This window comes from Pseudonocardia adelaidensis, from assembly GCF_039543345.1.
Lineage (GTDB): Bacteria > Actinomycetota > Actinomycetes > Mycobacteriales > Pseudonocardiaceae > Pseudonocardia > Pseudonocardia adelaidensis.
This window is the reverse complement of record NZ_BAABJO010000028.1, coordinates 57,672-115,342: the sequence shown is the minus strand read 5'-3', so window position 1 is coordinate 115,342 and position 57,671 is coordinate 57,672. Positions and strand designations below refer to the sequence as shown.

The following is a 57,671-nucleotide window of genomic DNA, read 5'->3' as shown; positions in this document are numbered from 1 at the left end:
AGCCGGGCCGCGACCTGGTGGATCACCATCGTGTACTGGTTGCGCTCGTCCTCGGCGTCGGCGAAGACGTAGGGCAGCAACTCCTCGGCGCAGAACTCCGCGAGCGTCCACCAGAACGCCTTCACGCCGCTGGTGCGGCCGCTCACGAACGGCCGCCCGGACAGGTCGTCGGGCGTGGGCGGGGCGAAGAAGCCGGCCGACGAGAACGGCCCGGCGGGCAGCCCGACCGTCGCGTAGGCCGACATCAGGTCCTCGTCCAGCTTGGTGTTGGCGTGGTCGAGGAAGAGCAGGTCCTCGCCCTTCACGCTGAACACCAGCGCCTTCGCGTTCACCGACCGGCGCCCGAGCACCCCGCTGCGGAAGATCGAGTAGAGCAGGAACAGCGCGAAGCTGGTCTTCGTCGCCACGCCGGAGATGCCGCTGATCGAGACGTGCCCGCCGCGCGTGCCGTCGAGGAACTCGAGGTTGACGTAGATCGGGGAGCCGTCGCGGCCGAGCCCGACCGGCACCTTGAGGTCCATCTGGTCGAAGTACAGCGCCCGCGCGCGCTCCTCCCCGGTCGCCCTGGTGGCGATCGAGCCGGGGGTCGGTGGCACGTAGCACTCCGGCTCCACCCGGGTGGTGGTGACCTCGGCGATCTCCTGCACCTGCGCCGGCAGCACGCCGTCGGCGATGAGGAAGACGTCCGAGCCGAACGTGGCGCCCTCGTGCCGCGCCCGCACCTCGGTGACGACGCCCGCCGTCATGACCGGCCCGATCCCCGGTACGGGGCGCACGGTGACCACGACGTCGTCCAGCTGCAGGTACTGCTCGGGCGCCAGCGCCACGCTGAACTGCAGCGGCGTGGAGTCCTCCGTGCCGACCACGCGGCCGACGGCGGGGGCGGATGCGTCGGACAGGGCTCCTCCTCGGCTAGCCGGGCCGGGTCGACGATAGCGACCGGTACCGTCAGCGACGTGGCAGGTCGCCCGGCGCGCCGGCCCGGGGCGCCCGGCGCACCGTCAGCAGTACGAGCAGCACCAGTGTTCGGGTGTGATCAGGTCGAGACGGACTACAGCGGGATCCAGCGATCGGCCCACCGGCTCAGGGCGTAGACCGCCGCGTGCAGCTCCCGGCCCTTCTCCGTGAGCCGGTACTCGATCCGCACGGGTGTCTCGGCGTGGACGACCCGCTCGACGATGCCCTCCTGTTGCAGCTCCTTGAGGCGTTCGCTGAGCATGCGGTCGGAGAGGCCCGGAACGACCTCGCGCAGGCCGGCGAACCGGGTGACGTCGAGCAGCATCGCCCGCACGATCGCCCCGGTCCAGCGCTTCCCGATGACCTCGACGGCCTTGTGGTAGCGCGGGCAGAACGCGGTGTCGGTGACGTCCACACACCGAGACTAACGAATCGTAAGCAACCCCACGAGACGTAAGCCGAAAACGACCATGGCTCCCGGTCTACCTGCAGGTCCTTCCGTTCGGTAATCTGCCGATCACCTGTCGTGAGGAGCTCGCACATGACGCACGACGAGCTCGAGCGGCTCGTCACCCGGCTGCTGGAAGGCCTGTGCCGGGCAATGTGGGGTTTCGCGCCCCGGATGATCCCGCACGTCGTCCGCAACTTGGGGCCCGGCCGGTCCGTGCTGTGGTTCGCCGCCAACATGCCCCGCCTGCTGTGGACGATGCACGTGCTCGGCCCGGTGCGCACCCACCTGGCCGCGGTCACGATCTCGCTGCACAACGGCTGCACGTACTGCGCGTACGGCCACGCCTTCGCCCTCGAGCTCGTCTACCTGCGCGACCGCGGTCGCCTCTTCCCGGTCTCCGCCCGCACGCTGGCGACGTGGCAGGACCTGCCGCCCCGCGAGCTCGCGCAGCGGATGCGGCGGGTCCTGCAGGAGGCCGGGCTGCACGCCGAGACGCTCTGGGTCGACCGCACGCTCCTGCTCGCCACCGGCGTCACGCGGCCCGTCGACGCCGACGAGGCCCGGATCGCCCACCTGGTGCGCATGCTCGGCCGGATGAACCGGATCGCCGTCGAGGCCGGCATCGAGCCGGACGAGGCCCAGAACCCGCTGAACAAGAACACGGCCCTCAAGCTCCGCTACACCCAGCTGCGGGCGGCCACCGGATAGCGTGTCCGCGTGGTCGACATCCCCGATCCGACCGTGCTCTACCGCGTGCGGGACGGCGCCTACGCCGCCGACCTCCTCATCGCCGCCGTCGCGGAGATCGATCTCTTCACGTGGCTGGCGGCGCACGGCCCCGTGACCGCCGCGGACCTGTGCGCGAAGCTGGGGCTCGCCGAACGCCCGGCCGACGTGCTGCTGACGTACTGCGCCGCCCTCGGCCTCGTCGACCGCGACCTCGACGCGGGCGACCGGGTGGGGCTCACCGGGCTCGGCCGCCGGCACCTCGTCGCCGGCTCACCGTTCGACCTCCGCGCGTACTACGGCTCGCTGGCCGAACGCCCGGCCGTGCACGAGCTCGCGCAGGTCCTGCGGACCGGCTCCCCGGCGGCGTGGGCGAGCGCGGAGCGGGAGGCCGACTGGTCGGAACGGCTGGGTGACCCCGCCTTCGCCGAGCGGATCACGGCCGCGATGGACGCGCGGGGCGCCTTCCTCGGCCCCGCGCTCGCCGCGGCGCTCGCCGACGTGCCGGTGACGGCGCTCCTCGATGTCGCGGGCAGCTCGGGCGTCTACGCCGCCGCCGTGCTGGACGCCCGGCCCGAGGTGCGCGCCGCGGTGTTCGAACGACCGCCGGTGGACCGGGCAGCGCGCACGCTCCTCGCGGACCGCGGGCTCGCCGGCCGCATCGATGTGATCACCGGCGACATGTTCACCGACCCGTTCCCGGCCGGGTTCGACACGCACCTGTACTCCCACGTGCTGCACGACTGGGACGCGCCCCGCGTCGAGCGGCTCCTGGCCGCGTCGTTCGCGGCGCTGCCACCCGGCGGCCGGCTGATCGACCACGACACCCACGTCGACGCCGACAAGCGCGGGCCTCTCGCCGTGGCGGAGTACTCGGTGCTGCTCATGCACTCGACGCCCGGCAAGTGCTGGTCGGTGCGCGAGCTGGCCGAGATGGCCGGGCAGGCGGGATTCGTCGACGTCGAGCACCGGCCGGGCGCGGGCGACCGCGGGGTGCTGATCGCGCGCAAGCCGTGATCAGCTCTTGACCAGGCGCTCCAGGATCCGCTGGTAGACGCCGTCCGCCGACCACTGGTGGTGCCGCTTCCACAGCGTCTGCCACGGGCCGAACTCGGCGGGCAGGTCCCGCCACGGGCAACCCGTCCGGTAGCGCCAGAGGATGGCCTCCAGCGTCTGGCGGTGGTCCCGCCATGGTCGTCCGCGCCGCCCCGCGCTGGACGGGAGCTCGGGCGCGATGAGCTCCCACAGCTCGTCGCTGATCGCGGGCCCGGCGTCGTGCGCGGCAGCGGAGGCACAGCGCGCGATGGCCGACGCGTGCTCGGCGGGACGCCGGTGAACGGGCTGCGGACACTCCCCGAGCTCGACGAACTGCTCGAAGGTGATCGCGGCGGGCGGCAGCGGCGGGCCCTCGGACGACCGGAGCCCGGCGAGTGCGATGGCCAGGTGCCGCCGCCACGCGTCCGGCGCCACCTGGGCGGTGACCGGCACCACCTGCTGCAGCGAGTACATGACGAACATCAGGTCGGTCAGCTCGGCGTCGGGCCGGATGGCGCCCTGGCGCTGCGCGTTGCGGAACAGCGTCTCGGAGAGCCGGAGGGCGGTCGTGCACAGCTCGTTGAGCGCCGGCGACTGCGACATCCCGCGGGTCACCAGGTCGGCGAACGCCTTGTCGGTGGCGAACGCGGCGCACGTCTCCTCGAGCCAGGTGACCAGCGCCTCCCACGCGTCCGGGATCCGCAGCACCCGCTCGCGGATCTCCTCGAGCTCGCTCCCGTACTCTGCGAAGACCGCCTCCCAGAGCGCCTCCCGGGTGGGGAAGTGCCGGTAGAGGGTGGCGTTGCCGACGCCGGCCCGGCGGGCGATCTCCCCCAGGGAGGCCTCCAGCCCCTGCTGGCGCATCACGCCGCGGGCGGCCTCGAGCAACCGCCGCCGGTTGCGGCGTGCGTCGCTGCGCAGCGCGGGCCTCGCGCCGGGGGAAGCAGGCATCGCCCGTGATTGTATCAACAAAACGTGGCACGCCCCCCGCTTTCGTCGGTACAGTGTCCGCAGTTCACCGGGGAAGGACCCCCGCTCCTGTCGGGCAGCGTCGCGCGGCATCACCTCCGGTACCGAGGGGCACGTTCATGACCAAGTCGCTGGACGACGAGCTCACGCGCGCGGACGTCCCGGCAGACGCCGCCGCGGACGGGCGGGACACAAACGGCTCCCGCCCGGTCCCGCCGCGCAGCACCCCGCCGCCCCCGCCCGCGCCCCCGGTCACCGGGCCGCCCGCGACCGGCTGGGGTCTCCCGCTCGCCGTGCTGATCACCGGCATGTTCATGTCGGTGCTCGACCTCAGCATCGTGAACGTCGCGATCCCGTCGATCCGCAAGGACCTCGGCGCCAGCATCGACAGCGTCCAGTGGATCAGCACCGCCTACAGCCTCACCGAGGGCGTCATGGTGCCGGCCAGCGCGTGGCTGGGCGCGCGGTTCGGGCTCAAGCGCCTCTACGTCGCTCTGATCGTGCTCTTCACGATCGCGTCGCTCCTGTGCGCCCTGTCCAGCGGGCTGGGCGGGCTGATCGCGTTCCGCATCGTGCAGGCGATCCCGGGTGGCGTCCTCCCGGTCACGTGCATGACCATCCTGTTCCGCATCGTGCCGAAGGAGAAGCTCGGCGCGGCCATGGGCATGTACGGGCTGGGCATCGTCGTCGCACCGGGCATCGGCCCCACGCTGGGCGGCTACCTCGTCGAGCACACGAACTGGCGCGTGATCTTCCTGATCAACGTCCCGGTCGGCATCCTGGGCGCGATCGCGGCGGCCATCTGGCTGACGAAGTTCCCGGCCGAGAAGAGCAAGCCCTTCGACTTCGTCGGGTTCACCTTCATCGCCGCCAGCCTCTTCTCCCTCCTGCTCGCGCTCGAGGAGGGCGACAACTGGGGCTGGTCGGACTACCGCACCGTGATGCTGTTCCTCGGCGCCGCCGTGTTCATGGCGCTCTTCATCGTGGTCGAGCTGCACGTCGAGCACCCCGTGCTCGACATCCGGGTGTTCAAGCACTGGCCGTTCGTCAACTCGCTCCTGCTGATCAGCACGATGTCGATCGGCCTGTTCGCGGTGCTGTTCTACGTCCCGTCGTTCCTGCAGGACGCACAGGGCTGGACGCCGCTGAACACCGGCCTGACGCTGCTGCCGCAGGCCCTCGCGATGGCGCTGCTCATGCCGTTCGCCGGCCTGCTCTACGACAAGGTCGGTGCCCGGTGGCCCGCCGCCGTCGGGCTGGCGCTGGTCGGCTCCGGGATCCTCCTGCTGTCCCGGATCAACGTCGACATCACGCGCGGGGAGCTCATCCTCGGCATGGTCGTCATGGCCACCGGGATGGCCCTGGGCATGATGCCGATCATGACGGGAGGGCTCTCCGTCCTACCGCCCGAGATCACCGACAGCGGCAGCGCGATCAACACGCTCACCCAGCGCGTGAGCTCGGCGCTCGGCCTCGCCATGATGACCGCGATGGTCCAGGACAACAGCGCGCAGTTCATGTCCGACCGGTCCACGCTGATGGAGAGCGGCTCGAACCCGCAGCTCACCGAGATGCAGCAGCAGGGGACCGCCGGCCTGCTCCCGATGTACCAGGAGGTGGCGGGCCAGGTCCAGGCGGCGGCCTACAGCAGCGGGTTCTTCATCGCGGGCTCGCTCACGCTGATCGGCGTGGTCCTCGCCTTCTTCCTGCGCTCGGGCAAGCCCGCGGCGGGCGCGGACAAGCCGGTCGCCCACTGACGCTTCCCCCGTGAGTGGATACGAGTGTTCCGGCACCCGTATCCACTCACGACTTCTCAGCAGACCGGGTCCGACGGCTTCGGGTTCGCGAGGCCGAACGGGCGTCGCCCGCGCAGGCCCACCCAGGTACCGGCGATGGCGGCCAGGCCCCAGACCCAGCCGGACAGGCTGCCGGAGGCGATGCCGGCCAGGTAGGCGCCGATGTTGCAGCCGCTCGCCAGCCGGGCGCCGACCCCCATGACGATCCCGCGGACCACCGCGGCCAGCGCCGTGCGCCACGGGATCGAGCGGTGCACCACCCAGGCGTCGCCGGCGGTGGCCGCGAGGGCGGCGCCGATCATGATGCCGATGTCGGTGAGCGAGGTCTTGTCGGCGAGCACGGGTCCCGCGAGCGACTTGGCCTGCGCGGGCTGCTGCCAGTAGGCCCACGCCTCCGTGTGCAGGCCGACCGCCTGCAGCGCCTTCGCGCCCCACAGCGCGAACGCGTCACGACGAATCCTCTTCGGACGCAGGGGGAGGTGGGCGGTGGTCGTCAGGGGCGACAGGCCGCCGCGCGCTGCGGGCAGTGGTCGACGTGGCGCCGACGCGTGAGGATCACTTGCCTAGGCCAACTTCTCACTCGCCGGTGGGCCTACCCTTTGCCGGTGAGACCGCTCTCGGCCGAGCGCTCGTTCGCCGCCTACGGCGCCTCCCACTGGATCGTGCTGGCCGTGCTGGCCGCGGGGGTGGTCCTCCTCGCCCGGTTCGGCGGCCGGTACCGGGGCACCCCCACCGCGGCGAGGGCCGGCCGCGTCTTCGCGGTCGTCCTGGTCGCCTTCCACCTCCCGATCCTGGTCTACGACCTGTCGCCCGCCCGCTTCGACATCCAGCACTCCCTCCCCTTCCAGATCTCCGACCTCGTCTGGATGGCCGCCGCATGGGCGTTGTGGACCCACCAGCAGTGGGCGTACGGGCTGACCTACTACTGGGGGCTCACGCTCGCCCCGCAGGCGATGATCACACCCGCCCTGCAGGGCCCGGATGCGCTGAGCATCGACTTCGTGAGCTTCTGGGGCCAGCACCTGCTCGTGCTGTGGGCGGCCGTCTACCTGACGTGGTGGGTGGGGATGCGCCCGACGTGGCGGAGCTTCGCCCTCGCCGCCGTCGTCACCGTGGCGTGGGGCCTCGCGATGCTGGCGTTCAACGCGGCGGCCGGCACCAACTACCTGTTCGTCAGCCGCAAGCCGGACAACCCCTCGCTGCTGGACCTCATGGGCGGATGGCCCTGGTACCTGGGCGTCGAGCTCGTCGTCGGGCTCGCCGCCTGGGCTCTGCTGACGTGGCCGTGGACCCGGTCGCGCGCGCTCACGGCCTGACGACTTGCGCCCGGCCCAGCCGGTTCCCGGACCTGCTGAGCTTCCGGGCGATCGGCCTGGACATCGTCGAACCGGACGGGGGCGAGCGGTACTACGAGACGCTCAGCTGGGAACTACCCGGCCGACCTGGTCCCCCACGACACCCGCGCGTTCAGCCTGCAGCCCGACCAGCTCGCGGCCTACCCCACCTGGGCGGCGCTGCCGGCGGTGCGGGCCGGCCAGGTCGGGAGGTGGAGCGCCGAGGCTCGCCAGTCCGCGCAGGGCTTCGCCGCCGTGCTCGAGGACCTCGCCGCCACGGTGACGGCGGCCCGCGACGACGTCAACTGACCGCCGGGCTCGCAGCCGGGGCGTGGCGCTGCTCGGGGATGCCGACGTGACACCCCGGGCAGAGCCAGTGGACGTCCGCGGTGCCACCGCGCCGCACCTCCATCGGCTCGCCGCACTCGCCGCACGTCCGCGGCTCCCCGGTCCACTCCGCCTGCAGCTCCGCGAGCAGCCTGCCCGCGAACGCCGGCCCGGGCACCGCGACCAGGCCATCCCCGGCCACGAGGAGCACGACCCGCTCGTCGACGACGACGATCCCACCGTGCTCGTGGTCGGACCTGATGACGGTGCCCGCCGGGGCGTCCTCGCCGGGGCCGGCGAACACACGCACCCGTGCCCCGCGACGGGCGGCGTCCCGGAGGGGCGCGTCCACGTCCCCGGGCCACGGCGCCCACATCCACACCGACCGCTGCGCGTCCGCGAGGTGCCGGTCGAGCGCGGCGCCCTCGTGCACGTCCGCCCGGAGCAGCTCGCCCACCTCGCCGAACGTCGCGTCGCCTCCGGGTGGTTCGCCCGCCCCGAGCAGGGCGGCCGCGCTCCACGTCCGGACCTCGCCGCGCTCCACCGCGGCCCGCAGCGGGCCGTCCGCCGCGCCGTCGGCGATGACGTACAGCCGTTCCCCGGCCAGGGCGACGCCGGCGCCGAAGGTCCGCGGGCCGGCGGCGCCGGCGGCCAGGTCGAGCACGAGCGTCGCGAACCCGCGGCCCTGAAGCGCCTGCACTGGGGCCACGGCCGTGCCGGCGACCAGGCCGTGGTCCCGGAGCGCGGACAGGGTGACGTCGGCCTGCACGACGTCCGGGGCGACCACGCCGACCGTCCCGTCGCGCACGTGCCGTTCGGCGAGCGCCCTGGCCAGCACGGCCCCGGCCGCCGACCACCGGCCGTCGACGGCACCGGGACGGGCCGCGGCGAGGCCGGGGACGGTGGACACGTCGACCAGCACGATGTCGGCGCTCTCCCCGGTCGCAGCGCGCAGCCGCTCGTAGCTCGTCTCGTTGGCCAGCCGGCACACGGTGGCGCCGAGCCGGGAGCGGGTGAGCGCGACGCAGCCGTCGTGCGCGTCGACGTCGGCGGGCGAGGTGATCCCGAGGTGCGAGAAGCAGGTGGCCCGCACCCAGCGCTGCACGTCCGGGCTCGGGTCGTCCGGCACCGCCGGCCCGAGCTGCAGGAAGTCCCCGAACAGCACGGCCGTGGTGGTGGCCCGGCAGAGCACGAGCAGCACCTCCGCGAGCGGCGCGGCACCGGCCCCGTCGACGAGGACGACGTCGAACTCCGCACCGGCGAGCGCGGGGTGGACGCGCGACCGCGTGAGCGTCGTCGCGACCAGGCGCGCGTCGCGCACGAGCCGCGCCTCCGCGTCCGCGCGCAGCGCCCTGCCGCGCTCGACGAGCTCGCGGTGCCGGGCCTCGAGCGCCGCGGCGCCGTTGCGGCGGTGGACCAGCTCGTACAGGCGGGCGTGGCGTTCGGGGAGCCCGCGCAGCACGCTGTCGGCGACGAGCCGTCGGTCCTCGTCGGTGGCCTCGCCCCGCGCCTCGGCCGCGTCGACCTCGCCGCGCAGCCTGATCAACAGCTCGCGCGCGCCCCGGTACTCCTCGTCGGCGGCGGCCAGCGCGGCCTCGGCGTTCGCAACGCGCAGGTCGGCGTCGTCGACATCGGCCTGGGTGTGCTCGCCGATCACCGCGCGGGCCTGCAACTGCACGTCCAGCCAGCGCCGGCGCCCGTCCGCCGCCGCGCCGGCGAAGCGGCGCAGCTCGACGCCCGCCTCCTCGACGAGGCGGCGGTGCTGGCGCCGCGCGCGCCGGCCACGGGGTTCCTGCTGGGCGAGCGCGTTGCGCTCCTCCTGCAGGGCCCGCTGCCGCGCCTCGAGCGCGGCCAGGCCGTCCACGGCGAGGCGCTGGTGCTCGAGCGCGTCGCGGACCGGGCCGAGGGCCGCCTGGGCGTCCACCGCCTCTCCCAGCTCGGTGGCGGCGGCGACGACCGCCCGCCGCGCGGACTCGTCCGCGGCCTCCGCCTCGGCCAGGCGCGGGCGGAGATCGTCGAGGGTGTGCCCGGCGGTCACGCGGGCGGCCGCGACGCGGTAGGCGGGCTCGTCGAACTCGCCCAGCTCGGCGCGGAGGCGCTCGACCTCGGGAGCGAGCTCCGCGGTCGCCCGCAGCTCGGCGGCGACCGCTGCGGCCTCCTCGTCGACCGCCGCCGACGCGGCCGCCGCGACCGGATCCCGCGCCGCCCCCACCCGGACCGCGACCCCGGGCTCCGGTGACATCCGCTCGACGGCGGCGGCCAGCGCCTCGTCGAGCGCCTCGTCGACCGTGGAGACGAAGAGCACCCGCTTGCCGTCGGCCACCAGCGCCTCGATCGCCCGGGTCTGCACCTGGGCCTTCCCGGTGCCAGGGGGCGCCCAGACCAGGCGCAGGCCCGGGCTCAGGCACGCGCGGAACGCCTCGGCCTCCTCCTCCACGAGCCCGTCGGGCTTCGCCTTGGACGTCGGCTTCCCGGCAAGCTTCCTCGCGGCGAGGGCCTCCCCGAGCGGCGCCGCGGCCGCGGCGCGCAGGCCGTCGAGGAGCGAGCCGACCACCGGTTCGCTGCGTCCCCACAGGCGTCCGCCCTCCTCCGCCGACCCCGCCTGCGGCCGGAGGACGAGCACGCCGGCCTCGTCGCGCAGCTCCTCCACCGGGCGGGCCGGCTCGAACTCCGGGCCCAGCTCACCGGCGAGGCAGGCGTCGAGGAACGCGATGCGCCGGTCGCGCGCGTCGACCACGAGCCGGCCGTCGTCCTGCGCAACCGCCGGGCCGAGGTCGACCCACGCCGCGGCCCGGTGCGGCCCGCCCTCCAGCGCGGCCCAGCGTTCGACGCCCGCGACCACGCCCGACGACCACTCCGCGCCCATCCCGACCCCCAGTTGGTGCTCCCCCGATCGATTGAACCAGCGATCGTGCCGTCACATGGAGCAATCGGGGTGAGTCTGAGCCCACCGATCCGGAGGAAGCTGGGACCGGACCGTTAGCGAACGGACCTTCCCAAGCCGGACGTCCTGCACGAGTATCCGGATCAAATACGATCCACCCGGCGTGGGAAGGACGGATGATGGGACGACAAGGACGTCGTGCTCTGCTCGCGGCGCTGCTGCTCATCGCGACGGTCGCCCTGGCCGCGTGCGGCATGCGCGGTGCCGGCGCGGGCGGCGGCGACGCGGCGGGCGGCGAGACCTTCACGATCAAGTTCTCGCACGTCGTCACGCCGGCCACGCCGAAGGGCCAGGCTGCGCAGAAGTTCAAGGAGGTCGTCGAGCAGCGCTCGGGCGGCCGGATCAAGGTCGAGGTCTACCCGAACTCCGAGCTCTACGGCGACAAGGACGAGCTGCAGGCCCTGCAGTCCAACAGCGTCCAGGTGCTGGCGCCCGCGAGCGCCAAGTTCACGACGATCGCTCCGGCCCTGCAGGTGCTCGACCTGCCGTTCCTGTTCGACAGCGTCGACGACATCCCCAAGGTCGCCTCCCCCGACTCGGCCGTGGGCAAGGCGATCTACGAGAACGAGGCGCTCGCGGCCAACAACATCAAGGTGATGGGCCTCTGGGACAACGGGCTCAAGCAGCTCTCGTCGAACACCGAGATGCGCACGCCCGATTCGCTGGCCGGCCTGAGCTTCCGCATCCAGCCGTCCGACGTGCTGCGCACCCAGTTCGAGAAGTGGGGCGCCAGCGCCACGCCGATGGCGTTCTCCGAGGTCTACAACGCGCTCCAGCAGGGCGTGGTCAGCGGCCAGGAGAACCCGTACTCGAACATCGAGTCGCAGAACATGCACACGGTGCAGAAATTCATCACCGAGTCGAACCACGGCTACGTCGGGTACGTGCTGGTGATCAACAACCAGTTCTTCCAGAGCTTGCCCGCCGACCTCCAACAGATCGTCCAGCAGTCCGCCGACGAGGCGAGCACCTACAACCGCGAGGTCGCCGCGAAGCTGAACGCGGACGCCCGCACCACGATCGAGCAGGCGGGCACGACGACGATCACCGAGCTGACCCCCGAGGAGCGCAAGGCGTTCAAGGACCGCGTGGTGCCGTCGGTCTGGCAGCAGTACGCGGACGTCATCGGGCCGGACCTGGTCAACGACCTGCTCGCCCAGCAGAACGCCCAGTAACCCTTGGGAAGCTCCGTGCACCGGTTCGACCGGGTGCTGACGCGGATCGAGAACGTCCTCGCCGCGTCGGCGCTCGGCCTGGCGACGGTGATCGCGATCGTCGCGGTCCTGCTCCGGTACCTCTTCGGGACCTTCCTGTTCTGGTCCGAGGAGGCGATCATCTACTTGATCATCTACTCGACCTTCCTCGGCGCCGTCATCACGCTGCGGCACAACGAGCACGTCAACGTCGACATCTTCGGCGCCTTCCTGAAGGCGCGCGGCAAGCGCGTGCTCGCCGTCATCGCCGCCGCGATCACCGTGGTGTACCTCGGCTGCATCGGCTTCTTCGCGTGGCTGCTGCTGTTCGAGCCGTTCTCCACGTCGACGATCACACCGTCGCTCAAGCTGCCGCTGTGGGTGGTGGAGCTGGCGGTCCCCATCGGCCTGACCCTGATGCTCCTGCGCGCGCTGGAGATCCTCGTGCGGAACGCGCGGGGCGTCGAGGCCTTCGCCGAGGGGCACCGCTCGATCCTCGAGGTCGAGGCGGAGGCGACCGGCCTCGACGTACGTGACGTCGAGCGCACCCGCGAGCGTGACGACGACGAGGGGAACGACCGGTGACCGAGGCCACGATCGCGCTCGTCGTCACCCTCTTCGCGCTCCTGTTCTCCTCCGCCCCGATCGCGGTGGCGCTGGGCCTGACCTCGTTCGCGTACTTCTTCTACTTCACGACGATCCCCCTCACCCAGGTGCCGGAGCGACTGTTCAATGCCCTGAACACGTTCCCGCTGATGGCGATCCCGTTCTTCGTGCTCGCGGCGAGCATCATGAGCCGCGGCGGGATCAGCAGCCGGCTCATCGCGGCGTGCAACGCGGTGGTCGGCCAGTTCCGCGGTGGCCTGGCGATGACCGGCGTGCTCGCGTGCATGTTCTTCGCCGCCATCTCCGGGTCCAGCCCGGCCACCGTCGTCGCCGTCGGCACCCTGATCATCCCGGCGCTGATCACGAGCGGCTACCCCCGGCGCTTCTCGACCGGCCTGATCGCGACGTCCGGCTCGCTCGGGATCCTCATCCCGCCGTCGATCCCGCTGATCGTCTACGGGATCGCGACCGAGGAGTCGATCGGCGACCTGTTCCTCGCCGGCATCCTCCCCGGGCTCCTCGCCGGCTTCATGCTGCTCGGCCTGGTGTTCGCGATCTCCTACCGCCGCGGCTACGGCTCCGGCGACGACGCGATCGTCATGACGACGGCCGAGAAGCTCCGCGCCCTCCGGGACGCCGTGCTGAGCCTCGCCCTCCCCGCGCTCGTCCTCGGCGGCATCTACGGCGGGGTGTTCACCCCGACCGAGGCGGCCGCCATGGCCGTGTTCTACGCGGTCATCGTGTCCGTCTTCGTCTACCGGGAGCTGGATCTCGCGGACCTCGGCGGGATCCTGCTCTCGTCGGCCCGCACCTCGGCGATGATCATGTTCATCATCGCCAACGGGATCCTGTTCTCGTTCGTGCTCACCTCCGAGCAGATCCCGGGCGAGATCACCGAGCTGCTGCTGGGCTACGACCTCGACAAGTGGTCGTTCCTGCTGCTCGTGAACCTCATCCTGCTGGTGGCCGGCTGCTTCATGGAGACCTCCAGCGCGATCCTGATCCTCGCCCCGATCCTGCTGCCGATCGCGCTGGAGCTCGGCGTCAACCCGATCCACCTCGGGATCATCATGGTGATGAACCTCGAGATCGGCATGGTGACCCCGCCGCTGGGCCTGAACCTGTTCGTGGCCAGCGGTATGTCGGGGATGAGCGTGCTGCAGGTGGCACGGGCGGCGATCCCGACGGCCGTGGTGCTGCTGGCCGCGCTGTTCCTGGTGACCTACGTCCCGGTGATCTCGCTGGCGCTGCTCGGGGGCGGGTAGCCCGTCAGTCGGGCTCGGCGTCGCCGACGTCGAAGGCCCGGTCGAAGTCGCCGCCGAAGACGTTCAGCACCACCTCGCAGTCGCAGTAGCCGCCGTTGTCCTCCAGCTCGCGCCGCAACCGCGGCCAGTGGACCCCGGCGCCCTTCGCCCATTCCTGCGCAGCGCTCAGCGTGCCGTCGCACGCACGCCGCTGCGCCGCCACCGCGTTCGCCAGCTCCACCTGCTGGTCCAGCGAGAGGCTCAGGCCGGGGCGGTCGAGGTCCAGCTCGTCGTAGTCGTCATCGGGGATGTCGTCGAAGAAGTTCGTCATGGCGCCGACGGTGCCCGGGGGCACCGACGGTGGCGGGCCGGCCGACGGGAGTTATCCACAAGTGGGGCCGGCCGGCCGGCGGCGTAGGAGGGGCACGTCCAGGTGCGTGGATCCGCCCAGTGTGAGGGTGAAGGTCTCGCCCGCGGAGCCGTGGTAGGAGAAGCAGGAGGCGTCGTTGCCGGCGATCGCGAGCCGGAGCCGGTGACCGGATCGGAGCACGGCGGACACCGGCAGGAGCTCGACGACGAGGTCGAGGTTCTCGCCAGGTGTGACGGGGAGGCGGTCGGCGCGCGCGAAGCTGCGCGGCACGCCGAGGCCCGCGGGCTCGGCCGGCCCGGCCGTCGCCCGTTGGAGGAACCGCAGGCAGCCCTCGGTCAGGTAGGTCACCGTCCCGTCGGGACCGACGTCCTCCAGGTAGGCGTAGACCACCCCGTCGGTCCCGTTGGTCGCCAGCCGGAGCGTCACGACCGGGAACCCGAGGACGTGGAGGTCGGCCGGGAGCGGCGCGGAGGTGAAGGTCAGCAACGCCTCGTCGGCCTCGCGCCGGTCCGGGTAGGCGGCGCCCCGGCCGATCTCGCCGGCGAGCCAACGGTTGGCGGGACCGGTCGACGAGCCCGGGTTCACGGCGTACCGCACGGACGACCCGGGCCCCGCACCGTCCGCCAGCTCGCCGCCCGTACCCGGGTACAGCCGGCGCACGTCGAGGTTCCCAGGTGGCCACGCGTCCACGGTGCGCCACTGGTCCGTGCCGAGCGTGCTGTACGTCAGCGTGCCGCGTCCCGCCGGTGGTGTCGACTCCTCGTCGAGGTATCGCGCGACGAACTCCACCAGGCGGCGGTCCTGGCCCTCGGGGCCGGCGAGACCACCCTCGTCGAGCGGACCGGCGGGCCGCAGCGGGTCGGCGTACGTGCGACCGCCGTGCCCCCACGGCCCGATCTCGACCGTCTGGTGGTTGGGCAGGGTGGCGAACCGGGTCAGCGCGCCGGCGACGAAGGCACCGTCGACCCAGCCGACCCGCACCAGCAGGGGGACGCCGGTCGCGGCGATCGCGTCGTGCGCGGCGGCCGGCGCGGTGATCGCCCAGTCGAGCCCTTCCACCCGGTCGTCGCGGAACGGCACCAGGTCCATCAGCTCGTGCACGTCGGTGTTCGACTGGTGCTCCGCGACCGCCTCCGCCAACAGGGCGGGGCCGTCCGGACCGTCGACCGGTTTGACCGGCGCCGGGAGCGCGATCGACTCCGCGGGCAGCCCCTGGAGCTCCCCCAGTCGTTCGCGCGCCCCGATCACGCCGTCCTTGAGCCGGCTCTCGCACATCCACCGCGCGAACCGGCCGGAAGTGGCGGCTCCGCCCGGGTAGAAGAGTTGGCGGTACGGGTCGTGCGGGCTGAACAACGCTGCGACGGCAACCAGGTGCGGGTTGCCGAGCCGCGCGACCAGCTCCGCGGCCTGGCCATCGTAGGACGTGCCGTAGGCACCGACCCGGCCGTTCGACCACGGCCTGGCCGCCACCCAGTCGATCAACTCCCCGAAGTCGGCGATCTCGCGGGCACCGAGTTCGCTGGTCCGCACCCCGAACGACGCGCCCGTGCCGCGCACGTCGGCCACGACGAACGCGAACCCTGCGGCGTTCCACAGCTCGCCTTCCGCCCGGTTGGCGTCGAACTCGGGACCGGCGCGAGCCGGCTCCTCCGCGCGGTGGTAGCGGGTGGTCCGGACAACCGCACCGACCGCCTCGCCCGCCGCGATCCGCTCGACCGGCAGCCAGACGTCGACGGCGAGCCGTACGCCGTCGCCGACCGGGACGTACACGGACTGCAGCCGCCGGTACGGGTCCAGGATCATCGCCCGCGATCCTGGCACCGCACGCCGCCTGGCCGGTAACGCTTATCCGCCTGCGGCCACCACGGCCTCGTGCCACGCGTCGAGCAGCCGGCTCGCGGAACCGCCGACCGGGCCGAGGGCGGCGGCCGGCGCGCCCGGCGCGAGCGGCCGGGCCTGGTCGACGCTCGGCACGACCGCCCCTGTGGGCGGAACCCCCACCGCGACGTCGCCGAGGAGCCCGCGGTTCGCCCGGAACGACGCCGCCTCCGCCGAGGACGACGCCGTCGCCGCACCCACCCGAGCGCGCACCTCCGCCTGGGTGAGCGTCCACCCCCGCCGCTGCGCCTCGGCCAGCAACGGCAAACGCCGGCTGCACCAGCGCCCTACTGCCGGGGCGACTCCGCGAAACGCACGATCGTTCCGGCGAGCGCGTCACCGAACCGGTCGAGCGCCGTCCGGTCGATGGCCTCCGCCCGGTCGCACGCGGCGTGGTAGCACGGGTCGAACTCCACTCCCGGCTTCCCGCCCCACCGCTCCGCCTGCTCCCCGGTCTTGCGGCCCTCGTCCCCGGCGAGAACGCCGCCGGTCCGGATTCCCGCGTCGAGGAACGACGCGAAGTCGGAGCCGCCGTCGAACTCGACGCGCTCGGCCGCCACACCCACGGCGGCCAGCTCCTCGGCGAGGACCCGGCCCGCGACGTCCGACCCGGGTGGACCGGTCGCGGCGAGGTCCCCACCCACGCCGCCCTGCACGAAGTAGCCCGCGTTCGGCGACGCGACCATGTCCACGTTGAGGTACACGGCGAGCCGCTCCCGGTCCTCGGGGGAGAGCGAGTCGACGTAGCCCACTGAGCCCTCGAAGTTCTGCTCCTCCGCGGCCCAGAACCCGAAGCGCACCGGGTTCGGCAGCTGCGGCGATCCCCCCATCCGCACCGCGATCTCGAGGAGCGCGGCGACGCCGGAGCCGTTGTCGTTCGCGCCGGGGCCCTCGGGCACCGAGTCGAGGTGGGCCCCGGCCAGCACGACGTTCTCCGCGTTCCCGGTGCGGGTCTGCGCCACGACGTTGCGGACCGTCCCCTCCGTGTCCTCGAGCTGGACCGACGGCGTCGTCACGTCGAACCCGGCGTCGCGCAGCACCTGCGCGACGTAGTCGACGCTCGCGTCGTACCCGGGCCCGGGAGCGGCCCGGTTGCCGCCGTTCGCGTCCGCGATGCGCTGTAGCGCGTCGATGTGCACGGCCGAGCCGGCCGCGGTGACGTCCTCGACGAGCTGAGTCCGGAACGTGCCGGGATCCGGCGGCTCCGATCGCTCGGGCGTCGACGTCCCTGCCGGGGCACAGCCGGCGAGCAGGAACACGACGGCCAGCAACACCGTGCTTCGCCACATCGCTGTGCTCAACCGGCGGGCACCAGCGGCGCCTCCTCGTAGCCGGGCATGGTGTCGATGACCTCCATCGCCTTCGTGAAATTGACGAACGTGTTGTTCATCAGCGCCCGCGGGTCGAAGTCCGGGCTGGCGAGCACCCCGTGCACGCGGCGGCGCTGCATCCCGAAGTTGCCCGCGTCGTAGAGCGGAAGGACGGCGGCCTCGCGGAGGAGCTTCTCCCAGTTGTGCTGCTTGTCCAGGCTGTTGACGCCCACGACCTGCATGCACTTGTAGACCGCATCGAACATCAGCTCGGTGCACTGGATCTTGCACATGGCCCCGATCAGCTCACCGTGGTAGTCGTGCTGGTCCATGTAGTGCGCGGTCTTCCAGCAGAAGTAGCGGCACATCTCGATCCGCGCCGCCACGTCGCCGAGCACGTAGCCGACGTTCTGGTAGTTGATGATCGGGCTCGCTCCACCCGCGGTGTAGGTCTTGGCCCATTCGAGCGCGGCCTCGTAGGCGGAGCGGGCGACGCCGACGGCCGCGATCCCGGCCACCGGGCCGGACCACGCGAAGTTCCGGTTGATCAGCAGGTCGCCGTTGCCACGGGTGCCCTCGATGAGGTTGTCCACCGGTACCCGCGCGTTCTCGAAGACGATCTCCGCGTTCGGGGTCAGCCGGTGCCCCATCTTGTCGATCAACGTGTAGGTGACGCCCGGTGTGCCGCGCTCGACCATGATCGCCGACAGGCCGTCGGTGCCGCCCCGCCCGGATTCGGTGCGGACCACGACGATGCTCGCGTTGGCGCCGTTCCCGTCCCAGCCCGCAACGTTGCAGGGCCAGTACTTGCGGCCGTTGAGCACGTAGTCGTCGCCGTCGCGGAGGGCGGTCACGCTGATGCCGACGGGGGCGGCTCCCGGCGAGTCGAAGTTGGCGGTGCCGCCCGGCGACCCGGCCGGCTCGCTGACGGCGTAACCGACGATGTACTCGCCTCTCGGGTCGGACGTCGCGGCGCGCAGGAACCGTTCCTTCTGCGCGTCGGTCCCCCAGTACCAGACCGGCATGAGACCGAGCCCGTTCACCAGGATCGTGCAGGCGAACCCCGGGTCTACCGCGCAGATCTCCTCGGCGGCGAGGATGACGTCGACGTTCGACAACCCACCGCCGCCGTACTCGGTCGGAAGCATGCAGAAGGCGATGCCCCGGCGGTAGGCCTCGACGTAGGCCTCCTTGGTGCGCTGGAAGCCGGCCATGGGATCGGCCTCCGCGTCCGCCTCCCGTACGGCAGGAGCAAGGACCTCCGTGGCGAACTCCCGCGCCGACTGCTGGACCCTGAGCTGATCCGTCGTGAGCGTGAAGTCGATGGCCATGAGTCCTCCAGGTGTTCCGACCGGGGCCGCTGCGGCATCCCGTTCGGCTGCGGTCCGCGCAACCTCCGGCTCGTAGTGTCCTCGGACCGAGCTGCGGGCGCGGCGCCTTCCCGGAGGATTCGCCACGTCCCCGATCGGGCCAACGAGGGCAGCATTCGAGGTACGTGGGACGGCCGCAGCCTGGTCAGCGGGACTTCATCCGAGGACCGGTCGGCCAAAGCCGGGCGGCCAGCGGCGCGCCGGACCAGGACGACGGGATGCACGCCTACGATCGGCGCCAATGCACAAGCCCGACCACGCTGAGCTGCCGAAGCGGTTCGAGGCCGAGCTCGCCGGTATGGGGCCGGCCGACCTGCAGGAGCTGCTGGGCCGGCTCGTCGGCAGCGTCGGTGGAGCCGAGACCGTCGAACGAACGCGTCCGTCGCGACGGCGCGAGCGCCGTGCTGATGTCGTCACCTTCCGCGTTCGCATCGACCTCGCCGGGACGAAGCCACCGCTGTGGCGGCGCCTCGAGCTCGCCTCCGACATGCACCTCGACGAGCTGCACGACGTCCTGCAGATCGCGTTCGGCTGGACGGACAGCCACCTGCACCAGTTCAGTGCGAGCAACAGCCAGTACGACCCCGACACCGAGCGCTACCTGACCCCGTCCGACATCGAGGAGGGCGAGGAGGGGACGCCCGAAAGCGAGGTCCGCGTCGACGAGGTGCTCGCCGAGGTCGGCGACGAGCTCTTCTACGCCTACGACTTCGGCGACGGCTGGCAGCACACCGTGCGGCTCGAGGCCGTGCTCCCCCGCGAGGATGGCGAACCGCGGGCGATCTGCACCGCCGGGCGACGACCGGGCCCGCCGGAGGACTGCGGCGGTGTGTCCGGCTACGAGTTGTTCAGCGCGGCCACCGACCCGACGCACCCGGACCATTCCGAGGCGCGTGCCGAGATCGCCCGGGTCTACGGATCCGACGTCGAGCTCGACGGTTTCACACCCACACCGTTCGCCGTCGACGAGATCAACACCCTGTTGGCAGGCCTCCCGACGCAGTCGACGGCCCTGCTGCCCGAACCGCTCGCGGACCTCGTACGCGCCGTGCGGGACACCCAGGAGCAGATCCGTCTGCGCACGCTCATCAGCGACACGGCGCCCGACGCCACGATCGACGCGGGCACGGCCGCCCGCATGGTCCGTCCGTACACGTGGCTGCTCGACCGGGTCGGCGACGACGGCATCACGCTCACCGGGGCCGGCTACCTCCCGCCGGTGCACGTGGAAGCTGCGGTCGCCGAGCTGGGGTTGGCGGACGAGTGGATCGGCAAGCACAACCGCGAGGTCCAGACCCTGCCGGTCCTGCACCTGCGTGGATCCGCGCAGAAGATGGGCCTGCTCCGCAAGCACCGCGGGAAGCTGCTGCTCACCACCCGCGGACGCCGGCTGCGCACCGACCCCGTCGGCCTGTGGTGGCACGTCGCCGAACGGGCCCCTCTGGCGTCCAGGGACCGGTGCGAAACCCAGGCGGGCCTCATCCTGGTGATCGCCGTCGCCGCCGGCGTGACGGACGACCTCGATGCCGTCATCGCCCGAACGCTGAACGCCATCGGCTGGACGAGGGGTGACGGCCGTCCTCTCACCGGATACGACGCCGGCTACGCCGCATGGGGTACCAGGACCCTGCTCCGGCGCCTGGACGCGCTGACCGGCGGCTCGTACCGGCGAGAAGAGCGGCCGACACCTCACGGCATCACCTTCGCGCGCGCCGCCCTCCGCATCTGGCCCTGACGGAGGCGACAGCCGACGGCCACGAAAGCGTGCGGGCAAGTCGGATGCGTCACGGGCGGCCTCCCGCGGCGGCGCGCAGCACGCCCGGGGCCGACCTCGTCGACGGGGTGGGGCCCGGGAGATCAGCTCGTCGTCTCCAGCCGGACCGTCACGGTGTCGCCGTCATCGATCCCCTCCCGGTCACGCACCGACTTCTTGACCGGCAGCAGGTAGCTGCCACTCGCCTTGTCCGGGAACACCGACGTCGCCCAGACCGTCCCGCCGATCCGCACGTACACCCGCACCGACCCGAACCCCGCAGGCTCACCCGCACCGTCCCGGACCTCGTCGGCGACCTCGAGTGGCAGCCGCAGGAACCGCCATGACGGCCCGTCCTCGTCCCAGGCGAAGACGTCGGCGGTGAAGGTCCATTCCATGGGCGGCAAGAGTAAGCCGATGATCTACGTGCGGTCGGGGGCGCGCATGCGGAGCAGCTGCATGTCCGTCGTCCCCGGCTCCAGCCCTTCGTCGACGAACCCGCCGCGCTCGGCCACGCGGCGCGCGGCGGCGTTGTCAGGGCGCGTGCGGACCACGATGTCGACGCCGCTCGCCACCTTCGGCGCCACCCGGACGCACTCGGCCAGGATCCGCCCCGCGATCCCGCGACCATGAACGCCGGGCGCCAGCCGGAAGTACACGTTGAGCACCGGCTCGCCGGCGACCGCGCGGTGCTGGATGCCACCGAGCCCGGCGTGCACGCGGTCGCCGTCGCGCGGCTCCGGCCCGGGGACGCCGGCCGACCACCAGGTGCGCGGCACGAGAACTGTCCAGTACCCGAAGCCGTGCCTCCCCCAGTGGTCGATCATCGGCGCGAGGAAACTCCGCGAGTGCGCCAGGTCGACGTGCCGCTCGTGCGGGTCGAGGGTGTACACGCGCGGATCGCCGTGGACGGCGAGCACTCCCTCCGCGTCCGCAGGGAGCAGGGTGCGCAGGAGTAGCCCGTCGTCCTCGATGGAGGTCCACCAGCACTCGGTCAACCCGCTGCTCCCTCGAACAGACCATGTCTACCGCACGTTCGGAGAGCGGCGGCATCAGCGAACCGGGGGCGGGAGGGCCACCCTCAGAGCCGCCCCCACAGCGCCGCGTTCTCGCCCTCGGTCCGGCGGTAGTGGTCCTCCATCACCTGCAGCGAGTCGCGGATCCGGAGCAGCTCGGCCTCCAACGCCACCATGGCCGCGTACGACCCGTCCGCTGCATCCATCACGCGCGAGTTGTATTCGCGCGCAGTGTCGGCGCTCACCGGGTCGCCGAGCCAGGGCTCGGCGATGTATCCCTCCTGGCGAAGCCGAACAAGGTGCGATCTCAGCTCGGCAAGCGAGTCGTCGAATGCTAAGCGCACCACCGGGATCGCGGACGGCTCGATCCGCAGGGCGGCGGACGGGAGCAAACCAGGCATGCGCCCTCCTCCGATCGGATGATCCGACCGTAAACCTGCCCGGGCAATTCGCGACCCGAGGAGCGCTGATCGTGTGCGATCGTGAACGCCTCGCCACCGGAGGTCAGTGGTCGACCAGGGTCGCCATCACTTCACCCGCGACAGTCTCCGCGTCACGGCACAGCTGTGGCTGCGGGATCGGTGGCTGCCGCCCGCCCGTCGCGAACTGCACATCCAGCAGCTGGCCCGCTGCGACATCCACAACCACGGTGCAGTAATCGGTGAACCGGGTCGGAACCGCGACGAGCGCCGGAAAACCCCGTACCTCGATCGGGCGCAGTTCTGCCGCCAGCTCGCCCGATGTGAACCGTTCGATCCCGACGCTCGTCACGAGGCTCACGCCAACGGTGACGGCTCGTGGCTCGAACCCACCAGTGGTGCACGACGGGACTTCGGCCCCTCGATACAAGCCGACAGGGGCCTGCGAGAAAACGGGCCGACCGTCCAACCCCAGCTTCTCCCGCTGCTCATCCGTGAGCAGGGAGCACGGGTCCACCCCGTCCAGCCGCACCTCCCTTGGCCGTGGTGGGAGCTCGACGGCCGGTGGCGTCGGATGGGCCGCCGGACCCGCCGAGCCCTGGATCGCGCACGCGGAAGCCAGCATCACGACCAGTACCGCACCAGCCACCCGTCGCACGAGGAGCACGGTAGCCGTCCGGTCACACTGGGGTCATCGATCGTGGGACATCGCGACCGCAGCGAGGCTGCTCCGCTCAGCCGACCGGAGCGACCGATTCGATCCCGCCACGGTGAACTCGCGTGTGGAACACCGATGGCACCAGGTGTTTGGAGAACCTCCTCCAGCCACCGGCCACACTGCAGCGCTCGGTCCTCGATCAGGCCGTCCCGCGGTGACGGCTACAGCGCGTCGGCCCATCCGGCCGGATCATCACCGGCGGGGATGGCGGTGATGCCATACCAGAGCGCGAGCACATCGAGCCACTGGTGCTCGAGCGGGCTGAGTGACCGCACTGATCGGTACCCGTCCAGGAACGCGCCGCGAACACCCACCGGCGTGGGGCGCCAATCGGTGAAGTAGGTGCCGAGCCGGACGAACGTGTTCGCCAGGTCGACGACGCAGTAGTCCCATGTGACGCGGTCGAAATCGAGGACGGCGGCGACCTCGGAGCCGGCCGTGATGATGTTGGACGCCCGGTAGTCGTTGTGGATGAGCTGGAGTCCGCTGTCGATCGGCGGCAGCGACGCGACCTGCTCGCGCAGCCGCGCCGACGCGGCAGGCACCGTCCCTGCGTCGTCGTGGTCCAGCCACGTCTCCAGCCGCCTGCGCAGGTCGACGGGCCGGGCCGGCTCGACCTCGATCAGCCTGCTGTCCCGGTGCACGGCCAGAGCGCAGTGCAGGTGAGCGAGGCACGCGCCGGCCCGCCGGACAGCGGTGTCATCGGTGATGTCGAGCAGGCCGCCGTCGACGTGCGGTTGCACCGTCATCGACAGCGGCGACGCAGCGGAGTCGACGATCACGCGCAGCCGGCCGTCGACCGAGGGCAGCGGCGGCGCCACCGGAATCCCCTGCCCGTGCAGCACCTGGAGCAGATCTGCGATCGCCGCCAGCCTGACGAACTGGTCCTGGGCCCGGGACCATTTCGCCACCACCGTCCCCCGGTCGGTGCAGAGCCACGCGATGCCGTTGGCGGCGCTGATGAGGATCCGGTCGCACGCTTCGACGTCGATCGCCCAGTCACGGGCGAGGCGTTCGGCGAGCCAGCCGGCCGCGTCGTCGAAGCTGTCCAGACCGAACCGCTCCTGCAGGGCAACGCGCGGATCGGTCGATTCCCACAGCATCGAGAGCCCGGTCGGGAACATCGCGAAGATCGTAGTGCGCAACCACTGGATCATGAGCTCGCGTTTTCGCGGTAGGTTGCAGGCACCTCGCCCGCCCGACCCAGTCTCCCCAGGAGGACGCGGTGACGACCAACGACGACGCCCCCTACCGCACGGCGACGACTGTCTGGCCGACCATCCACGAACGGGTCCTCGCCGCGTTCGCCCGCGGCTGGGACGCACCCGAACCGCACGCGTGGGACAACCTCATGGAAGAGGACGTCGAGCTCCACCAGCCGCTGACCCAGCCCGGCACGACGCGGCGGACGTGGCACGACGAGGCCCAGCGCATCGTGACGCTCCTCCCCGACATCCGCGGCGCGGTGATGAGCTGGGCGGGCCAAGAGGACCTCATGTTCATCGAACTCCAGCTCACCGCCACCCTCGGCGCGAAACCCCTCGAGTTCCGGGCGGTCGACAAGCTCTGGCTCACGGTCAACGGCACGGTCCTCCGCCGCGACTCGTTCTTCGACTCGGGGCCGCTGATCCAGGCGGTGATGCGACGGCCGTCGGCCTGGCTCCCGTGGTGGCGTTCCGGGCTCGGGCCGTTCATGGCGAGGCGCAAGTTCCTCGTTCGTTGAGCATGTTTCAGCGCCGCGCGTTCCGCGGAACGCAAACGATCGGGCACACAACCCGGCCGTAGGGTCTGCTGTCGTGATCGATCCGCAGCAGCGCCGCTCCCGTGCCCGCGGCTGTCTTCTCGCCGGCGCCGTCGGGGACGCCCTCGGCGCCCCCGTCGAGTTCGACGCGTACGCCGGGATCCGATCGAGGTTCGGCCCGGCCGGCGTCACCGACCTCGTGCCGTCGCCGTACGGAGCTCCCGGGCTCGTCACCGACGACACCCAGATGACGCTGTTCACGGCGGAAGCGCTGCTGGACACGGACCCGCCCGGACTCGACGACCGCTCCACGCCGCTTACCTCCGCTGGCTCGTCACCCAGGAGCGGCCCGCCGCGCCCGACGACGCCGTCGGCCTCGCCGCCCAGCCCTGGCTCTACGCCGTGCGCGCCCCGGGCAACGCGTGCCTGTCCGGGCTCCGCGCCGCGGAGCGCGGCACCGTCACGGCGCCGGTGAACGCCGGCTCGAAGGGCTGCGGGACGGTGATGCGCTCGGCGCCGTTCGGTCTGTCGGCCCGGCTGCCCACCCCGGAGGCGGTCGCCGAGGCCGCGATCACCGGCGCCTGCCTCACCCACGGCCACCCGACCGCCCGGCTCGCCGCCGCCGCGTTCGCCGTGATCGTCCGGCACCTCGTCGACGGGCGCGGGCTCGCGGAGTCGGTGTCCGCGGCGATCGAGCTGGTCGCCGGGCACCCCGGCCACGAGGAGACGACCGCCGCTCTGAGCCGAGCGGTGGCCGCCGCCGACGGCCCGGCAACGCCCGAGCGACTGCACCAGCTCGGCGAGGGTTGGGTCGCCGAGGAAGCGCTCGCGATGAGCGTTTACGCCGCGCTCACCCACCCCGGACCGGACCAGCTGCGCACCGCGCTGCTCTTCGCCGTCAACCACGACGGCGACAGCGACTCGACCGGCGCGATCACCGGCAACCTGCTCGGCGCACTCCACGGCGAGGCGGCGGTGCCGGCGGACTGGGCCGCGCAGGTGGAGGGCCGGGACACCGTCCTCGACCTCGCCGGCCGGCTCGTCGAGCCCTCACCGCCGTCACCACGCTGACGGTGCGGCCGGCGGTCCGAGAGGCCGAGCGCCGCGCCGACCGGCTGTCCGGGTGCGCGGGCTGCTGCTCGGCCTAGCTCCTTATCACGTGACGAGCTACTGCTCGTCCGACTACTGCCAGAGCAAAAGATCGGACAGGTCCGCTCGTCAACGAACGTTCGCATCTGCAAACGATTCGAGCGAATTGCGATCAGGCGACGCCGAGCTCGGCATGATCGAACGCATCCGCCATTCGCGCCACAGCGTGGAGGCCTTTGCTTCAAGGAGCGAGGTCATCTCGTCTCGCTCGCTCTGGGCGCTCTCATGCTCGGCGCAGCCGCAACGGCCCCTACGGCGACAGCCGACCCGATGCCAGGCTTCTCGTTCGACCCGGTGAAGCTCGAGAATCGCATGGATTCGTGCATGGAGCACCAGATCGGGCCGAGCGAAATCTTGATGGGCTGGCTGAACATCCGGACAGGTGACCAACAGCAATGGAGATGCAGTTCCCTACGACACATGCTCCTCGACGACGAGGACAGACCCGGCGCACGACCCGTACGGGAACATCCCTGATTTCATGCGATGCGTCGACAAGGTCGTGAGCTACGGGTTCCCCCGCAAGGGCGACCCGGGCAACACCAGGCTCATCTACCAGTACAACGGGACGAGAACCCGAGCAGAAGTCGTGGTCAACGATGCGTCAGGTGACATCGTCACGATCTACACCTCCCTCAGCAACGACTGGACCAGGTGCGCGAACGCCCTATAGCTCCGGTGTGCGACCAGCGGGCGTGCGTGAGCGCGTACGAAAGCTCCAGGCCCAGGAGTGGGACCTGGTGAACTCATGGTCCGACCGGGCCTTGCGGGTGCATCTCACCAGCTTCGTGAACCTATGCGCCAGGCAATGGCACGACGACCACCCGATGACCACCGTTCTGCGCAGATACCGGGAGGTCATCGCACTCCTGCCTGATCCACGGCAACTCCGCACCGGCAGCGACTTCGAGACCCGTTCCCTCGCGTGTGTCGAGCGACTCCGCCCCCTCATCGGCGACCTGGCCGAGCGGGATGCCGCTGAGGTGACGTTCGAGCAGCAGGAGCGTTCGCGCGATCCAGTGCTGTGGATCCCGCCGATGACGATCCTCGGCGAGGCGGGTCCCGGTTGGCCCTTTCACCTGCTGTGCTGGAACGAGGCGAACTCTCTCGTCGAGGGAGTTCAGACGCCCTACCGCGCGGCCCGGCACATCGCAACCGAGGCATACCACAACCCCGACGATCCGTTCGGCCTCATCCCACCGATGACGGAGCTGGCCGAACGTTACGAAGACCAAGCGTCCACGCGGAAAGTGACCGCTGCCGATATACGAACGACACTTTCCGATTTCCTCAGCCGTGCACCGTGGCCAATCAGCGATAGCTGCGCCTGCTGGATCGCCCAGCTTCGAGTAGTTCCTGGACGACCGCCTTCGGAAGCAGCTTCCGCAGTTGGGCAATGCGCGGCCCGTGGGACGGCCGCAGCTGACCGTGCTGAAGAGTACGTCCGCGGAGAGTCCAGCATCGCGGCCACGGGCGCACACCTCACCCTTCGTCAACTCGAGCAGCGGGTTCTGGGAGCCCTTCGCGCGCATGGGGACCGGCCCGTCGAATACCTCCACGAGATCCACGCCATCGCGGGCCAGGCCATGCCGTCGACGTCCCCACGCCCCACCCCCGGCTCAAAACTACGAGCACGCGGTGAGCGGCAAAGCGCGTTGCGTGACTTCCACCCGATCAGCCCAGCTGGATGAGGGGGCTCACATCCTCACGACGCCACCACGCTCGCGGTTCGGAACGTCTCCCCCGGCATCCGCCGCCGCAGTCGCCACGTCACGGCGATCGGCCGCTCACCCTGGTGCTCCACGTAGTCGCACAGTCCGAGGCACAGGAACGGAGCGGAACCCAGATCGTCGATCGGCGCCTCACGCACGAACAGCGCGACGTGGCTCCTTCGCTCCTGGTGGTGAAGGTACCGCTGCCCAGTCGGAGAAACGATCGACGTGCTGTTCTGCGATTCCCAATGGAAGAGCTCCGGGCTGAGAGCGAAATCGCGGTACATCGTCGTGGGTGAGAAGTCGCGCTCGGTCTTGCGGAGGTTCACCAGCAGCGCGTCCGTCTGCACCTCCGGCGCCCACGCCACGCCTTGCGCGTGCCCGTACGCCTTCCGTTCGAGCGATGCCCAGCCGAGGGCGGCCAGGATCTCCTCGCGCCGGTAGTGGGCGTGGCTCAGCAGCGGAACGTGCTGCAGCCCTTCCCCGAGCGACCGCGGGACGTGCCGCGCCCGATCGAGTGCGAGCGCAACCAGCTCCCGGATCTCCGCGCAGACTGCGGGATGACGGCGCAGCTCGTCGAGGCCGGATTGGTAGGAGGCGTGCCCGCCGCGGTCCGGCCAGAGCAGGAAGAACAGCATGCGTGCGAGGCGCTGCTCGCGTTCGGTCAACGCCTCGTAGGCGGGACCCGCTGGGTCAGCGAGCCGGCCGTACGTCTCCGCCCGCTCGGGATCGTCTACGTGCGCGAACGCGACGACGCGCTTCAGCAGCGCTGCGTCGTCCGGCCCCGGCGCGGCCGTGGGAAGCCCCGCCGCCCGACGCAGGCCGGTCCACGATCCCTTGTCCTTGTAGACGTCCGGCAGGTCGCGCCCGGACTCGTCCAAGTAGCGCGCTAGCGGAAGGTCGCCGTGCGAACGGACGTCCGCGACGAGCGCGCGTCGCGAGAGCCGCAGCTGGTGCCGCACGTTGTCGAGGACGATGTCCCGTGCAACGGGATCGAGGATCAACTGCGACCCGGACGGGAGGAACGGGAACCCGTGGCGGAGATCGGACTCGAGCCGCTTGCGGGTGCTGCCAGTCAGCGCGCGATACCGGACGTCGAAGCGGAACTCGCGGCGGTGCTGGCCGATGAAGTCGAGGACGGTCAGAACTGCCTTCCCCGGTGCGCGGCGCAACCCGCGGCCGAGCTGCTGCAGGAACACCGTCGCGCTCTGCGTCGGACGCAGGAACAGCACCGTGTCGACCTCGGGAATGTCGAGACCCTCGTTGAACAGGTCCACCGCGAACAGGCAGTTGATGTCTCCCGCACGCAGCCGCCGCAGCGCCTCCGACCGCTCGTCGGAGCGTGAACCGCCGGCGACGGCGAGGCTGGGGATCCCGGCGCGGGTGAACACCTCGGCCATGTACTGCGCGTGCGCCACCGAAACGCAGAAGCCGAGAGCGCGCATGGCGTGCACGTCGGTGACCTTGTCCCGCGTCTCCCGGATGACCTTGGCCGCCCGCGCGTCGTTGCCGGTGTAGATCGCATCGAGCGCGGTGACGTCGTAGGAACCGCGCTTCCACTCGATGCCCTGCAGGTCCACGTCGTCGGCAATGCCGAAGTAGTGGAAGGGGACCAGCAGGTCTGCGCTCAGCGCGTCCCAGAGGCGCAGCTCGTAGGCGCTCCGTCCACCGAAGAACTGCCGGACGTCGGCACCGTCGGCCCGCTCGGGTGTCGCAGTCAGCCCGAGCAGCTCGCGCGGGCGGATGTGATCGAGCAGCGCCCGGTACGTTGGGGCCTCGGCGTGGTGGAACTCGTCCATGACGACGACGTCGAAGTGGTCCGCGGGCAGGCGCTGCACCCCGTACGCCGCGAGCGACTGGACGCTGGCGAATACGTGCTCCCACCGCTCCGGCCGTTCCCCGCCGACGTACACCTCGCCGAACGCTCCATTGGCCAGCACTGCGCGATACGTGTGCCGGGACTGCTCGAGGATCTCCTTGCGGTGCGCGACGAACAGCAGCCGGTGCCGCGGCAGGCTGGCGCGCAAGCGTGCGTAGTCCAATGCGGCCACGACGGTCTTGCCGGTCCCGGTTGCCGCGACGACGAGGTTGCGATGCCGGCCGTGGATGCTCCGCTCGGTGTCGAGCGCCTCGAGGATCTCCTCCTGGTGCGGTTTCGGACGGACCGCGAGGCCGGAGACGAACTGTCCGGCGGTGGCGATCCGGTCCAGGCCGAGCGCCTGCCGCAGCCGCTCGACGTCGTCCGCGTTCTCCGGGTCGTAGGCGACGAACTCGGGGCTCGCCCAGTAGCTGTCGAACGTGCCGGCGAACTTGCGCAGCAGGTCCGGGGTCGCCACCGACGAGAGCCGGACGTTCCACTCCAACCCGTCCACGAGCGCGGATCGCGAGAGGTTGCTGCTGCCGACGAACGCGGTGTCGAAGCCGGTCGCGCGGTGGAAGAGCCACGCCTTGGCGTGCAGCCGCGTCGTGCGCGTCTCGTAGCTGATCTTGACTTGTGCTCCGAAGCGCCGAACGAGCGCGTCCACGGCCCGCTGCTCGGTCGCTCCGACGTAGGTCGTGGTGATCACGCGGAACGGCACGCCTCGGCTGCGCAGCACGTCGAGCTGCTGTTCCAGCACGCGGACGCCGTGCCATCGGATGAACGCACAGAGCAGGTCGACGCGGTCGGCTGAAGCGAGCTCGGCGCGCAACTCGGCACCGAGCGACGGTTCCTCGGGCGCGTTTGTGAGCAGGGCGGCCGAGGACAGCGGGGTGACCGGCCGCTCCAGCCGGTGCACCCCGGGCGCCGCCTCGCGGGTGAGCACGACGAGGTGCTGGGCTTCGGCCGCGAGCTGGTCGTCCTCGGCCGCGACGCGGAGCAGCAAGTCGTTGACGAGCGCGCGCCGCCGGTCCGGGTCGGGTTCGTCGGTGAGCGCCCGCTCCACGGAGCTCGCGACGTGGCGGGCGAGCACATGCGGCTGGTCGGCGTCCTCGACGGGGAGGAAGCGCGGTGTGAGATCCACGAGGCGGTCGAGGGCGGCGTCGAGTCGCCGCGTCCGCAAGGACTCGTACACACCCTCGGGGAGGGGATCGATCATCGGCGGGAGGTCCCGTCAAGGCCCAGCCGGTACTGCTCTGCGGCCACCACCCGCTGCGCCACCGGCACCGACTCGTCGTCGAGCACGTCCGGCCGGTGGTCGGTGGCGTCCACCGCCCTGCGATCGGCGTGCTTCGCCTCGCTCTTGCGCGCGAACTCGTCGAACAACAGCCGCTTGCCCTCCTGGATCTCGCGGATCCGCTCGTCGATGCAGTCCTTGGCCAGCAGCCGGTGCACCTGCACCGTCCGCACCTGCCCCATCCGGTGCGCCCGCGCGATCGCCTGCTCCTCGGTGCTCGGCTTCCACTGCGGCTCGGTCAGGACCACGACCGACGCCGCCTGCATGTTGATCCCGACCCCACCGGCCTCGATCTGGCTGAGCAGGACAGCGTGCCCGGGCCGCTTCGCGAAGTCGTCGACGAGCTGTTGCCGCATCGCCGGCGGCACCGCACCCGTGATCGTCCCGACCACCGCGTCCCCGAGCGCCTCGTGGATCAGCCCGAGGGTGTCGAGGAAGTAGGAGAAGACCAGCACCTTCATGCCGTCCTGGGCCGCCTCTTCGACGAGGTCGCGGAGCCGTTCGAGCTTTGCCGAGCTCGGCGTGCTGAACGGCGCCTGGCGCATCGCCATCAGGTTCCGCTTCGACACAGCCGCCTCGTACCGCGCCTCGTCCGTAGCGCTGAGCTGCACCCACGACTCGATCTCGATCTTGTCGGGCAGCTCCGTCAGCACGTCCTCCTGGTTCCGCCGCAAGTAGACGGGCGCAACGGCGCGCCGGAACGTCTTCGCGCCGGCGACCGCGTCCTGCGCGCTGACGCTGCGCGCCACGCTCGGTTGCAGGTACCCGACGAGCGTGCGGAACTCCTCCACCCGGTTCTCCATCGGCGTGCCGGTGAGGAAGGACGTCCGCTGCGACCGCTTCACCGCCGCCTGCACCGCCTGGGAGCGAGCGGCGTCCGGGTTCTTGACGTAGTGCGCCTCGTCGACGACGAGCATCGCGACGTCGGCGTTGCGGACGTCGTCGGGCAGCCGCGCGAGCGTCCCGAACGTCGTGACGGCGACACCACCCTCCTGCAGCCAGCGCCGGCCGGTCGGCGTCGCGGTCGGGGCCGTGCAGGCTGTGTGCCGCGAGCACGGTGTGCTTCCCCGTCTCGTTCAGCCAGTTGATCTGCACGCTCGCCGGGCACACGACGAGGAAGCGCCGCTGTCCCTTCGCGGCGAGGTGGGCGAACACGGCGAGGGCCTGGATCGTCTTGCCCAGCCCCATCTCGTCGCCGAGGATCGAGCGCTCCTGGTGGATGGCGTACTGCGCGCCGAAGACCTGGTAGCCGCGCAGGGTCGAGGTCAGCTTCGAGGTGTCGAGCGGGACCGCGCTGATCCGCTGCCGCAGCTCCTCCGGGACGAACCCGCGCGCCGCCTCCTCGTCCTCCGCTCCGCCCGTGCCCCCGACCGTCGACAGCACCGCGTTCACGGACGCCGCGTCGGACAGGTAGTCGCGCCAGAGCTGCGCCGGGTCGTAGCTCCGCGGGTCGACGGCCTGTTCGCGCAGGTGCACCGTCTGCTGGAGCGCGCGGACGCGCGGGTCGGCGAGGATCGCGTCGAGCTGGGCAAGCGCGTCGAGTGCTGACTCCTTCTTCGACCGCCAAGAGAAGGCCATCTTCAGATGGCTGCTCGCCCGCTCCGCCTCCGGGACCAACGGCGCGACCTGCGTGCGGAACGCCTGCAAGGGCTCGTGCAACGCCGCTGCCGCGCCGTCCGCGGCTCGTATGGCGGCGAGGGTGGCGAGCAGCTGTGTCTGTGCGGGGTCACGCCGGTCGGGGTCGAAGCGGAAGCGGACGTCCTGGTGCACCCGGACGGCGGCCGTCCGCGCGGCCCGCCGCACCTCCTGCACCGTCGCCTGCCCAACACCGGGCACCTGCTGGAGCCGGTAATCGGGCGCGTTCAGGACATCGGCGACCGTGCGATAGCCGGCCTGCTCGAGCGCCCGGAACCGAACACCCCGACCAGCGACCTCCTTGAGCGAGTCGATCGGCATCTCGCGCAGCCGTGCGGCGACGTGGTCAGCGTTCACGATCTCGATCTGGTGCCGGGCGCTGTTGCGGAGCACTTGCGGCGCGGTGAGCAGCGTAGATGCCCGTTCGGCGAACTCACGGACGGCAGCGATCGTCGACCTGGCCGCGGAGCCGACCTTGCCCCGAGCGGCGTCCCGTTGATCCATCGCTCCCATCCCGTCGTGATCGGAACATTGATCGGGGGCGGCGAGGAGATCGTTAACGAACGCAGGGCGGGATCCGAGGTGGGTGCGCGAGCAGTCCCCACGATGCGGAGGGCAGCACGTACGTGCGGGTTCAGCCGATGACCCGGCGACCACCCGCGCCGGATCGAACCGGGCGACGACCTCCGGCCCCGTTCCCGGCTGCGCCGGCGCTAGATCACCGACCTGCCCGGAGCGCGGGTCGCCAAACCGCACGCCGGCCCCGCCAGCGCGCGGAGGTTCGACGGCCAGACCGGGCGACCCCAGAGCCGTTGTAGACCATCAGCACGGCGACGACCGGCCCCCGGTGCCAAGCGTGGCGCATCGCGCCGGCCGCGCTCGTTCCATGACCCCCGGCGGCGACCTTGTTAGCCGTGTTGAACGTGAGCGGGCAGGCGACGACGAGTTCGGGCCGAGGCCGGTCGAGCTCGGACTCGTCGGGAACGCTGGCTCGCCCCGTCAGGTGACGACGACCGACACGACCGCTCCCCCATCAGACCACGACCCCGGCCCGATTCGCGAGGCCCCGCACCGCGGTGCCGCTCGCGCCCCGGTCCCGGCCGAGGACCTGGCGGATGGCGTTCAAGGCGCGAACGGACGGGTTGTAACGATCTACCGTCCACGATCGAACTCGGTTGGAGGTTGGACAAAAGGTGCTTCCACGCTTGCCCGAACGGCCGCAGGTTGCGCCACTCGCCGCACCCCGTCGCCTGCGGGCAACCCGACTCGAGAGGTAGACACCTTCATTGACCATGAGGTACTCACTTCCGCCCAGCTATGTCGGGCGATGGGTACGGGCCACGACGAATGATCTTGGATACGGAGTCTGCCGCGGCAAGACCACCGACGGCAACGCAATCGTCGAGTACACGGACATCCCTGGTGCAGTCACGAAAACCATGACGGTCCCCACCCAGGACCTTGAATTAGCGCGCATTACACCAGGCACAAGAGTCTGGCTGGAAGGCAAGCCATTCGGTTGGCACGCGGCAGAAGTGACCGGATGGTCAGGCAATGACAGCTACTGGGTTCATGTCCGTGGATTGCCGCGCGACCTGAAGCTCCGCGGCAACCGGTTCGTCGTTCGCTGGGACAAGCCTCTTAGTGATCCGGTGACCGCCGTTAGGCACGGTCTTTGTGACTCACCCGAGTACTACGAGGCTCGCCGTCCCTTCACCGACAAACTGGTGCATCAACGGCGGACGTCTCGCGGGTTCACGGCCGCACTCTCCGCCGCTGTCGAGTTGTACGAGCACCAACTCGATACCGTCGCCCGGGTACTCTCGGACCCGGTTCTCCGGTACCTATTGGCAGACGAAGTGGGCCTGGGCAAAACGATCGAAGCAGGTCTGATCGTTCGCCAACTACTATTGGACGATTCCGTTGCGACAGTACTCATCACTGTTCCGGATACTCTCACGGATCAGTGGCGCGATGAACTCCGGGACAAACTCGTGCTTGCACCAGCGTTCCGAGAGGGACGCCTCCAGGTAATGCCGCACGAAAAACTCCGCGAAGCGCGCGGGCTGCGCGAACACGCGCTCGTGGTAGTCGACGAGGCACACCGCCTGCTCCGCGAACTCGATCGGTTTCCAATCCTCCGCGATGACCTGCTGAACACGAAGGGCCTACTGCTGCTCTCGGCCACGCCCATGCGGGCGGATCCCGCGGTCTTCCGCGATCTCCTGAACCTCGTGGACCCAGAGGCGTTTCCTCGCGACGACATCGAGTCTTTCCGCCGGCGACTCCAGCAACGAGAGAAGGAAGCCACCGACCTTCAGGTGCTCACCGCACGACGCGCGACCTCCCGACAGCGCAAGTCCGTGCTGAAGGAACTCCTCGCCACCCACGGCGGCGATCCAGCGGTCGCCCGGATGGTCCAGCAATGCGAGGCGGCCGAGGACTCCTCCGCTCGCGTGTGGGAGGAACTGGCGAATTACGTACGGGAGACGTACCGCATCAGCCGCCGGGTCATACGTCACCGGCGAAACAGCGATTCGACTCAGGACTATCCGGTTGCCGGCCGGCGCGCCATCTTCATCCCGCTGGACGATCCCGCCCGGAACGTGGTAGACGACTTTCTCGACCGATACCGGGAACTGCTCGCCGAGGAACCGCCGGACGCGGCGCGCACCCAGTATTCACTGGCCGTACTGAACGGCCTCGGTGGGCCGCGGGCGTTGCTGCACCACCTGAAGCGCCGGTTGGCGGCGCGGCCGGGACGGCCGATGGCCGTGCCGGAACGTGACCGCGCCCTGGTGGAGTCCACGGTGGCCCGCCTGGAACTGGCGGAGACCGGGACACGGATGGCGGCAGCCTTGGACATCGTGCAGGGCCACCTCGACAAGGAACAGAAGGTGGTGATCGTCGGGACGTCCCATGCGATTGCGCGAGAGTTCTACGAGGCGGCCACGAACCGGTGGCCGAAACTCGTCGGCGCCCACCTCGAGAATACTGAACCGCACGCACGGGAAAATGCCGTATCAGACTTTCTCCACGAGCCCCGCGGCCGCGTGCTCGTGGGCGACAGCACCCTGGAGGAAGGACGAAATTTGCAGGGCGCCCATACACTGGTAAACCTCGACCTGCCGATTGACCCGAACCGACTGGAGCAACGGATCGGGCGTCTGGACCGGTTCGCGCGCCGTGTGCGGCCTGCCGAGATAGCCGTCTTCACCGAACCGACAAGCGATTGGGTTTCCGCACACGTTCGACTCCTCCACGCCGGAATCGGAATCTTCGACGAATCCGTGGCGACCCTGCAACGCAGGCTCGCCGAGATCCTCGACGATCTCGTTGAGCGTCTACTCAAGGAAGGGAGCGACGCATTCGCCGCGGACGTCGACGAACTTCGCTACGACCTGGCCCAGGAACGCAACGACGTCGATCTCCTCGAGGAACTCGAGTCGGTCGCGATTGCCGCGGACTTCGACCCGGCGGGGGTCGCGGATCTGCGAGCCGCGGAGGAGAACACTGACGAACTGCGGGACGCGTTCTTAGAACTCACCTCGCTCAAGAGCGGAATCGGTTTGCGCCCCGCAGTGGACAGGAGCGGCATCCTCCAGTTCCAGGTGAAACATAACGCGCCAATCCAGGGTCTCCCTGATGACAAGGCACGTGCGGTCTGGCCACTGCTCCGCGGCCGGCGTACCTTCGAACGGGAAGTCGCCACCGAGCACGGCGGTGTCGCACCGTTGCGAATCGGAGACCCGCTCGTGGAGTGGATCGACCAGTACCTCCGCACGGACGAACGCGGGCGGGCGCGGGCGCTCATCCGTCCATGCCCCGCCGTGCGTGAGCCCGTACTCTGGATGGCCTGCGACTTCCTCGTCGAGTTCGACGCGTCGCACCTCCCTTCCGAGAGTGAGACTCTCACCCGCCGGGTACGGCGGCGCGGCGACGCACTTCTCCCGCCGACACTCGTCCGTACCTGGACCAACGCGTTCGGCCCGGCGCCACCTCGTCTCGTCACGGACGTGCTCGGCGTCCCGTTCAATGAGGACCGCGACCGTGTGCTGGTCGGCCGGGCCTGGGACGAGGTTCTCGAAGCGCTCCCGGACTGGGCCTCCCTGTGCCGGCTCAGCGCCGATGCGGCACACGACGAACTGCGGACGATGCCGGTGATCGCTGAGGATCCCGTGGCGTCGGCCCGGCGGGCCCGCACCGCGGTGGCCGCTCGCCTCGCGGTCCTGCGGGCCCGGGCGGAGCGCCTGCCGTCGGCGGCGGAACGCCGCAGCGCCCGTCAGGAGGCCGTGCAGGAGGAGACCGTCGGATTGGCGCTCGTGAAGGGCGTCGAGCACCCGGCCGTCTCAGTGATCGCTTGTGGAGTGGTGGTGCTGTGGCCGTCGATATGAGAGCGGTGGACGAGGAGGCGCGCCTCCTCCGTTTCCTCGAACACCCTGACGGCCGGCCGGTGTTCGAGGACGACCTATTCGCGCGCCTCGCCAACGTGGTCGGCGCCGGTGCGGGCAGTGACCTCGACCTCGCCGTGCTCCTGCGGCAACTGCTACGGCGCCGGTCGCTCGAGGACGGCAACACAGCATGGCTGCGGACGGCGCCGGGGATCTCGGGCCGCCTCCGGGCGGCGCCTATGGCAGGGCTGCGCGAGACCCAGCCCGACATGTGGTCCGCACCAGTGTGGGAGCCGGGGTGGCTGCAGGACACATCGGGAGTGCCGGATCAGGCCGCGGTCGCGGGCGGAAGCGCCGGGCAGCGGTTCTTCCCGGACGAACTGAAAGCCGACCCGTTCTTCGAGAAGTGCACCACTTTCCCCCGGTACCGCACGCCGGGCCAGCGCGCGGCCTGCCGGGCCGTGGTCTCCGTCCCGGACGGGAGCACGGTCATCGGAATGCTGCCCACCGGCTCGGGGAAGACGGAGGTGGCGCTCTGCCTGCAGGAGCGGGTCGACGGGCTCACCGTCGTAGTGGTGCCGACTATCGCGCTCGCCTACGACTTCGAGCGCCGGTTCCGCGATCACTTCGCAAGACGCAACCCCCGTGTGAAGAAGGGCCAGTTGCATTTCGCGTGGTCCGCGAGCACGCCGAAGGAGACCCGCGAGCTCATCGAGGAGCGGGTGCGCCACGGCAAACAGCACCTGCTCGTCACATCCCCGGAGTCGGTGAGCCGGGCGCTGCGGGACCTTCTCCGCGAGGCCGCGTCGACCGGGCGGCTGGGCGCGCTCGTCGTCGACGAAGCGCATCTCGTCACGCAGTGGGGGCGGGAGTTCCGACCTGAGTTCCGCACGCTCGCCGATTTCCGCAACGATCTGCTGCACGCAGCCGAAAAGGCCGGTTGCCCGCCCCTGACGACACTGCTGCTGAGTGCCACGCTGGGATCTGGCGAGTTGCAGGATCTGCACGATCTCTTCGCCGACCCAGGGCCGTGCGCGCTGATCGCGGCGAACGCACTCCGCGCCGAGCCGGACTTCTGGGTGGCCGCCGCCGAGGACGACGCCCAGCGTAAGGGCTGGGTGCTGGAGGCGCTGGCGCACCTGCCCCGGCCGGCGATCCTCTACGTCACCTCGCCGAAAACAGCGGACGGCTGGGCGGAACGGCTGCGAGATCACGGCTACGACCGCCTCGCGGTCGTTACCGGAGAGACGGCAGACGCCGACCGCAAGGCGGTGCTGGAGGGTCTGCGCAACACGCCCGAGCAGGCAGCCCGGTTCGATCTCGTCGTCGCAACGTCCGCGTTTGGGCTGGGCATCGACTACCCGCACATACGTAGCGTCGTGCACGCCTGCCTTCCGGAGACGGTGGACCGCTGGTATCAGGAGCTGGGCCGCGGCGGCCGCGACGGGCATGTCGCAGCGGCGTTCCTGCTCACGGCACCCGGTGACCGTAAGGAGGCGGCAAGCCTTGGCGTCACGGTGCTGACGGCCGACACGGCGTGGAAACGCTGGCGTGACCTCTGGGCCCACCGCGGGACACTTGAAGGTCGCCACTTCATTGATATCCAGCGCAGCCACGGCGGGGTGCGGGAGGGAAGCTACAACCGCAAGTGGAACGCCCAACTCATCCAGGGTCTCGTGGAACTGGAGGCGGTCGGAAGGCTCCCCGTCGACGTCGAGGACGTCGAGGAACTCACTCCCGCCACGGCGAACTCGGGCCAGCACGAGTGGGTCGGCGTCGAACTGCTCCGCAACAACGTGTCCACCGACGACTCGTTCTGGCAGGAGAAGTGGACGCCCTGGCAGCGCGCGGAAACGCAGCGTTCCCAGCGGGCGCTCGACGCGATCTCCGGCGTGGCGAGTGGCAAAATCCCGGTCTGCGAGGCCATCGCTCAGGCATACCGCCCCGACGACACGATCCACAACCTTTTCGGCCGCGCCGCCCGGTACGCCGAGCCCGAAGGCCAGTGCGGGCGGTGCCCGTCCTGCCGTCAGAAAGGAATCCCGGCGACAAACGACCCGCCGCCGCACCCCGTGCAAGCGTGGGCGCTACCCGCCGACCAGGCACCTGAACTCGGCAGGCTCATCGAGGCGAGCGGCCGGCAGGACGGCCTCGTGATCCTCGTCGCCGACGAGCCAGCCGAGGTGTCCCACCGACTCGCGAAGGCCCTGATAAGCCGAGGCATCCGCCACGTGGCGGGTCCGGTCGGCGATAATAACGAACTCCTCGAAAATGCGCATTGGCTCTTCGTAGATCTGGATCCTGTGTCTCCCAGCATGGTGACGCCCCACAGCGCTTTCGTGGTGTATCCGGAAGGCGTGCCGGTGCCGAGCAGGTGGCTGAGCACCGGGCAACGAAGGCAAAACAGGAACGACACCCCGCCGGCTGTCGATGTACTGCTCCTCGCACGCCGCGCCAGGCTGGGCCGTCACGATCTCGAGCGCGATCTACGGGCCCTCGATGCCCTCACCGCATTGCAGATTCTCGGAGACCGATAGTGGATTATCTTAAACAACACCTTCTTGCCAGCGTCCCAGCGCTCTTCGTGGTCACTCGTTACCTCGCGGATCAACGCGAGGGATTTCCGGAGGCCGGTCTCCGACGTGCGCTGCAGCCCCGCGCGATGTTCAACGAAGCAACAGAACCGGAGGAGTCGACCGGGGCCCACGGTGCTTTGCTGGCATCCCTCGAGGTAGGCGCAGATATTGGCCTGCTGGCGGCGGAAGGGGCGCGTGGACCACACCGCGTATGGACTCTGCACGGAGACCACCGTGACAACGTTGCGGCGTGTACCTCCGGCGGATCCGGCCCGTTCCGCAGCCTCGTCCTGCGCCTTCTGGGAGGCCGCGCGCGAGCCGCTGCCGACGAGGGCCAGCAACCCGCCGATCTGGCACGCGCGCTCACCTGGCTGCTACTCACCCAGAATCCGCTCACGCCTCTCGCCGCCATGTGGAGCGACGGCCCCGAGGCCGCGTTCGACAACGCACACTTGGACAAAGCCGTCGACAACCCGGAGCAGTGGCGGGCCTTCCGGCGATGGGCCCGATCGTTGGGAGTCGCCACAGACGCGCAGGCTGTCCCGGCCGCCCGGAAAGCGCGGATGATCGTCGACCCAACCCCTGCGATCCGGAGCGTTCTCCCCCTTCTCCCCGTACGTGCGTCGGCAGCCCAGTGGCTGGGTCGGCTGCGTTTCGTTCTTCCCGTGCTCGGCGACCCCGCGCTGGCGAAATCGGTGAATGCCGACGCCGCCGCAGTCCCGGCGACCGTGGCGTTCGCGCTCCAGAAACTGGAGCGCACCAGGCACCTGGAACTGATCACATCCGACGACGCCCGGGACGGAATAGTCTTGCAACTCGGAACGGAGTCGCCCCGCACGGTCACCGAGGTCCGGGTGGAGGCGGTGGCATGACCGCGGCCATGAAGGGCTTCCGTTGCTGGACGGCGGGATCCGTGCGGCAGACCGTCTACACGGACATCGGCGCCCTTCCGAGCGACGCTGACTCCGTGTTCCTCGCCGCGCACACTCCGATGGCACTCTCCCATCCGACGGGCAAGGAACTCCCTGACGCCGGTTCCGGCGAACGTCAGGTCCTGGACGCCGTCCTGCATGGCGTCGGGGACACCGACCGGAACACGCTGATTGCCGTCACCGGTGCGTCCGGTGCAGGTAAGAGCCATGTTGTCCGTTGGGTACACGCCAATCTCGATCCGGCCGACGAGCGCTATCACATTCTGTACGTGCCACGTGCCGTGCAGACAATCCGCGAACTCCTCCGCCGCATCGTCGTCGCTCTGCCCGGCGAGGGCGGGCAGAAGATCCTCGATCGCATCGACCGCGCCGTCGGAAGTTCTAGCCCGGCGGAGGTTGCGGACCGCCTCCTGGAGGAGGTCCGCCATGCCCTGACCTGGACGATCGATCAGCGGCTACCGGTCGACGGCGAGAGCGCGGACGAGCGCGAAGCACGCGAGGTCCGCAACACGCTCCTCGGAGAGGAGGACGAGCAGGGGAAACGCCGGGACGGGCTCGCCGATCTGATCGCCATTCCGCAGATCAACAAGGCGCTTCTCCGGCCGGATGGGTGTATCGACGGCATCGTGCAGTCGTTCTACGAGGCGACGTCGCGACGCGACTCCCAACTGGACGGCTTCCGTCCGGAGCACCTTCCGTTGCGCGAGACGGGCATCCGCCGGGCGATCCCCCGTGCGTCGGAACTCAGCGAACTCTGGTCGATCATCGTCGCCGACCCGGCTCCCGCCGTGGAACTCCTCAACGAGGCACTCCGGCACGCCGTTCCCAAGACGCTTGGGCTGCGGACTCAGGACCGGGAGTCACTGGACCTCCTGTTCCGGAGTGCCCGCGAGAACCTCCGCGAGGACGGCAAGGAACTTGTCCTCCTTTTCGAGGACCTCGCGCAGTTCGGCCTCGTCGACGGTGAACTGTACGACCAGTTCACCATCCAGCCCGGCGACACCATGGCGCCGCTCCGGGTCGTCTTCGCCGTCACCGACGGCCCGTTCAACAAGCTTCCAAAAACCGTGCAAACGCGGATCACGCACCGGTTCCAGGTCGGTGAGTCCGCACTCGCGGATCGCGACGCCTTCGTCGGGCGCTATCTGAATCTTGTGCGCATCGGCCGCGAGGATGTCGAGTCGGCGTGGGAGCGCGCCAAGAAGGACGGGACCCGCCACTGGGTACGGAACGCCTGCGACACCCGGGAGGACGGCCAACCGTGCCGCGTGCGCGACGAGTGCCATGCCGGCTTCGGCTTCGTCGAGGTCGACGGTCTCGGCGATGTAGGCCTGTACCCCTATAACGCGACCGCCCTCCGTCGAGCGCTGAAGAAGCAGGCAACGCCGCGTAAGGTACTGGAGGTCTGCGTCTCCGACGCGCTCATGGAGGCGGACGGGCACATCGAGCGCGGTACCTATCCGCACGAGCGGACGTTCGAGCAGTTCGACAACGACGTTCACCAGGCGAAGCATGTTCTCCTGAGCGGAGCCTCGGGCAAGGAGGCGGACAGGCTCTACCGCGCACTCGTGCTCTGGGGCGACGAGTCCCCCTTGACTCCGGCTGTTCTCGATGCGTTTGCGCTCTCCGACATCACGGCGAGGGCGCCCGATGCACCCGATACGTTGGCCCCGCCGGACCCCACCCCGCCCGTCACGACCGGAGAGAAGCAGGAAAGCCCGCTTCCCAGGCTGTTCCAGTGGTTCAACGGGACGGCGAAGCTTCCGGACGATCATGCAACGTTCTATCGGAACACCCTGCATCACCTCGTCCGCTCCCGGCTCGATCTTGATCAGGACCTCTTTCACCTGAGCGGCTACGGCCACGAGATCTTGTCCGGCCTCTTCAACGTGATGTCGATCGACTTCGGTGACGGTGCCTACGGCCGGAGGATTGGCACTGGTGGGGTCCGTATCCCGCTGCAACGCACCGAAGAGGATGTCGACGTCATGGTGGCCGCCCGGTGGTTCAGCGAGCACGGTCATTGGTTGCCGGAGCGAGGGCTCTGGGAGTGGCCGAGCGGCTACACGCCCGCGGAGCTGATGTTGAAACTCGAGACCTGGCTGGATAAGCGTGCGGACGAGGTTCGACGCGCCTTCCTAGATCGAGTCCGCGGTCGTGGTGTGGCCCGTGCGGCCGTGGGAATCCGGGCGATCGCACTGCTCGCCACCGGGGCATCGCCGGCCCAGGTCGGGACCCTCGACGGCGTCCTGAGCGGCGTGCCGGCACCAGCGGCTTCGACGATCTCCGGCTGGGGCACCGCGCTTACCGCAGCTCGGAACGTCCTGCACAACGTGAAGACTGCCGAATTGATCGGGCAGTTCGCCGCGGTCCGGCAAGGTGACGCCGTCCAGCCGCAACTTGTCGACCTGGCCGGCCTGGCCACGGTTCTCGACGAGGCGACGCAGTCGCCCACAGCCTTCCTGCAGAAGGTGACTGATGATCTTCACGATGTGGTCCCCGTCGTGGAGGTCGCTGCTCGCGACCTGCGAAAGGCCATCGAGGACGCTGCGCCGCAGTGCCTCGGGGCGGTGGAGGAAGCCCTCGAGAACCTCCGGACCGGGCTCGAAGGAAGGTCACCGGTGGACGTCGCCCAAACGGCACGCGAGGTCGGCAAACGTGCCCTGGAGAACGGGTTGCTCCGGCCACCTCGCTGGGACCCATTCACGGTGATACTCGACGTGCTGACGAATCTGCCCCCCGACCTCCCATACGACTGGAAGCGACCCGCCGGGAGCAGCGACCGACCACTCGCCGACGAGGCACTCGCGATGCAGCACTGGGCGGGTCACGCCGCCGACGGTGGCCGTGCCCTCGCCGCTCTCCAACAGACGATGAAGGCGACGGCCGCCGAGTGCCTCCGGCGCAGCGGCGGGGTGGGTGACGTGGAGCAGTTGCAACGCGAGGTGCGGGAGAAGTTAGACCGCGTGGAAGCACATCTCGAGGCGCTCAGCGTCACGGAGGCCAGTCGTGCTTGATGGCCCGAACTGGATCGCCGAGACGTTCGACGCCGTCGAGCGCGCGAGCGATGTAGAGAAAGCCCGGCGGGACGCCGAGACCCTCACCTCAGCGCTCGAGAACCTCACCAAACTGCTTCCAAGGCTGGCCGAACTGGAACGAGCGTGCTCGCTCGGACGCGGCTCCTGGTGGACAGGTATCAATGCCCCACCCGACCTCTGGGACAACCTGCGGGCCGCTCAGAAGAACCTGGGGCAGCGGGCGCTCGCCGCGGTGGACCGCAATCTCCCTACCTTCACGCAGCAGGCCGAACAGGCGGCCGGCGACGGGTGGAAGAACCACATCGTCGACGAGGTCGGCAATGTGCGCGAACTCCTCGAATTGTCGGCGGCGCTCCGGCAGGTACCCACGCTGGAGCAGACCGCGACCAGCCTGGACAACGCCATCGGCGACCTTGCCCGGCTGCGCTCCGAACTTCCGGACCGCAATGCCGTGGAGACGCTCGGGAAGGTCGTTGCGCTCCTCGACGATCTCCAGGCACGTCTTCCCGCCGCGGTGCGGGACTTCGTCTCCGCCGCCACGGGCGGCGGGGCCTCCCTCGAGATGCTCGACGCCGAGGTCGTGAGCTGGTTGCAGGACAACGGCGCCGTGGACGCGTTCAAGATCGTGGCGGGACGACCGACTGGAGCCATCGGTGGATGACGGTCTCGTCAATGCGCTTACCGCGATCGAACTCCGCGAGACGGCGCTGCTGGCGTGGGGCGCGGTCGGGGCGAGGTGGACGGAGGCCGAGATCCTCACCGAGCTGGAGAAGCACGGCTCGGGTCCCCGTCTGCTACGGCAACTCCTTGACGCCGGGCTAGTGGTGCAGGAACCGGGCGGCGGTTACCGGAGCCGCTTCGCGGAGACCGTGCGCCTGCTCGCGACACTGCGCCAGGCGTTCCGCGGGCAACGCGTCACGGAGGGGCGGCCACTGGTGCTCGACTACCGGTTGCTGCATCGGCCGCGACGCCGGCCACGCCGCAACGTACCCGCAGTGGATGTGCGGCAGGACTTGCGCCCGCACCTCGGCCGAGCAGGAGCGGCTGTGGCGGAGACGTTACTGCCGGAGGCCGTCTCCGGTTTCCAGCAGCGCAGTGCCCGGGAGATCCTGCAAGCCCTCCGCGCCGGAGACAGCAAGGGCGTCGTGATCACCGCAGGCACCGGTAGCGGGAAGACGCTCGCGTTCTACCTGCCGTTGCTGGCCTGGCTCGCCGATCGGTCGTCCGGCGGCGGCAACCGAGGCACGCTCGCACTGGCGCTGTACCCGCGTAACGAACTCCTAAAAGACCAGTTGCGGGCGCTGCTCGAGAATGTGCGGCACCTCCGCAGCGCGGGTCAGGGACGGGGACTTGGCGTCGCCACCTGGTTCGGCCCGACGCCTTCGACAGCGCGCATGGTTCGTGACGGGAGATCGGAGTGGCCGTCGCGTAGGGAGGGCTTCGTCTGCCCGTACCTGCGCTGCCTAGAGTGCGACGCCGACCTTGTGTGGCGCCGTGTCGATCTGGAAGCGAGCCGGGAGCGGCTCACCTGCCTTTCCTGCGGGTTCCGGCTGAATGACGGCGTGCTGCGGCTGACGCGCGAGAGCGCAGTCGCAAACCCTGCCGACGTCATGCTGACCACCACCGAGTCGGTCAACCGGCAACTCGCGGCGCCCGGGAACCTCGCTGCGTTCGGCGTGCAGCCAGCTACCCTCCGGGCGGTCCTACTCGATGAGGTGCACACCTACGAGGGCACCACAGGCGCGCAGAACGCGATCCTGCTGCGGCGGCTGCGGCACGCGCTGGGGCGCAAGCCGGTCTGGGTCGGGCTCTCCGCAACACTGCGCAACGCCGACGAGTTCTTCGCCCGACTCGTCGGGCTCCGGCCGGGGTCGGTCGTGGAGGTCAGCCCGCACCTCGAGGAACTGGAGGAGACCGGGGCGGAGTACCTCATCGCGCTCCGCAACGACCCGTACGCCGAGACCGGCACGCTATCGACGAGTATCCAGGCGTGCATGGCACTAGCGCGCTGCCTCGACGTTCTCGATGGGGATCCAATCGATCCGCCGCCATCGTCGGACGGCGTGTTCGGCAACCGACTCTTCGCCTTTACTGACAAGCTCGACAGCACCAACCGCCTCTTTTGGGACGTCCTCGACGCGGAAGGGTGGTCTTGGCCAGGGAAGCCGAAGACGTCCGCGCGTCCCCTCACGCTGGCGCACTCCCGGGGCAGGAATCAGCCCCGGCTGACGCCGGACCGTCAGGAGCCCCACGACGTTCGAGACCTCGACGGCCAGCACTGGTGGCTGCCGGAGCACCTGGGGCACGGCGTCGACGCGGACCGGCAACTGCAGGTCGGCCGCACGAGCTCGCAGGACCGGGGCGTGGACGGCAACGCGCAAGTCGTGATCGCCACCGCAACGCTGGAGGTCGGTTTCGATGACGACCGCGTTGGTGCGGTGTTGCAGCACAAGGCACCACACGACGCGGCGCAGTTCCTGCAGCGCAAGGGCCGGGCCGGGCGAAACCTCGCCATGCGACCGTGGACCGCCGTGGTGCTCAGCGACTGGGGCCGCGACCGCGCGGCCTGGGATTCCTACGACGCACTGTTCGACCCGGACCTCCCCCCGCGGAACCTGCCGCTCGAGAACGTCTACGTGATGCGAATCCAGGCGGTATACGCGCTGCTGGACTGGCTCGCCGCCGAGCAGAGGTACACAAAATGGAACTCCACGTGGTCGGATATGGCGGGACCCGCTTCGGCCCTGGAGCCGACGAATGACCACTGGCGTGTGAAGACGGAACAGCGCCAACACGGTGTCGCGGAGCTGCTCGGGCGGCTCCTGCGACCAGGTCCGGAGCGAGATCGCCTCCGCGAGTACCTCCGGCGCGCTCTGGGCCTGGGCACTGACGACATCGCGACCTCGGTGGTCGACACCCTACTGTGGGAGGCCCCGCGCCCGTTGCTGCTGGCCGTCGTGCCGACGGCCCGCCGGAGGCTGCAGGGTCAGTGGGATGGCGAGCAGCCCGCGGAGTCGGACTCCGGCCTGCGGACGCGGACCCCATTGCGGGAGTTCGTGCCAGGCAACCTGTTCGACGACCTCCTCGTGCCCGACGTCGAGTTGCAAGTTCCGGGGCTGCCTGGCCAGGAGACAATCGAGCACCTCCCGGCCCTGCGCACGCTGAACGAGTTCTGCCCCGGCAACGTGACGCGGCACTTCGGCGTGTGGGCGTCCACCAAGCGCCATTGGATCCAGCTCCCCCCGCCTCTGGCCGGCGAGCAGGTGCGCCGGGTCGACGTGGCGACGACGTTCGAAGCAGTGCAACCAGTAGTAATCGACATCGACGGCGAGCCCGTCCACATCCACGCACCCACCCGGGCGGCGCTGGAATCTGTGCCGCCGGATCTGCGGGATGCGTCAAAGGTCCGCCCGGACTGGGAGGTGCACATCTCGGCGCTGGGGGTGGGTGCCCCGGTACGGCTCAGCAGCGGGGCGAACAGGTTACTGGCCGCAATTACTTCGAACCTGCACGTGCAGGGTGGTGGCGTCCAACTCGTGCGCTACGCGCGCACCGCTCGCGGAGTGATCTGGCGCCAGCAGGCGGAGCCCGTACAACTCGAGTTCGGTCACGACGAGAACGGCACCTGGATACCGGGAGCGGTCGGAGTCGATACCCACTGTGACGCGCTGGAGTGCTTCGTCCGGATGCCCGACCAGGTGCAGGATCCGGACCCGCAGGAACGCACCGTGCGGCTGCGGCACCGACTGGAGGTCGAGGCCGAGCTCCCGGACGACATGTCGGCGTTCGACCGGCGCACGCTCGGCGACATCGTGCTGCTGGCCGCCGTCACCGAGGGGTTCGACGTCGCCACCGATGACAGGCTCGCCGCTGAGCTGGGCGCCGCCGCGACCGTACTGGGCCTCGGCCAGAAGCAGGCGTGGCGGCTGTGGCTCGCCGCCCCGGCCGTCCTCGGGGCCGTGCGGTCGGCTCTGGAGGAGATCACGGCCACGAAACGCTCCGCGACGTGGACGTCCTGGTGGCGCCGCCGCTACACGCTTTCGGTAGCGCAGGCCGTGCTCGCGGCGGTGTCAGCACTCTGTCCGGGAGTCGACCCCGACGACGTACTGCTCGACCTCGACCAGCGCGACAACACGCGCTTCTTCCTGTCGGAGCCCTCCCCTGGCGGCACCGGCCAGATCGACGCCTTCCACCGCGCCCTGGCGTACGACCCCGCAGCGTTCACGCGCGTCCTCGAGGAGGCCCTGCGGCCCTCACCCGTTGAGACAATGGACGAGGAGCTCACCCACCTGCTCCGGAACGACGCTCCGGCGATGAGGGCGGCGCTCGACGGACTGCGCCGCGCGTGGGAGGAAGGCCACGAGGCCGCGGGGCGGGCAGTAGGTCAAGTGGACGACATCGCCCGGGCGAACGGGCTCCTTCTGAGTGGTCCAGCGCGGACCGCGCTGAGCACTCGGCTCGCCGGGCCCGGCGCGCATCAGAGCCTGCAGCGCGCCGTTCGCTCCTGGCTGGACCTACGGGACGAGGTCACCCAGCGCACCGGCCTCGGTGTGGACGCCCGGACGATCGGCGGCCTACTCGCCTATGACACCACCCTCGACCCAGTCCTGCATCTCAGCGCGAATACGACGCCAGAGCGGCGGGCGCGGGCCATTTCGAACGTTCTCTGGCCATGGGGCGAGGCCGTAGGTGCGGACTCGTTCAACCCGTATGCACCACCGTTGCCCGCCTCGCTCCGCACCGTGCGCGCCCACGTGACTCTCGGCCCGGAGATCGTCGAGATGACCGAGTGGAACGACGCGTTCCGTGACACCTTGCACACCGCGCTATACGAACACGGCGAGATACTCGTCCGGGCGGGGCAGGCCGACCGCGCGGCGCTGCGCACGCTGCTGTTGGACCTGCAGGTCAACCCGGTTGAGGTCGGGCCGCTGCTCTGCCATCCGATCGTCGTCGGCATCCAGGAATCGCCGCAATACGTGGAGGCCCGGTTGGCCCTGCGGGAGGCGCCGTGAGCCGCGTGATCCGTAAGTCGAAGGCGCAGAGCGCCTCCGAGATCCTGGACCTGCTCGGCGCGCTCTTCTCAGCAGAGCTCGCCCGCCCCGGCAGATGCCTCTGGCTGGTGTCCCCGTGGATCTCCGATGTGGAGATCGTCGACAACTCGGCGGGCACCTTTCCGGCCCTCACTCGCTTCGGGCGTCGGCCCACTCGCCTGGCTGAGGTCCTCGTCGCACTAGCCGATCAGAGCACGCAGATCGTCATCGCCACGACGTCCGACAACCACAACGACGCGTTCCTACGGCGGCTGCATCAACTCGAGCAGGACCTCCGAGTGGCCGACGCCGTCACGATCCACATTGATCCCACCCGCCAACTACACACCAAGGCGCTCACCGGGGACGACTACGCCCTCTCCGGCAGCATGAACATCACCTACAACGGGATCATGATCCGCGACGAGCAGGTCGAGTTGAGGACTGACAGCGAGTTCGTCGCCGGAGCCCGCATGGACGCACACGGACGGTACGGGGGCACGCTGTGACCACTGTGCGCGAAGCGGTGCGGTTCGCCATGGGCGACTTGCAGCGGTACGGCACGATGCGGGACCGGGTCGAGGTGCTCGTCGACAACCAGGTCGCCGCCTGGGTCAGCGGCAACAGCGGCTGGCTCGTGGTGCCGGTAAGCCGGAGGCCCGGGGGCTTCTACCTCCTGTCCGAGGACCGCGAGGGCCAGCGTCGGGGCGGTGAGGTGCTGAAGGCCTTCCTCGGTCCCGCGTCAAGGGTTCTCCTCGAGGCGACGCCGCTCACACCCGAGACCGAGCAGATCGACGAGGCACTCCGTGATGCCGGCCTGGTGCGCCTGTCATACGTAAACCGGAAGTCCTGCTCTCGCGAGGACCTCCTGGCCCGTCTCGAGGACGCCGTTGCCACGGCGCGGAGCAAGGACAGCAGGGAGCGGCCCACGCGGCCGTCTTACGTCGACCAACTCCGGGACCTCCGGCTCGCACTCCTGCATCAGGACGGCAGGCTGGCCGAGCAGGCGTGGGACCAACTCCGGCGGGTCGGGCACCTCAGCGCGGAGAACCTACGCTTCCTCGAGATCGAGAAGCTCGCGCGGCTGGAACGCTGGCGTGAGCTGCGCGACCTGCCCTACTTCGACGAGCTCCTACGGGCCCGCCGACCCCGGGCTGTCAACGAGGCCGTCCTCGAAGCGGTCTGGTGGACCGAAGTCGCCCCGCTGGCCGTTGGCGGCTCCCCGGCGGACATCTACGCCGAGGCCGCGCTGGCCGCGCGCTACGGCGCGGTGCTGAACACGCTCGACGTACCGGGCACGGCCGCAGGTCGCGCGATGGGTGCCGTCGCGGCGCTGGCGGTGGGCGACGACGCTCGTTTCCAGCGGCTGCTGGGCGCCGCCACGAGCGACACTGAGCGCGGGCGGCTCCAGCAGTTGGCAGCGCTGGCGACGCCGCGATCGGCTCCCCCGCAGGACGACATCATCCGCCTCTTCGAGGACGGCCGGTACGGCGACGTCGTCCGTACGTTCCTCGACGCGCCCGACCCCGCCGGGGCAGACGTCGCCGTGCAAGCCGTCCTGGAACGCGAGGACGACGGGCATGCTGCTGCGGTGCTCGCCGCCGTCGAGCGCTTCCTCCGGGACGACCTACTGCGGCCGCATCGGCGACTGCAACGGGACCTCGACGAACTCGGGGCGCTCGTTGACAGGGGGTGCGGCGGTTGGGTGGAGTGGTGCGCTCGGATCGGCCGGGTCGAGCGGTGGGAGAGCGGCGCCGAGGTGCTTCGCACCCAGTACGCAAACTGGAGCGATCTCCCCGGGTTACTGCCCGCACAGATGAACACCGCCGCCGAGGGCATCGTGAACGCATGGGGCAACGTCAATCAGGACCAGATCGTGGCTGGGCTAGATGTGCTTTGCCACAGCGCCGCGACCGCCGCCGGCACTGCGTTCGGAGCGGAGTTCGTGGACGCCGTCCTGCTCATCTTGGCCGAGCAGCAGAACCTCACCGCGCCCGTGCGCGAGGCGTATCTCCACCTCCTCGACCAGGTCCTCGCGTCCGGCCCGTCCATGAAGCGATACGCGGAGCTCCTCTCGCGGACGACCGAGTTGTGGAGACGCGTTGCCGCTCCTGTGGCTGTCGACTGGGGACTCCAGGTCGCCGACCTCCTGCAGAACGCCACGAGTCCCGACGAAGCTGCCCGAAACGTGGCCGTCACTGAGATCGTGACGAAGTCGCGGAGCTTCGGCCCGCGCCTGAATCTGCGTCAACGCTCGGAACTGGAGGCGCTGGCCGCGGAGGTGGGCCTCCCCGCCATACCGCTGCCTGAGCCAGAGCAAGGCGATTCCCACTGGAAACAGTTGGACGGAGCCGTGGTGGGTGTCTACTCGCTCCTGCCGCGGGCCGCCGAATTGCTTCGCAAGCGGCTCGCACCCCTGTGCGCGCCCGCCGCCGTCGAAGGCAACGCCGACACGAAGGCCACCTCCGCCCTCAAGGCAATGGCAGGCCGGGTCGACCACTTGATTGTCGACACCTGGCACGCGGCGCACGCCGCGACGGCAGGCATCGACGGTGTGCTCCCCAGGTCCGAGCAGATCCTGCCTTCCGGGCGCGGCATCACTGCGTTCCTGCAGGCCCTGGAGCAACGCCTCCGCAGTGGCTGATCATTCGACAAGCAAGGAAATCTGGTCGTTGCCCGCCTTGCTGCGGAGTTGTTGCACGAAGAGGTTTGTGAGTTTGCGGACGTCGTTCGGCGTGTTCTGCAGCCCATTCCAGCGCCGCTCGTCCCCTGGCGACAGGCACCAGGTCCCGTCCGTCCAGGCCACAACCGGATCCAACACGGCGAGGCTCCCGTCGATCTCCTCAGCCGAGACCTCGGATGCGTCTCGTTCTGCCGTGAGCATGTCCATGATGTAGCCCAGGGACTGAATTCCAACGCCGTGCGTGAGGCGGGACTTACGGGGCGGCAACTCCCAGGCCTCGGGCCAACGCTCGCGGACCCGGTTCCAGAAGAGTATGAGATGACACAGCATCTGACCCTCCTCGCCCTCACCGGTGCGGGGATCCCGGTACTGATACAGCGCTCCCTCGTAGAGGCTGTTCTCGATCATCTTCAGGACACTGTTGTCCTTGATGTAGCCACCCGGGGTCGTCGGCGTCGAGATCGCCGCGCGGAAGGGGCTCTCCGGGTGGGTGTTGAGCCTGGTCAACACGGAGGCCGGCAGCCGGCGTCGCGCGTACTGAGCCGGCAGCTCCCCCGTGGTCTCCGGCAGCAGCTCGTGGATCAGACCCTTTGGCAGCGGCTTCGTGTTGTTGACGAGGATGAACTGGGAGCGCTGCTCCTCCTCACCCGAGGCGATGAACCCGACGGCCGCGACGGGGAACTCGGCGACGTCGGCGTCACGGATCGCCGCGGTCCGCTGCTGACCGTCCACGAGCCACGCGGGCTTCTCCGCGTCGTCCTGAGTCTCGTCAACGGGGATGATCAGCTCGCCGGGCTGGGAATAGCTGACAGGCTCGCTCTCGGACAGCAGGGCGGCCGCCTCGAAGCGAACCTGGTCGGTGAAGGCAAGCACGATCGCGTTGGGGAGCATCGCGCCGTCAGACTCGAGGTAACGCCGGATCGCGCGGATGTGCGACACGACCTCGGGACGCTGGTAGCCGTGCAGGTCGTCGGTGTCGTCACGGCGTGCCCGGGAGACCGTGGCGAAGTCAGCCAGCTTCTTGCCATCGATCCCGAATACGTAGATGCTGTGTCGCCCCTGTGCGAGGCGAATCGCCGGCACGCGCAAGATGTACTGGTCAGCCACGGGCACTCCCCTGTATCGTCGCCTCCCGGTTCGCCGCGAACGCGGGAAGTGCGTACATCTTCGCGGCGAGGACCGACATGTTGTGAAACCCTCGGCGCTTATTCCGTTCCGTCCCTCGAAAAATGATCATTTCCACCCCGTGCTGCGCGCACAGCCCGCATTGGCAACGCCGCCAGGGCGCGTCTTCCAGTGTGCGGCGGTACGCGTGGATGCGAGAGTTCTTGACGCCGATGATCGACTCGTAGTCGGCGAGCACATTGATAACGTCGTCGATCGTCGCCTTACCCTCGTCGAGGCGGCGAAGTCTGTTGAGGCATTCGCGCTCGGTACGTAACGCGTCACGCTGCGAAACGTGGCCAGCTAGGATGGCGCGCTTCAACGTGACATTGCCGTCAACCTGTGGCACCCGGACCGCAACGTAGGTCCCGGATGCGGTGTGGTAATTGTCGCGGTCGTCCATGAACGACTGCCGGAAGGCGCTCGTACTGTCGAAGCTGGTCACACCGAACTGCGCGAACCGCTCCATCGAGTCAACGCGCGTGACACCAAGGAGATGCAACTCCACGTCCGGGTCCCGGATGTCGGCGATACACTCCAGGCAGGCGAGGATGTCCGGGGTCTTCAGTGGGACCATTCCACCGAGCGCGATGCGCCGGTAACCGAGCTTCTGCAGCTCACGAACCGAGTCAGCGTAGCTCTGCGGCGACCACCCCTGCGCGGAGGCCACCGGCTCGAAAGCGCACTTGCGGCGGTCAACGGCCTCGCGAAAGTCCTCGGCCAGTCGCAACGTGATGTCCTGGCGTTCCTTCCAGGCCGGATCGACAGTATCGTCCGTTGCACTGGCATCATAGCCGAGGATTACGTGATCGACACTAATGCCAGAATCGAATCCGCAACCTTCGTAGAAGTCGACGACCTCGTCAACAGTGTATGGTGGTTCATATTCGCCAACATAGTTGAACGCGCCGCAGTCACCGATGGTGGCGATGTTGTCAGGCAGCCGAAAGAAGTTGCGCACGCCCCGCCGGTACAGGCGCTGCCGTTGGGCTTGACTGTACTTGCCGGCTCCGTTGACCGAACCGTCGACGATCGCCTTGGAGACGAGTATGCCGTCGTAAGGGACCCGAGCGAGTACCTCATGGGCGTAGAGATCGTCGCGCTGTCGCACGCGCAGCGGGCTGTACTCATCATGGAGGAAGTCGTAGGTCGGCGATATGAGATCCTGACTGTCCGGGAAATAGAATCTCATCGCCGCGCATCCGTGTATGCCCGCATCAAGTAGTTCGCCAGTTCGCTGATGTCCTTCGTTGTATTCTGCAACGCATTCCAGGGCTGCCCGAGTTCCTCCCAGGTGCCGTCAGTCCATCGGCAGAGGGGCGCGATGTAGGCCAGTTCGCGTTCGACCGCGGCCACGGGGTCCTTGCCACGCAGGTTCACGCGCACCATCACGTGGTCGAGCAGCCGGGACATCGCGCGGATGCCGACGCCGTGCATCAGCCGTGACTCCGTCGGCGGGCGGCCCCATGCGTCGGGAAAGGTGTTGCGGACACCCGTCCAGTACGTGATAAGTAACTGACGGATGCCCTCTGTGTCGGTCGTCCCCGCGGTGATGTTGCGGTACAGGTACAGCGCCCCCGACGACGACTTGAGTGACTCTCGGAGCCCTTCCACCAGACTGTTGTCGGTCACCACGCGCTGGCGCGACTCCTCTGGCTCGGTCGAGGCCCGCTTGATCAAGTTGTGGAAGGGCGACGCGGGATCCTGGTTGAGCATGTCGACCAACTCCGACGGCAGCTTGCGAGCCGACAGGCGCGGGGACGGTGCGGCGACCACCTCGGGGAGCAACTCAGTGACAAGGTTGGTCGGCAGTGGATGGACGCTGTTCACACGCATGAACTGGTCGCGCTGCAACTCGAGGTCGGAGGAGGCAAAACCCGCCACCGGGACGGGGAAGCGTCGGTTGGCCGCACGGGCGAGCGCGAGGCTGCGCTGCTGGCCATCCACGATCCAGCCTGGCCGCGGCTGGTCCAGACCGTCCGCGATCGGGATCTCCAGGATCCCGGCAGTCGTCCCGAGCGCGTCGGAGGTGGCGGGGCCTCGGCTGGACTTGAACCTCACGTCGCTGGGCAAGGCCATGATCAATCCATTGGGGAAGAGGACATTGGCGGAGTCGAGGTAGTCCTGGATCTGGCGGACGTGCTGCTTCTTCTCCTTCCGTTGGTAGCCGATGAGCTTGCCCGCCTCGTCCCGCGATATCCGCGCGATGTCGGCCACCTGCTCGATCTCCTCGGCCGCCAGTGTGAACAGGTAGAGCGGCACGTTCTCGTTCTGCATGACCCGCAGCGCCCGGCGCTCCAGCACCTTCTGACGGGGCTTGCGCTGTTGCTCACCCGTCACGACTCGGTCACGACCCTTCGGTATAGCACGGCGAACCTGCTCTGTTCACAGGCCTTGCCGCTGTCACGCAGTTTCCGCAGTGCCCGGGTTCTCGACATGCCGGGGTCGCCCGCCCGCGCCTCACGGATGAATTGCAGGACCTCGCGGTCGTCGAGGGGCTGCCGAGCCCAGGACTCGTCATGCCGAACGTCGTCCGCCCAGGTCTGCCACTCCCTCATCCGCGCCGAACACGTCAGGGACGGACGCGTGAGCCCGGCGAGCCAATGCTGCGCCATCCGCATTGTCAGACCGGTGGCAGTGCCACCCAGGGCCGCCCGCAGTCCGCGATCGGCCGGCAGGCGCGTGATTCCCGCAATGTCGCCGGCTCCACCGACCAGCAGCACGTCGCTACTCCGGCGGCCGAGCGCCTCGATGTTTGCCGACATCGCCGTGGCGTAGGCGTGCGAGAGCACCAAGAGCAGCGGGCCGCGCAACTCCTTGTCTGGGTCCAGCGCGCCTGGCGCCGCATGCAGTGTGTGCCACCATTCGCGCAGGTCAGCCGCAGTCTCGCCAACGCTGTCCTCCTGCCTCAACGCGAACGTCGCAGCATAGGCCGGCGCGAGTGAGTTCGCGTCCCGGAGGCCGAGTCCGGCCGACGCCACCAGCAGGCGGGGCGTGAACCCTGCCTGTTGTGCGGAAGCCATGACGTCCGGCACGAGGCTCCAACTCTCGCCGCGGTAGAGCCCGGTGAGTGGCCGGCCACCGCCCGCACCGCCAAGCCGGGAGCACCACATCGCCGACCGCACGTCCAGACCGGCTTTGGGCAGGTCGCGGGCCCGCAGTCCTACCTGCGGAGCCTCCGACTTCCGATCAGAGCAGGTGACGACCACTGTCAGTTTCGTCAAACTGCTCCCCCTCATCCGCCTGAAACTGCAGCGCGCCCTGACGCAGTCAGATCGTAGTTTCGGTCTAGGGTGAACGCTAGCTCACCCCACCGACACAGGGAGACCGCATGACCAAGCCAGCGATCGTACTGTTGTCCGGCGGCCTGGACTCCACCACCGTGCTGGCCATCGCCCAAGCGCAGGGCTTCAGGCCCTACGCTCTGTCGTTCCGCTACGGGCAGCGTCACAGCATCGAACTCGACGCCGCCCGGCGGGTCGCTACGTCCTACGACGTCGTCCGCCACGTCGTCGCCGACATCGACCTCCGCGCCTTCGGCGGGTCGGCACTCACCGCCGACATCGACGTACCCAAGCACTCGTCGGCCGCCGACCTGTCGGACGACGGCATCCCAGTCACCTACGTACCCGCCCGCAACACGATCTTCCTGTCATTCGCGCTGGCCTACGCCGAGACCGTTGAGGCGTCCGACATCTTCATCGGGGTGAACGCCCTCGACTACTCCGGCTACCCCGACTGCCGCCCCGAGTACATCGCCGCCTACGAGAACCTTGCCAACCTGGCCACCCGGGCCGGTGTGGAAGGCGCCCGCACCACGATCCACACGCCACTAATCAGCATGTCGAAGGCCGACATCATCAAGGCCGGGCTCGATTTGGGCGTTGACTACTCCATCACGTGGTCCTGCTACGACCCCGCCGCGGAGTCGACTGCGTGCGGTGAGATGCCGGTCGCCTGCGGCGAGTGCGACTCGTGCCTGCTCCGCCTCAAGGGCTTCAGCGAAGCCGGCACAAACGACCCCCTGCCCTACCGCACCCGGTGACCCATGTACCGAGTCAAGGAGATCTTCTACACGCTGCAGGGCGAAGGCACGCACGCCGGCCGCCCGGCTGTGTTCTGTCGGTTTAGCCTCTGCAATCTCTGGACTGGCCGCGAGGAGGACCGGCACCGCGCCATCTGCACCTTCTGCGACACGGACTTCGTCGGCACCGACGGACCTGGCGGCGGGCGGTTCGCCGAGGCCGGCGAGCTGGCCGAAGCCATAGCTGCCACCTGGCCCAGCGCCGGGCGGGAGCACCGCATGGTCGTACTCACGGGCGGTGAACCGCTCCTGCAAGTTGACGCCACACTCGTCGCCGAACTACACAGGCAGGACTTCTACATCGCCGTCGAGACGAATGGGACCCGCGTCCCTCCTCCAGGGATCGACTGGCTGTGCGTGAGCCCCAAGATCGGTGCCGACCTCGTTCTCACTGCAGGCGACGAACTCAAGCTCGTCTATCCCCAGGTAGGCGGCGATCCGGCACAGTTCGAACACCTAGCTTTCCCGTCGATGCGCCTCCAACCCGTGGACGGCCCCGACGTGCAGGGCAACACCGCCGCCGCGGTCGACTACTGCCTCAAACACCCGCGCTGGATGCTGAGCCTCCAGACCCACAAGTACCTCGGGATTGCGTGAATCACGTGCACGAGATCTTCAAAGAGTTCACGTTTGAAGCGGCCCACCGGCTGCCCAACCTTCCGGCGGGCCACAAGTGTTCACGACTGCACGGCCACTCGTACCGCGTCATCGTGTACGTCCAGGGGGTCCTGGACACGGAGCTGGGCTGGGTCCAGGACTTCGGCGATCTCAAGGCCGCGTGGAAGCACCTGGACGCCCAACTCGACCACTACTACCTGAACGAGGTCCCAGGACTCGAGAACCCAACCAGCGAGGTTCTCGCCGAATGGATCTGGACGCGCCTGACCCCGTCGCTGCCGGGGCTTTCCGCAGTCACCGTACGCGAGACGTGCACCTCGGGTTGCACCTTCCGCGGACCGAAGAGCCTCATCGGCTGACCTCGTGGCCGGACGCTTGAGCCGCTGGGCGATCAGCCGCTCCTTCACAGTGAACAGGCCGGTGAAGCGCTACCAAGGACGAGCATTCGACCGTCAGGTCCAACCGGCCGGCGCTTCAAAGCCGGGAGGATGGCGCAGGCACGCTTCCTTAACGCCTGAGTGGCGAGCCGTTCGACCGTTCACCGATGACTCCGGGCTGCCTTGAGCCGACGGGCAGCGACCTACACCTCTCGCCGCCGCCTGCTGGTTCCGCGACCCACAGAAACGTGCGTCACGCATGGCCTGACCGTTCATCCGCCCGTCGACGCCACGCCCGGCCACCGACGAAGAATCGGCCGCATGAGGGTGCTCACCGATCGAACTGTGCCCGGCCGCGCGATCGCTGAGAGCACCTCTAGAGTCATCCCTCGCGGCCCGACGGGCACCGAGCGTGAGTTCGTAGCTGCCCCCACCCGCACGTCGTTGACGTGTGCGCAGGCGGGGGATCTCGGGTGGCTCTGGTCCGTGACAGTGCCAAGTCGTTGTTGGCCAAGGCGGAGGCGAAGGAGCTACACACGCTGCTCGAGCAGCAGGCTCGGATCCGCTTCAATGCTGCCACCGGCCGCAGCGAGGTGCGGTCGTGGGAGATGAGCCTCCCAGCGTTCCTGACCGATCTGCAGGAAGCCGGGCTCGGGCACGTCGAGGTGCTGCTGGAGCACAAGCTGCCGTACTCACCGAAGCGGGTCGACGCGCTGCTCTGCGGCGTGCATCCGAAGACGCAGAAGCCGTCGTACGTCCTTGTCGAGCTGAAGCAATGGACGAACGCCGAGTCGATTGGCGACGACCTCGTCTACGTTCCGCACTACGGCCAGCCCGTACTCCACCCAGCCGAGCAGGTGCGCCGCTACTGCCAGCAGCTCGTGGACTTCACACCCGCCCTGACGAACGGGTCCAACGGGGTGTACGGGATCGCTTACCTGCACAACGCCGGCGCCGAGGGCTGGCG

45 protein-coding genes and 4 pseudogenes (2 of these 49 cut by a window edge) are annotated in these 57,671 nt (G+C 69.6%); 26 read left to right on the top strand and 23 right to left on the bottom strand.

Annotation, left to right across the window (positions count from 1 at the left end; genetic code table 11):
- Both ABEA81_RS30515 and ABEA81_RS30510 read right to left on the bottom strand, forming a co-directional pair.
- A protein-coding gene (locus ABEA81_RS30515) for an ATP-binding protein (protein ID WP_345609755.1) crosses the window boundary here: on the bottom strand, nucleotides 1-866 show its 5' portion. 841 nt of this gene lie to the left of the window's left edge; only the first 866 of its 1,707 coding nucleotides appear in the window; the start codon lies at nucleotides 864-866; its stop codon lies off the left edge, out of view.
- A gap of 185 nt (nucleotides 867-1,051) precedes the next feature.
- A complete protein-coding gene (locus ABEA81_RS30510) occupies nucleotides 1,052-1,372 on the bottom strand; it encodes a winged helix-turn-helix transcriptional regulator (protein WP_345609754.1) in 321 nt (106 codons plus the stop codon).
- 126 nt (nucleotides 1,373-1,498) lie between these two features.
- On the opposite strand from ABEA81_RS30510, the gene ABEA81_RS30505 reads away from it, so the two are divergent.
- Both ABEA81_RS30505 and ABEA81_RS30500 read left to right on the top strand, forming a co-directional pair.
- Nucleotides 1,499-2,116, top strand: a complete 618-nt coding sequence (locus ABEA81_RS30505; protein ID WP_345609753.1) for a carboxymuconolactone decarboxylase family protein — start codon at nucleotides 1,499-1,501, stop codon at nucleotides 2,114-2,116.
- Between the two features lie 9 nt (nucleotides 2,117-2,125).
- Nucleotides 2,126-3,151, top strand: coding sequence for a methyltransferase (locus ABEA81_RS30500; protein ID WP_345609752.1), 1,026 nt, complete (start codon nucleotides 2,126-2,128; stop codon nucleotides 3,149-3,151).
- A gap of 24 nt (nucleotides 3,152-3,175) precedes the next feature.
- Here ABEA81_RS30500 and ABEA81_RS30495 read toward each other — a convergent pair.
- Both ABEA81_RS30495 and ABEA81_RS30490 read right to left on the bottom strand, forming a co-directional pair.
- A pseudogene (locus ABEA81_RS30495) lies at nucleotides 3,176-3,394 on the bottom strand (transposase); the annotation flags it as partial.
- A gap of 168 nt (nucleotides 3,395-3,562) precedes the next feature.
- Nucleotides 3,563-4,120, bottom strand: a pseudogene (locus ABEA81_RS30490) (TetR/AcrR family transcriptional regulator); the annotation flags it as partial.
- Between the two features lie 137 nt (nucleotides 4,121-4,257).
- On the opposite strand from ABEA81_RS30490, the gene ABEA81_RS30485 reads away from it, so the two are divergent.
- The gene (locus ABEA81_RS30485) at nucleotides 4,258-5,895 is read left to right on the top strand and encodes a DHA2 family efflux MFS transporter permease subunit (protein WP_345609751.1); all 1,638 of its coding nucleotides are present in this window, start codon (nucleotides 4,258-4,260) and stop codon (nucleotides 5,893-5,895) included.
- Nucleotides 5,896-5,951: 56 nt separating this feature from the next.
- Here ABEA81_RS30485 and ABEA81_RS30480 read toward each other — a convergent pair.
- Nucleotides 5,952-6,380, bottom strand: a pseudogene (locus tag ABEA81_RS30480) (YeeE/YedE thiosulfate transporter family protein); the annotation flags it as partial.
- 159 nt (nucleotides 6,381-6,539) lie between these two features.
- On the opposite strand from ABEA81_RS30480, the gene ABEA81_RS30475 reads away from it, so the two are divergent.
- A complete protein-coding gene (locus ABEA81_RS30475; RefSeq protein ID WP_345609750.1) occupies nucleotides 6,540-7,250 on the top strand; it encodes a YwaF family protein in 711 nt (236 codons plus the stop codon).
- 319 nt (nucleotides 7,251-7,569) lie between these two features.
- Here ABEA81_RS30475 and ABEA81_RS30470 read toward each other — a convergent pair whose 3' ends face one another.
- Nucleotides 7,570-10,461 carry an AAA domain-containing protein gene (locus ABEA81_RS30470; protein WP_345609749.1) on the bottom strand — a complete coding sequence of 964 codons (2,892 nt, stop codon included), beginning with the start codon at nucleotides 10,459-10,461 and terminating at the stop codon, nucleotides 7,570-7,572.
- A 194-nt stretch (nucleotides 10,462-10,655) separates the two neighbouring features.
- Here ABEA81_RS30470 and ABEA81_RS30465 point away from each other — a divergent pair, with 194 nt between their 5' ends.
- The 3 genes from ABEA81_RS30465 to ABEA81_RS30455 are packed head-to-tail and all read left to right on the top strand — an operon-like array spanning nucleotide 10,656 to nucleotide 13,603.
- A complete protein-coding gene (locus tag ABEA81_RS30465) occupies nucleotides 10,656-11,714 on the top strand; it encodes a DctP family TRAP transporter solute-binding subunit (RefSeq protein ID WP_345609748.1) in 1,059 nt (352 codons plus the stop codon).
- 15 nt (nucleotides 11,715-11,729) lie between these two features.
- Nucleotides 11,730-12,317, top strand: coding sequence for a TRAP transporter small permease (locus ABEA81_RS30460; protein WP_345609747.1), 588 nt, complete (start codon nucleotides 11,730-11,732; stop codon nucleotides 12,315-12,317).
- Entirely contained in the window at nucleotides 12,314-13,603 is a 1,290-nt protein-coding gene (locus ABEA81_RS30455; RefSeq protein WP_345609746.1) for a TRAP transporter large permease, read from the top strand. Before ABEA81_RS30460 ends, ABEA81_RS30455 begins: the two co-directional genes overlap by 4 nt.
- A 4-nt stretch (nucleotides 13,604-13,607) precedes the next feature.
- On the opposite strand, the gene ABEA81_RS30450 is transcribed toward ABEA81_RS30455, so the two are convergent.
- The 5 genes from ABEA81_RS30450 to ABEA81_RS30430 are packed head-to-tail and all read right to left on the bottom strand — an operon-like array spanning nucleotide 13,608 to nucleotide 18,471.
- Complete coding sequence (locus ABEA81_RS30450) at nucleotides 13,608-13,913, bottom strand: DUF2695 domain-containing protein (RefSeq protein ID WP_345609745.1); 306 nt, start codon at nucleotides 13,911-13,913, stop codon at nucleotides 13,608-13,610.
- A 51-nt stretch (nucleotides 13,914-13,964) separates the two neighbouring features.
- A complete protein-coding gene (locus ABEA81_RS30445) occupies nucleotides 13,965-15,755 on the bottom strand; it encodes a CocE/NonD family hydrolase (protein WP_345609744.1) in 1,791 nt (596 codons plus the stop codon).
- Between the two features lie 42 nt (nucleotides 15,756-15,797).
- Nucleotides 15,798-16,097 carry a hypothetical protein gene (locus ABEA81_RS30440; RefSeq protein WP_345609743.1) on the bottom strand — a complete coding sequence of 100 codons (300 nt, stop codon included), beginning with the start codon at nucleotides 16,095-16,097 and terminating at the stop codon, nucleotides 15,798-15,800.
- A 20-nt stretch (nucleotides 16,098-16,117) separates the two neighbouring features.
- Nucleotides 16,118-17,119: a M20/M25/M40 family metallo-hydrolase gene (locus ABEA81_RS30435; RefSeq protein ID WP_345609742.1), complete on the bottom strand. Its 1,002-nt coding sequence runs from the start codon at nucleotides 17,117-17,119 to the stop codon at nucleotides 16,118-16,120.
- Between the two features lie 8 nt (nucleotides 17,120-17,127).
- A complete protein-coding gene (locus ABEA81_RS30430) occupies nucleotides 17,128-18,471 on the bottom strand; it encodes an acyl-CoA dehydrogenase family protein (protein ID WP_345609741.1) in 1,344 nt (447 codons plus the stop codon).
- Between the two features lie 280 nt (nucleotides 18,472-18,751).
- On the opposite strand from ABEA81_RS30430, the gene ABEA81_RS30425 reads away from it, so the two are divergent.
- A complete protein-coding gene (locus tag ABEA81_RS30425) occupies nucleotides 18,752-20,245 on the top strand; it encodes a plasmid pRiA4b ORF-3 family protein (RefSeq protein ID WP_345609740.1) in 1,494 nt (497 codons plus the stop codon).
- A gap of 122 nt (nucleotides 20,246-20,367) precedes the next feature.
- Here the strand turns inward: ABEA81_RS30425 and ABEA81_RS30420 are convergent, their stop codons facing one another.
- From ABEA81_RS30420 to ABEA81_RS30400, 5 genes are all read right to left on the bottom strand, one after another.
- Nucleotides 20,368-20,661, bottom strand: coding sequence for a DUF1905 domain-containing protein (locus ABEA81_RS30420; RefSeq protein ID WP_345609739.1), 294 nt, complete (start codon nucleotides 20,659-20,661; stop codon nucleotides 20,368-20,370).
- A gap of 24 nt (nucleotides 20,662-20,685) precedes the next feature.
- Complete coding sequence (locus ABEA81_RS30415; protein WP_345609738.1) at nucleotides 20,686-21,261, bottom strand: GNAT family N-acetyltransferase; 576 nt, start codon at nucleotides 21,259-21,261, stop codon at nucleotides 20,686-20,688.
- 83 nt (nucleotides 21,262-21,344) lie between these two features.
- Complete coding sequence (locus tag ABEA81_RS30410) at nucleotides 21,345-21,680, bottom strand: hypothetical protein (RefSeq protein ID WP_345609737.1); 336 nt, start codon at nucleotides 21,678-21,680, stop codon at nucleotides 21,345-21,347.
- Between the two features lie 103 nt (nucleotides 21,681-21,783).
- Nucleotides 21,784-22,323, bottom strand: a complete 540-nt coding sequence (locus ABEA81_RS30405) for a DUF3558 domain-containing protein (protein WP_345609768.1) — start codon at nucleotides 22,321-22,323, stop codon at nucleotides 21,784-21,786.
- Between the two features lie 254 nt (nucleotides 22,324-22,577).
- Entirely contained in the window at nucleotides 22,578-23,561 is a 984-nt protein-coding gene (locus ABEA81_RS30400) for a phosphotransferase enzyme family protein (RefSeq protein WP_345609736.1), read from the bottom strand.
- Nucleotides 23,562-23,641: 80 nt separating this feature from the next.
- Here ABEA81_RS30400 and ABEA81_RS30395 point away from each other — a divergent pair, with 80 nt between their 5' ends.
- From ABEA81_RS30395 to ABEA81_RS30380, 5 genes are all read left to right on the top strand, one after another.
- Nucleotides 23,642-24,139, top strand: a complete 498-nt coding sequence (locus ABEA81_RS30395) for a nuclear transport factor 2 family protein (protein WP_345609735.1) — start codon at nucleotides 23,642-23,644, stop codon at nucleotides 24,137-24,139.
- Nucleotides 24,140-24,212: 73 nt separating this feature from the next.
- Nucleotides 24,213-24,632 carry an ADP-ribosylglycohydrolase family protein gene (locus ABEA81_RS42780; protein ID WP_425570737.1) on the top strand — a complete coding sequence of 140 codons (420 nt, stop codon included), beginning with the start codon at nucleotides 24,213-24,215 and terminating at the stop codon, nucleotides 24,630-24,632.
- Nucleotides 24,560-25,228, top strand: a complete 669-nt coding sequence (locus ABEA81_RS30390) for an ADP-ribosylglycohydrolase family protein (RefSeq protein ID WP_425570736.1) — start codon at nucleotides 24,560-24,562, stop codon at nucleotides 25,226-25,228. Before ABEA81_RS42780 ends, ABEA81_RS30390 begins: the two co-directional genes overlap by 73 nt.
- Before the next feature lie 559 nt (nucleotides 25,229-25,787).
- Nucleotides 25,788-25,979 (top strand): hypothetical protein, encoded by a 192-nt coding sequence (locus ABEA81_RS30385; protein WP_345609734.1) that lies wholly within the window; start codon nucleotides 25,788-25,790, stop codon nucleotides 25,977-25,979.
- Nucleotides 25,980-26,133: 154 nt separating this feature from the next.
- A complete protein-coding gene (locus ABEA81_RS30380) occupies nucleotides 26,134-26,997 on the top strand; it encodes a hypothetical protein (RefSeq protein ID WP_345609733.1) in 864 nt (287 codons plus the stop codon).
- A 14-nt stretch (nucleotides 26,998-27,011) separates the two neighbouring features.
- Here the strand turns inward: ABEA81_RS30380 and ABEA81_RS30375 are convergent, their stop codons facing one another.
- The 3 genes and pseudogenes from ABEA81_RS30375 to ABEA81_RS30365 form a co-directional block, all read right to left on the bottom strand.
- Nucleotides 27,012-30,095, bottom strand: coding sequence for a DUF3427 domain-containing protein (locus ABEA81_RS30375; RefSeq protein ID WP_345609732.1), 3,084 nt, complete (start codon nucleotides 30,093-30,095; stop codon nucleotides 27,012-27,014).
- Complete coding sequence (locus tag ABEA81_RS30370; protein WP_345609766.1) at nucleotides 30,092-31,123, bottom strand: DEAD/DEAH box helicase; 1,032 nt, start codon at nucleotides 31,121-31,123, stop codon at nucleotides 30,092-30,094. The genes ABEA81_RS30375 and ABEA81_RS30370 overlap by 4 nt, the downstream gene beginning before the upstream one ends.
- A gap of 130 nt (nucleotides 31,124-31,253) precedes the next feature.
- A pseudogene (locus ABEA81_RS30365) lies at nucleotides 31,254-31,361 on the bottom strand (SNF2-related protein); the annotation flags it as partial.
- 396 nt (nucleotides 31,362-31,757) lie between these two features.
- On the opposite strand from ABEA81_RS30365, the gene ABEA81_RS30360 reads away from it, so the two are divergent.
- The 9 genes from ABEA81_RS30360 to dpdD all read left to right on the top strand — a co-directional run bounded on the left by ABEA81_RS30360 (nucleotide 31,758) and on the right by dpdD (nucleotide 50,422).
- Entirely contained in the window at nucleotides 31,758-32,453 is a 696-nt protein-coding gene (locus ABEA81_RS30360) for a hypothetical protein (protein ID WP_345609731.1), read from the top strand.
- Nucleotides 32,454-33,100: 647 nt separating this feature from the next.
- Nucleotides 33,101-36,202, top strand: coding sequence for a protein DpdE (gene dpdE, locus ABEA81_RS30355; protein ID WP_345609730.1), 3,102 nt, complete (start codon nucleotides 33,101-33,103; stop codon nucleotides 36,200-36,202).
- 5 nt (nucleotides 36,203-36,207) lie between these two features.
- The gene (gene dpdF / locus ABEA81_RS30350) at nucleotides 36,208-38,736 is read left to right on the top strand and encodes a protein DpdF (protein WP_345609729.1); all 2,529 of its coding nucleotides are present in this window, start codon (nucleotides 36,208-36,210) and stop codon (nucleotides 38,734-38,736) included.
- Nucleotides 38,736-39,647 carry a protein DpdG gene (gene dpdG / locus ABEA81_RS30345; RefSeq protein WP_345609728.1) on the top strand — a complete coding sequence of 304 codons (912 nt, stop codon included), beginning with the start codon at nucleotides 38,736-38,738 and terminating at the stop codon, nucleotides 39,645-39,647. Before dpdF ends, dpdG begins: the two co-directional genes overlap by 1 nt.
- Nucleotides 39,644-42,724, top strand: a complete 3,081-nt coding sequence (locus ABEA81_RS30340; RefSeq protein ID WP_345609727.1) for an ATP-binding protein — start codon at nucleotides 39,644-39,646, stop codon at nucleotides 42,722-42,724. Before dpdG ends, ABEA81_RS30340 begins: the two co-directional genes overlap by 4 nt.
- Complete coding sequence (locus ABEA81_RS30335) at nucleotides 42,717-43,406, top strand: hypothetical protein (RefSeq protein ID WP_345609726.1); 690 nt, start codon at nucleotides 42,717-42,719, stop codon at nucleotides 43,404-43,406. The genes ABEA81_RS30340 and ABEA81_RS30335 overlap by 8 nt, the downstream gene beginning before the upstream one ends.
- Nucleotides 43,399-47,760, top strand: a complete 4,362-nt coding sequence (dpdJ, locus tag ABEA81_RS30330; protein ID WP_345609725.1) for a protein DpdJ — start codon at nucleotides 43,399-43,401, stop codon at nucleotides 47,758-47,760. Before ABEA81_RS30335 ends, dpdJ begins: the two co-directional genes overlap by 8 nt.
- The gene (gene dpdK, locus ABEA81_RS30325) at nucleotides 47,757-48,287 is read left to right on the top strand and encodes a phospholipase D-like domain-containing protein DpdK (protein WP_345609724.1); all 531 of its coding nucleotides are present in this window, start codon (nucleotides 47,757-47,759) and stop codon (nucleotides 48,285-48,287) included. Before dpdJ ends, dpdK begins: the two co-directional genes overlap by 4 nt.
- On the top strand, nucleotides 48,284-50,422 hold the full coding sequence (gene dpdD / locus ABEA81_RS30320; RefSeq protein ID WP_345609723.1) for a protein DpdD: 2,139 nt from the start codon (nucleotides 48,284-48,286) through the stop codon (nucleotides 50,420-50,422). The genes dpdK and dpdD overlap by 4 nt, the downstream gene beginning before the upstream one ends.
- On the opposite strand, the gene dbpB (ABEA81_RS30315) is transcribed toward dpdD, so the two are convergent.
- Genes dbpB (ABEA81_RS30315) through ABEA81_RS30300 form a run of 4 tightly spaced genes read right to left on the bottom strand, consistent with a single transcriptional unit; the run spans nucleotide 50,423 to nucleotide 54,849 of the window.
- The gene (gene dbpB, locus ABEA81_RS30315) at nucleotides 50,423-51,568 is read right to left on the bottom strand and encodes a DGQHR domain-containing protein DpdB (protein ID WP_345609721.1); all 1,146 of its coding nucleotides are present in this window, start codon (nucleotides 51,566-51,568) and stop codon (nucleotides 50,423-50,425) included.
- Complete coding sequence (gene dpdA / locus ABEA81_RS30310; RefSeq protein ID WP_345609719.1) at nucleotides 51,561-52,817, bottom strand: tRNA-guanine transglycosylase DpdA; 1,257 nt, start codon at nucleotides 52,815-52,817, stop codon at nucleotides 51,561-51,563. The genes dbpB (ABEA81_RS30315) and dpdA overlap by 8 nt, the downstream gene beginning before the upstream one ends.
- Nucleotides 52,814-53,965: a DGQHR domain-containing protein DpdB gene (dbpB, locus tag ABEA81_RS30305; RefSeq protein WP_345609717.1), complete on the bottom strand. Its 1,152-nt coding sequence runs from the start codon at nucleotides 53,963-53,965 to the stop codon at nucleotides 52,814-52,816. The genes dpdA and dbpB (ABEA81_RS30305) overlap by 4 nt, the downstream gene beginning before the upstream one ends.
- A complete protein-coding gene (locus ABEA81_RS30300) occupies nucleotides 53,962-54,849 on the bottom strand; it encodes a hypothetical protein (RefSeq protein ID WP_345609715.1) in 888 nt (295 codons plus the stop codon). The genes dbpB (ABEA81_RS30305) and ABEA81_RS30300 overlap by 4 nt, the downstream gene beginning before the upstream one ends.
- 107 nt (nucleotides 54,850-54,956) lie before the next feature.
- Here ABEA81_RS30300 and queC point away from each other — a divergent pair, with 107 nt between their 5' ends.
- The 4 genes from queC to ABEA81_RS30280 form a co-directional block, all read left to right on the top strand.
- Complete coding sequence (gene queC, locus ABEA81_RS30295; protein WP_345609713.1) at nucleotides 54,957-55,670, top strand: 7-cyano-7-deazaguanine synthase QueC; 714 nt, start codon at nucleotides 54,957-54,959, stop codon at nucleotides 55,668-55,670.
- 3 nt (nucleotides 55,671-55,673) lie between these two features.
- On the top strand, nucleotides 55,674-56,306 hold the full coding sequence (gene queE / locus ABEA81_RS30290) for a 7-carboxy-7-deazaguanine synthase (RefSeq protein ID WP_345609711.1): 633 nt from the start codon (nucleotides 55,674-55,676) through the stop codon (nucleotides 56,304-56,306).
- Nucleotides 56,307-56,311: 5 nt separating this feature from the next.
- Entirely contained in the window at nucleotides 56,312-56,686 is a 375-nt protein-coding gene (gene queD, locus ABEA81_RS30285; RefSeq protein ID WP_345609709.1) for a 6-carboxytetrahydropterin synthase QueD, read from the top strand.
- A gap of 491 nt (nucleotides 56,687-57,177) precedes the next feature.
- On the top strand, nucleotides 57,178-57,671 hold the 5' end (the start) of the coding sequence (locus ABEA81_RS30280) for a DUF2075 domain-containing protein (RefSeq protein ID WP_345609707.1). Its footprint extends 1,399 nt past the window's final position; only the first 494 of its 1,893 coding nucleotides appear in the window; the start codon lies at nucleotides 57,178-57,180; its stop codon lies off the right edge, out of view.

Coding starts and splice junctions, on each gene's coding strand:
- ABEA81_RS30505 (WP_345609753.1), top strand. CDS start 1,499: ATGACGCACGACGAGCTCGAGCGGCTCGTCACCCGGCTGCTGGAAGGC.
- ABEA81_RS30485 (WP_345609751.1), top strand. CDS start 4,258: ATGACCAAGTCGCTGGACGACGAGCTCACGCGCGCGGACGTCCCGGCA.
- ABEA81_RS30470 (WP_345609749.1), bottom strand. CDS start 10,461: ATGGGCGCGGAGTGGTCGTCGGGCGTGGTCGCGGGCGTCGAACGCTGG.
- ABEA81_RS30465 (WP_345609748.1), top strand. CDS start 10,656: ATGATGGGACGACAAGGACGTCGTGCTCTGCTCGCGGCGCTGCTGCTC.
- ABEA81_RS30450 (WP_345609745.1), bottom strand. CDS start 13,913: ATGACGAACTTCTTCGACGACATCCCCGATGACGACTACGACGAGCTG.
- ABEA81_RS30445 (WP_345609744.1), bottom strand. CDS start 15,755: ATGATCCTGGACCCGTACCGGCGGCTGCAGTCCGTGTACGTCCCGGTC.
- ABEA81_RS30435 (WP_345609742.1), bottom strand. CDS start 17,119: ATGTGGCGAAGCACGGTGTTGCTGGCCGTCGTGTTCCTGCTCGCCGGC.
- ABEA81_RS30430 (WP_345609741.1), bottom strand. CDS start 18,471: ATGGCCATCGACTTCACGCTCACGACGGATCAGCTCAGGGTCCAGCAG.
- ABEA81_RS30425 (WP_345609740.1), top strand. CDS start 18,752: ATGCACAAGCCCGACCACGCTGAGCTGCCGAAGCGGTTCGAGGCCGAG.
- ABEA81_RS30420 (WP_345609739.1), bottom strand. CDS start 20,661: ATGGAATGGACCTTCACCGCCGACGTCTTCGCCTGGGACGAGGACGGG.
- ABEA81_RS30410 (WP_345609737.1), bottom strand. CDS start 21,680: ATGCCTGGTTTGCTCCCGTCCGCCGCCCTGCGGATCGAGCCGTCCGCG.
- ABEA81_RS30405 (WP_345609768.1), bottom strand. CDS start 22,323: ATGCTGGCTTCCGCGTGCGCGATCCAGGGCTCGGCGGGTCCGGCGGCC.
- ABEA81_RS30385 (WP_345609734.1), top strand. CDS start 25,788: ATGCGATGCGTCGACAAGGTCGTGAGCTACGGGTTCCCCCGCAAGGGC.
- ABEA81_RS30380 (WP_345609733.1), top strand. CDS start 26,134: ATGACCACCGTTCTGCGCAGATACCGGGAGGTCATCGCACTCCTGCCT.
- ABEA81_RS30375 (WP_345609732.1), bottom strand. CDS start 30,095: ATGATCGATCCCCTCCCCGAGGGTGTGTACGAGTCCTTGCGGACGCGG.
- ABEA81_RS30360 (WP_345609731.1), top strand. CDS start 31,758: ATGGCTGCTCGCCCGCTCCGCCTCCGGGACCAACGGCGCGACCTGCGT.
- dpdE (WP_345609730.1), top strand. CDS start 33,101: ATGAGGTACTCACTTCCGCCCAGCTATGTCGGGCGATGGGTACGGGCC.
- ABEA81_RS30340 (WP_345609727.1), top strand. CDS start 39,644: ATGACCGCGGCCATGAAGGGCTTCCGTTGCTGGACGGCGGGATCCGTG.
- dpdA (WP_345609719.1), bottom strand. CDS start 52,817: ATGAGATTCTATTTCCCGGACAGTCAGGATCTCATATCGCCGACCTAC.
- queC (WP_345609713.1), top strand. CDS start 54,957: ATGACCAAGCCAGCGATCGTACTGTTGTCCGGCGGCCTGGACTCCACC.
- queE (WP_345609711.1), top strand. CDS start 55,674: ATGTACCGAGTCAAGGAGATCTTCTACACGCTGCAGGGCGAAGGCACG.